This is a genomic window from Caulobacter sp. 602-2 (assembly GCF_011043625.1).
Taxonomy (GTDB): Bacteria; Pseudomonadota; Alphaproteobacteria; order Caulobacterales; family Caulobacteraceae; genus Caulobacter.
The window spans coordinates 222266-279186 of record NZ_JAAKGT010000005.1; the positions used below are offsets into that span (position 1 = coordinate 222266).

Below are 56921 nucleotides of genomic sequence, written 5' to 3' on the forward strand. Positions count from 1 at the left end.
TGAAGTTGTCCGTGGTCGGATAGAACTTCGGCCAGATCGAGATCATGAAGTGGGCGTTCATCCCGTGGATGTCGTCGACCATCTTCTGCGGGCTGGGGAAGCGCGTTTCGTCGAACTTGTGCGTGCCCCACTCGGGATCTTTCCAGTAGCGCCAGTCCATGACGATGTTGTCGAGCGGCAGGCCGCGCTTGCGGTACTCCTTCACCACGCCGACGATCTGGTCCTGGGTCTCGTAGCGCTGGCGCGACTGCCAGAAGCCGTAGGCCCAGCGCGGCATCATCACCGCCGAGCCCGTCAGGTCGCGATAGCCGGCGACCACCTGATCCAGGTCCTCGCCGCCGATGTAGTAGTAGTCGATGGCCTTGCCGACTTCCGAGGTCAGCTGCAGCGAGTGACGGTCGGCCGCGGGCATCGGGTCGTTGTGCAGCAAGCCGATATAGCCGTCGTCGGGCGTCCACTCGACGCGCACCTTGTGCTTCTTGCCCGGCGTCAGCTTGGCGTCGAAGTTGTGATACCAGGGGTTCCAGTTCTGGCGCCAACGGTCGATGACCAGCTGCCCGTCCAGCCACACCTTGGCGTAGCCGCTGGAATAGAGCTTGAAGTTGTGCTCGCCGGCCTTGTCGGTCTGGACGAAGCCTTCCCAGGTCACCGTCTGGCCCGGCAGGTTCTTCTTGGCGGCGTCCTGAAGTTCGGCTGGCCAGTTCGGCAGGTCCTTCAGGAAGCGGTAGTCGATGTCCTTCTCGACCCGCGTCACCTTGAGCTGGCCGTTCTGGTAGTATTTGGCCGTGAAGCCGCCGGCCTTGCCGTCGGCGTCGAAGATCTTCAGGTCGCGCGAGGCGACGTCATAGGGGATCGGATTGCCGAACCGGGTGATCGAGTTGTTGTCCCACAAGAGGCCGTAGCCCTTGGACGACAGCAGCATCGGCACGGCGATGGCGCGGTTGTACTGCAGCAGCTCCACGTCGCGGCCATTGTAGTTCATCTGGCCGTTCTGTTGCTGGCCAAGGCCGTAGAAGGCCTCGTCCGTGCCCAGATTGAACTGCTGGCGGACGCTGTAGAAGTCCTGCCCCTCGACCTTGACCGGCGTGAAGGCGCCGCGGTCGCGCTCGGCCAGCACCTTGCGGCCGGCGGCGTCGAGGAAGTCGACCGTGCCGTCCATCAGCGAGACCTGGGCGGTCGCCTTGGCCGTCTTCAGCGTCAGCACCCCGCCCTTCTCGTCGACCGTGAAGCCGCCGGTCACGGGCTTGGCCGTGACCATCAGGCTGGGCGGGTTGTCGAAAGTGTCGGTCGGCGAGGCGGTCACGTGAATGATCCGCTCGCCCATCACCTGCAGCCGCACCTTCTTGGCCGGGCCCGAAGCGGGGGTCACCACCACGCCGTCGGCGGTCTTCTCGAACCCGCCGTCGAGGGCGAAGGCGCTGGTCGAGGCCAGCAGGGAGAGGGCCAGACCCGCGGCCAGGCCGCCGCCCCGATAGATGCTGCGCATGTCGTTCTTCTTCCCTGTCGTCGTTGTTTTCGTTCTTGTTCTCAGGCCCGGCCGGCGACCTAGTAGGTCGCCAGCTTCACCTTCAGGATCTGGGGCAAGGTGGTCAGGTTCAGACCGTAGTCGACCTGGTCGCCGTTCCAGACGCGGTCGAACACCCACTGACCCTTGTCGTCGAAGTGGCCTTCCTCGACGCGCGAGACCATGAACCGCTCGCCCTTGGCCGAGCCGAAGGTCAGGCGGGCGCGGTAGCCGGTGATCAGGAACTCGTCGGGACCGAGTTGGGCGACCAGGGCGCCGGCGTCGGGGATCTCGCGGTCGGGCTGCTTCTCGGCCTTGGCCATCCACGGGGCCTCGATCGAGCCGAACTGCCATTCGCCATAGGTCACGCGCACGTTCCAGCGGCCGCCAAGGTCGATGGTCTCGGGCTTGCCGCCCTCCTGCTCGCCCACGCCCCAGACCTTGCCCTCGTAGGACAGGCGCGCCCACTCGCGGGCCATCGGCGCGAGCAGCCGGTAGTGGACGGCGAAGTTCTCGATCGCCTTGGCGTCGATGGTCTTGGCGCCCAGCGGGTAGTTGGAATAGCCGGTGTAGTCGATGCCGAACGGGGCGAAGCCGATGCCCTGGTGGCCCAGCACGTCGTAGATGTAGCGGGCGTAGGCCTTGTCGCTGCCGATCTCGGGCACGAACAGGGCGTTGTCGGCCCGGCCGTACTGCTCCAGCGTCTTACGGACCTTCTCGCTCTCGCGCATGTAGATGTCGGGGGCCAGGGCGTCGATCGACGGCGCGGCGGCCTTCCAGACGTCGAGCACGTTCCAGGTCGGGCCGCCCGACGAGTAGGTGAACGGGTCCTGGTCGTTGAAGGGGTCGCGCAGGGCGGCGTTGACGTACATCGGCAGCGGCAGCACCTGCTTGCCGGCGGCGGCGATCTCGTCGACGTAGCGGCCGATCGACCAGGCGTAGAAGAACTCGTCGGCGTCCTTGCCGAACACCTCTTTCCAGGTTCCCGGCTTCTTGTTCATCGCCTTGACCAGTTCCTTAGGAACCGGGCCGTCGAAGATCTTCTGGGCGGTCGGCGAGAAGTCGCGGATGGCGCTGTAGGCCCCCACCTCGTTCTCGGGCTGGACCATGATCACGGTGTGGTCGGGATCATTGGCCTTGATGAAGCGCATCAGCTCGACGAAGGCCTTCTTGTCGGCCTCCAGGGTCGCGCGGAAGTGCGGCGACAGCGAGTTCTTGACCTCGCCCTTGCCGTTGATCAGGCGCGGGAAGCGCTTGTTGTCGAGCTTGACCCACTCGGGCGCGTACTGCGGGCCGTTGTTCTTCCAGGTGGCGAACCACAGGATGACCAGCTTGGTGTCGTTCTCGCGGGCCTGCTTGAGCAGCAGGTCGAGATAGGAAAAGTCGAACTTGCCCTCGACCGGCTCGATCTGCTCCCAGGCGATCGGGATCTCCAGGGTGTTGGCGTGCAGGGCCTTCACGGCCGGCCACACCTTGGGCATCTGCGAGGGATAGTTGGCGGCGTTGTTGGCTTGGACGCCCAGCATCAGGAACGGCTTGCCGTCGACCAGCAGCGCATGCTTGCCGTCCTTGGTCACCAGCTTGGGCAGCTGGCCTTGCGCGAAGGACGGCGCGGCGGCGGCCAGGCTGAGGATCGCGCCGAGGGCGGCAAGGCCCTGCCTGCCCCACTTGGGCTTGCTGGAAAACGTCACGCGGAAACCTCCATGCTGGCGAGCCGGTCGGAAGCTATGCCTGCATCGGTCGCCCGCGGCGGAAAGTAAGCGCTGTCAATCGGGATGGACATCCCCTCGCCTCCTCCCGTTCCGGCGGTCGCGCGAGAGACTTGAAGCCCCGCCCACTCGTTACCGCTACCATTCTTATAAATACGACAATTAGCGGAGACAGCCCCGATTGCAACCGGTTTTAGCCCGCGCACAGGCGCGCCGGTTCGGCAGCAAATCTTTGTAACGATTGGATAAAGGCAAAAAAATCCGCGCATCGCCGCAGGAGCGATGCGCGGGGAAAAGAAACGCGCGGCTTCGGGGAGAAGAGCCCGCGCGATGCGCTGACGACCGAAGGTCACCAGGACGAAGACGATCCGAGATCGCCTCCGCCGATGGAACGATACGTATAATCATACAAATGAAGAGGCAACCCTTTTTGTCCGCCTCGCGGCCAGTCCGGGCAAAGAAAAAGCCGCGGATCGCCAAGGCGGTCCGCGGCTGCAGGAAGACGCGAGTTCGGGGAGGAACCTCGCGGTGGCGAGCCCGCCCCGCCCCCGAAGAAGCAGGACGGGCGCCGCCGGATCAGAAGTCGACGCGCAGGGTCGCCGAGACGCGACGATCGACCAGGATGCTGTCGCGCGGACGCGTTTCCTTGCCGAAGAACGTGTCGCGCTGGGTGTCCGTCAGGTTCACGCCTTCGATGGTGAAGGCCATGTGGTCGTTGATGTCGTAGGTCGCCGAGGCGTCCAGCTGGCCGAAGGCCTTGCTGTAGACCGGCAGGTTGCCCGTGCCGTTGCCCGAGGTGGTGCGAACGAAATCGTCACGCCAGTTGTAGGCCAGGCGGAACGAGATCGGGCCCTTCTCGTAGATGCCGACCACGTTGTAGCTGTGCTTGGACAGCCCTTCGAGCGGCACGTTCGGCAGGTCCACGCCCGAGGTGTCGCGCGCCGTGGGGTTCGGCGCCGAGCTGTCGACGTAGGTGTAGTTGGCCTGGACGCCCAGGCCCGACCACAGGCCCGGCAGGAAGTCGAAGAACTGGTTGTAGCCGACTTCGAAGCCCTTGATCTTGCCGTCGTCGCCGTTTTCCGGACGCGTGATGTCGAACAGGGCGGTGCGGCCGTCCGGGAAGACGATCGGCACGTCGCTGCGGGTGACGTTGTAGATGAAGCCGTCGACCTTCTTGTAGAAGGCCGCGCCGTACAGCATGCCGGTCTTGTTGAAGTACCACTCCAGCGAGGCGTCGAACTGGTCGGCCTCGAGCGGACGCAGGTTCGGGTTGCCGAAGGTGACCGAGTTGCGGCCCTGCTGGGTGCTGCCCGGCTGGCCGATGTTGGCGTTGGCGTTCAGCTGGTTGAAGGTCGGACGCGACAGGCCCTTCGAGGCGGCCAGACGCAGCTGCAGGTCTTCCTTCAGGTGGATGCGCAGGTTCAGGCTCGGCAGCGCCTTGGTGTAGGACTGGGCGACCTCGACCGGCGAGTAGATGGTCGCGCCCGAGGTCTCGCCGGCCTGGCCGTAGTTGACGATCGGCGTGATGCCTTCAAAGCCCGCCGAGGTCACGTTGGTGCGGACCACGCGCAGGCCGACATTGCCGTCGACCGGGAACTGGCCGGCGTCGAAGCCGAAGCGGGCCACGCCGTACATGGCGTAGGTCTGCTCGCCTTGGGTGTTGGTGTCGGCCGGGCCGTAGCCCACGCCTTCCGACAGGCCCAGGGCCTTGAGCGTGGCGCGGTAGTCGAGCGCGATCGAGCGCTTGAACGCCACCGTCGGGCCGAACGAGTCGACCTTGTCACGGAAGAAGTTGTCGAACTGGTTGACCTCGTAGAGGTTCGGATAGTTCGACAGCGGGCTGAAGAAGCCCACGAAGCGGTAGGTGCTCGAACGGGTCACGGCCTCGCGGTCGGTGTAGCGCACGCCGACCTTGATCGAGCGCAGGATGCCCGCGTCGGCCGGCTTGTACTCGGCGTCGGCGCGCCAGGCCTTCTCGGTGCCCACCGACTTGTCGATGTGGTCGAGATAGTAGCCCAGGTTGAAGTTCGACGGGTTGCTGGCGTAGCCGCTCGGGCCGGTGGTGATCACCGGGATGTCGCCCGAGATGTCGTGGTTGAACACCGGGATCGTGGCGCCGACGTTGACGATCGAGCGCACCGAGTCGGTGATCGCGCGGACGTACTGGAAGTCGGTGCTCAGCGTCAGGTCGTCGGTGGCGTCCCACTTGCCGCCGATCGAGTAGTCGGTGGTGACCGAGTGGCGCTGGGTGAAGCTGGTGTTGGAGTCATACGGCACGTTGGCGAACGAGCCGCTGATGAACTCGCCGTTCTCGTCGAACTTGAAGGTGCTGCCGGCGACCGGGAGGATCGAGTTGCTGCCAGTGTAGGCGAACACCGAATAGTCCTGCCATTCGAACTTGTAGTCCGAGTGCACGACCTGGCCGTAGATCTCGGTGCGGTCGTTCGGACGCCATTGCAGGCCCAGCACGCCGCCCTTGCGGGTGCGGTCGCCCAGGGTCGTGTTGACGCCGGCGCCGTGCGGCACGGTGACGGTCTTGCCCTCGTAGCCCGGGTAGTTGACGTAGTTCGCGTCGCCCGGCTTCAGGGTGTAGAACGGCTCGGTCGAGATGGTGTCCTGACGGAACGCGCCCTTCTGGTAGGCGATGTTGGCCAGCACGCCGATCTCGCCGATGCTGGTGTCCCAACGGTCGCTGACCAGCAGCGAGGCCGACGGCTTGGTCTTCTCGACGAAGTCGTAGGTGTTGGAGGTGACGCTGGCCGAGAGCTTGCGGCCCGAGAAGTCGAACGGCATGCGGGTGCGCAGGTTCACCAGGCCGCCGATGCCGCCTTCGATCAGGTCGGCCGCCGGGTTCTTGTAGACGTCGACGCCGGCCAGCACTTCCGACGGCACGTCCTCGAAGCTCAGGCCGCGGCCTTCGCCGGCGGTGAAGCTGTCGCGGCCGTTGATCTCGGTGCGCACCTGGGTCAGGCCGCGGATGGCGATGTTGGCGCCTTCACCGTAGTTGCGGTCGATCTGGATGCCGGGGATGCGCTGCAGCGCTTCGGCGACGTTGCGGTCGGGCAGCTTGCCGATGTCGGTGGCCACGATCGAGTCGACGATCTGGCTGGCGTCGCGCTTCATGGCCTGGGCCGAGCGCAGGCTGGCGCGCACGCCGGTGACGACGACTTCTTCGACAGCGGTGTCAGGCTGGGCCGCATCGGCGGGCGCATCTTGCGCGAAGGCCGGAGCGGCGGTGAAGGCGGCCATGACGATGGCCGAAACGCCGGCCAGCTGCGCACGGCGCGTGAAATTGGGGTGCCTCATGCTTCCCTCCCGTGATCGTCGCCCCAGCGCTCTCAAGGCGCAGTGGACGTTTGTTGAACTTGTGGTCGAAACGGGACAGCGCTGTCTTTTCGCTGCCACGCGGGATGGGTCGACCTATATGATACCGGTAACTCGCAAGCAAGCGATCAAAGGATTAATGTGATTAATCCCGACACAGTGGCATTCGAACCACAGCCTACCCGGGGGCGAGCGAAACATTCGGCCGTATTGGCGGCCGCCCGCCGACGTTTGCGCGGGCCGATATTATACTATAAATGCTGCGCCGCCGGCTGGACCGTCGGCGACGTTTTAGGGACGGCCATGAACCAAGGGATCGCAGGCGGACGCAGCCAAGAGCGCGACGCCAACCAGAACTTCTCCCAGGCCGGCCGGGAACATCTCTGACATGGTCGCTTCGGATCCTTCCATCACCATCTTCGGCGACTGGGGCACCTCGCGCCTGCGCCTCTACCTGCGCCAGGGCAAGAGCGTGCTGGACCGCCGCGACGGCCCCGGCATCGGCTCGCTGAGCGTCTCGCCCGAGCAGACCTTCCTCGACCTCGTCGGCGACTGGCGCGAGGCCGGTCCCGAAACCATCCTGCTGTGCGGCATGGTCGGCTCGCGCAACGGCTGGGTCGAAGCCCCCTACGCCCCCTGCCCCGCCGACGCCGCGGCGATCAGCGAGCGGCTGGTGAAGGTCGAGGCCCAGGGCCTGACCGTCTCGATCGTGCCGGGCCTCTCCTGCACCAACCCGCTGGGCGGTCCCGACGTGATGCGCGGCGAGGAAACCCAGATCCTCGGCGCCCTGGCGCTGAACCCCGAACTGAAGACCGGCCGCCACCTGCTGGCCATGCCGGGCACCCACACCAAGTGGGTGGTGGTCGAGGACGGCGCGATCGCCAGCTTCCTGACCGCCCCGGTCGGCGAGACCTTCGCCGTGCTGCGCGAGCATTCGATCCTGGCCAAGGCCGCCGCCGGCGACGCCCCCGCGACGCCGGAAGGCTTCGACCTCGGCCTCTCGCGGATCACCGACAAGGGCGCGGCCCTGCTGCCGCACCTTTTGTTCGAGACCCGCAGCCGCCAGCTGATCGACGGCCTGCCAAAGGCCGACGCCATGGGCTTCCTGTCGGGCCTGCTGATCGGCGCCGACGCCGCCGGCGCGGCCGGCTGGTTCGGCCAGCTGGGCAAGGTCGCCCTGATCGGGGCCCCGGCCCTGAACGCCCTCTACGCCAAGGCCATCAAGGCCGCCGGCGGCGACAGCTTCGAGATCGACGGCGACGCCGCCGTGCTCGCCGGCCTGTCTTCCCTTTCGTCCTCAATCACGCGTGATGCCCATGTCCTTGCCTGACGCCCCGCCCATCGTCGCCATCCTGCGTGGCGTTAAGCCCGACGAGATCGTCGAGATCGCCGGCGCCCTCGTCGACGCCGGCATCGGCTACATCGAGATCCCGCTGAACTCGCCCGAGCCGCTGGTCAGCATCGGCAAGCTCTGCGAAGCCTTCGGCGACAAGGCCCTGTGCGGCGCCGGCACCGTCCTGACCCCGCAGGCGGTCGACGACGTGGCCGCGGTCGGCGGCAAGCTGATCGTGACGCCGAACATCGACGCCGACGTGATCTCGCGCGCCGTCGAACTGGGCCTGACCGTCATGCCCGGCTTCTCGACCCCGACCGAGGCGTTCGTCGCCGTGAAGGCCGGCGCCAAGGCGCTGAAGCTCTATCCGGCCGGCTCGTTCGGTCCGGGCCACCTGAAGGCCGTGCGCGACGTGCTGCCCAAGGACATCGAGATCTACGCCGTCGGCGGCGTCGGCGCGGCCAACCTCAAGCCCTGGCTCGACATCGGCGTGGCCGGCATCGGCGTCGGCGGCGAGCTCTACCGCCCCGGCTACACCGCCGCCGAAGTCGGCGAACGGGCCCGCGCCCTGGTCGCGGCCTGGACTGCGCAGACCGCCGGCTGAGCCGTCTTACGATCATAACGAAGAGCAGCCCTAAAGGGGGGAAGCCCACGTGAAGAACCTAGCAACCATCGATCTCGCCATCCTGGCGATATACGCCGTGGCGATCTTCGCCCTGGCGCAGTGGGTTTCCCGGGACAAGGGCGGCCACAAGAAGGACTCGACCGACTACTTCCTCGCGTCGAAGGCCCTGCCCTGGTGGGCGATCGGCGCCTCGCTGATCGCCGCCAACATCTCGGCCGAACAGATCATCGGCATGAGCGGCTCGGGCTACGCCATCGGCCTGGCCATCGCCTCCTACGAATGGATGGCGGCCCTGACCCTGCTGATCGTCGGCAAGTTCTTCCTGCCGATCTTCATCAAGAACGGCATCGTCACGATGCCGCAGTTCCTGGAGCAGCGTTACGGCCCCAGCGTGCGGACCATCATGGCCGTGTTCTGGCTGGGCCTGTACGTCTTCGTGAACCTGACCTCGATCCTGTGGCTGGGCTCGATCGCCGTGCACACCGTGACCGGCATGGACCAGATGTGGGCGCTGGTCGCCATCGGCGTCTTCGCCCTGGCCTACCAGCTGTGGGGCGGCCTCAAGGCCGTGGCCCTGACCGACATCGTGCAGGTGGCCCTGCTGGTGGCCGGCGGCCTGATCATCGCCTGGCTGTCGCTGGACAAGATCGGCGGCGCCGGCGGCGTCGTGGCCGGCTTCCACCACCTGACCACCCAGTTCCCCGACCACTTCGACATGATCCTCGACCGGGCCAGCCCGCACTACAAGGACCTGCCGGGCCTCAGCGTGCTGTTCGGCGGCCTGTGGATCATGAACATCAGCTACTGGGGCTTCAATCAGTACATCATCCAGCGCGCCCTCGGCGCCAAGGACCTGCCCGAAGCCCAGAAGGGCATCGCCCTGGCCGCCTACCTGAAGCTGCTGATGCCGGTGATCGTGGTGCTGCCGGGCATCGCCGCCCTGGTGCTGGTCGACGGGACCATCAAGCCCGACCAGGCCTATCCGGAGATGATGAAGCTGCTGCCGCCCGGCCTGCTGGGCCTGGTGTTCGCCGCCCTGGTCGCCGCGATCGTCGCGTCGCTGGCCGCCAAGATCAACTCGATCGCCACCATCTTCACCCTCGACCTCTACGCCAAGGCCAAGACCGGCTCGAGCGAGCAGCACCTGGTGCTGGTCGGCCGCATCACCGCCATCGTCGCCGTGATCGTCGGCATCCTCACGGCCAAGCCGCTGCTGGGCGGCGCCGAGCAGGCGTTCCAGTTCATCCAGGAGTTCACCGGCTTCTTCACGCCGGGGATCGTGGTGATCTTCATCCTGGGCATGTTCTGGAAGAAGGCCACCACCGCCGGCGCCCTGACCGCCGCCATCGGTTCGGCCGTGCTGTCGGCCATCTTCTGGTGGCTGCAGGAGCAGGCGATCTTCACGATGCCGTTCATGAACCGCGTCGGCGTGGTGTTCCTGCTTACCCTGGCCGCGGCCGTGGTCGTCTCGCTGGTCGCCCCGCAGAAGAAGGACGTCAACGTCGTCAGCCTCGACGGCGTCTCCTACAAGACCACCACCGGCTTCAACATCGCCGGCCTGGGCGTGATCATCATCCTGATCGCGCTGTACGCCACGTGGTGGTGATTTCCAGCCAGCAGCCGGCCGCGATCATCGCGGCCGGCGACGTGCTCGGCGAGGGGCCGGTGTGGGACGCTCACGCCGGCCGCCTGCTGTGGACCGACATCCAGAGCCGCCGCCTGCGCGCCTTCGATCCCGCCACCGGCGGCGTCGAGACCTTCGCCGCCCCCGAGCGCATCGGCTCGATCGCGCTTCTGCCGGGCGAGGCCAACCGCGTGATCGCCGCCTTCGAGACCGGCCTTGGCCTGTTCGATCTCGCCTCGGGCGGGGTCGAGTGGCTGCATCGCGTCGAGGCCCAGGCCAACGGCCGCCGCTTCAACGACGGCCGCGTCGACCGCGCCGGGCGCTTCTGGGCCGGAACCATGGTCGAGGACGAGGCCATCCGCCATCGCGCCGAGGCCAGCGTCTGGCGCCTGGACCATGCCGGCGACTTCACGCCCCACTTCGGCGGCGTGCAGATCGCCAACGGGCTGGCGTTCAGCCCCGACGGCAAGACCGCCTATTTTTCCGACAGCCCGCTGCAGACCATCTTCGCCTTCGACCTGGACGAGGACGGGACGCTCTCGAACCGCCGCGTCTTTGCGGAAGTGACCGAAGGCTATCCCGACGGGGCCACGGTCGACGCCGAAGGCTGCCTGTGGAGCGCCCGCTGGGCGGCCGGGACCGTGGTTCGTCACGCCCCCGACGGTCGCGTGCTGGAGACCCTGCGCGTGCCGGCCAGCCAGCCGACCTGCGTGGCCTTCGGCGGCGACGACCTGCGCACGCTTTACGTCACTTCGGCCCGGGACGAGCTTTCCGAGGACGAATTGGTCAGACAACCGCACGCTGGCGATGTATTCGCGTATGACGTGACCGTTCCGGGTCTGCCCGAACCACGATACACAGGGGCGATTCGTTTCGCGTCCAACGTATAGAAAAGAAGACTTTGGCGATGCGCACCCAGCCTGGACTGAGCCTCACCTACGGCCTCGTGGAATCGCTTGGTCAGGCCATCGTCACCGGCGAGTACGCCGAGGTGGGCTTTCCCACCGAGGGCGAACTGTCCAAGAAGTTCGGGGCCAGCCGCACGGTGACGCGCGAGGCGGTGAAGATGCTCACCGCCAAGGGCCTGCTCAGCGCCCGTCCCCGCCACGGCACGGTGGTCGAGCCGGAAGCCAACTGGAACCTGCTCGATCCCGACGTCCTGCGCTGGCTGCTGGAGCGCAAGTTCTCGCTGAAGCTGCTGTCGGAGTTCACCGAGATGCGGCTGGGCATCGAGCCCGCCGCCGCCGCGCTGGCCGCCCGCAACGCCGACGAGGAAGGCCTCAACGCCATCCGCAAGGGCCTGGCGCGGATGAAGGCCGCCGCCGACGGCGAGGACGATCCCCTCGCCTCGGACATCGCCTTCCACATCGCGATCCTCAACGCGACCAAGAATCCATTCTACAGCGAGCTGCACGAGCTGGTGAACACAGCGCTGCGGATCTCGATCCGCTTCACCAACCGCATCAAGGGCCGCACCGCCTCGATCCCCTCGCACGAGGACGTGGCCAACGCGATCATCGCTCGTGACGCCGTGGCGGCGCAAAGCGCCATGCAGGCCATCATCGTCGACGTGCTGGAACTGATCCGCGCGGCCTCGGCCAACGACGCCCAGACCGCGCGCAAGGAAGCCTGACCCCGGGCGTCCGCGCCTTACCCCGATTTAACTCGTCGAACCCCGTTTCTCGTCTAGAAGTCCCAGCTGGGAATCTGACGCAAAAAGGGGCGATGTCGTGGGTTACGGGTTCAAGGGGTCCTTCGGGCGCACGACGGCGCTGGCCCTGGTTCTGACGGTTTCGGCCGCCGGCCTCGCCGCCTGCGGCAAGGACAAGAAGGCCGAGGCCAAGGCCAAGAAGCCCATCGCCGCCCAGACCGTCAGCGTCTCGCCGGTCGCGGTCCTGCCGCTGCCGCGCGTCATCAACGCCTCGGGCACCATCTCGGCCTGGGAAGAGGTGCCGGTCGGCGCCGAGACCGGCGGCCTGACCGCCACGGCCGTCAACGCCGAGGAAGGCCAGTTCGTCCGCCAGGGCCAGGTGCTGGTCGCGCTGAACGACACCCTCCTGCGCGCCCAGCTGCGCCAGCAGGACGCGTCGGTGACCAGCGCCCGCGCCACCCTCGCCGAGGCAGAGGCCTCGCTGAAGCGTTCGCGCGAACTGCTGGCCAAGGGCTTCCTCTCGCAGGCCTCGCTCGACACGGCCACCGCCCGCCAGGCCACCGCCGCCGCCCAGGTCGCCGCCGCCGAGGCCGCCCGGGGCGAGACCGCCGCGCGCGTGGCCCAGGCCTCGATCCGCGCCCCGGTCTCGGGCCTGATCGTCCGCCGCAGCGTCACCAAGGGCCAGATCGTCAGCGCCGGCAGCGAGCTCTTCCGCATCGTCCGCGACGGCCGCATGGAGCTGGACGCCGAGCTTCCCGAGACCGACCTGGGCCTCGTCAAGGCCGGCATGGCCGCGGTCATCACCTCCGAACAGGTGGGCAAGGCCGACGGCGCCGTGCGCATCGTCACCTCCGAAGTCGACCCGCAGACCCGCCTGGGCGTGGCCCGCATCGCCCTGACGGCGATGGGCGCCTTCCGTCCGGGGATGTTCGCCCGCGCCCAGATCCAGGCCGGCGACCAGGCCTCGCCCGTGGTGCCCAGCGCGGCGATCCTTTACCGCCAGAACCAGCCCGGCGTGTTCATGGTCGACCGCAACCGCAAGGCCCAGTTCCGCAAGGTGGCGATCGTGGCCCGCACCGGCGACGTCACCGCCGTCACCGGCGTCGCGGCCGGTGAAGAGGTCGTGGTTCAGGGCGCCGGCTTCCTGGGCGACGGCGACGCCGTCCGGGTGGCCGTGCACCAGCCCGCCCCGACCCTGTCCGCCGCCAAGCGCTAGGGCCCGACGATGGACACCAACAACATCTCGCGCTGGGCGATCAAGAACCCGATCCCCGTCCTGATGCTCTTCGTCATGCTGACGATCGCCGGGGTCGCCGGCTTCATGAGCATGCGGGTCAACAACAACCCCGACGTCGACCTGCCGCTGGTGGTGGTCTCGGCCTCGCGTCCCGGCGCCGCGCCGAGCGAACTGGAGACCCAGGTCACCCGCCTGATCGAGGATTCGATCGCGGGCCTGGGCCAGGTGCGCCACATCACCTCGACCGTCGGCGACGGCTTCTCGTCGACCTTCATCGAGTTCGAGCTGGGCGTCGACCACGAGCGCGTCACCAACGACGTGCGCAACGCCATGTCCAACCTGCAGTCCGCCCTGCCGCAGGACATGCAGATCCCCAACGTCACCCGCATCGACATCTCGGGCGACCCGCTGATCACCTACGTGGTGCAGGCCCCCACCCTGACGCCGGAGCAGCGCAGCTGGTTCGTCGACAACGACGTGGCCCGCACCCTGCTGGCCATCCGCGGCATCGGCGAGGTCAACCGCCTGGGCGGCGTCAGCCGCGAGATCGAGGTGGCCCTGGATCCGGACCGCCTGTCGGCCCGCGGCGTCACCGCCGCCGCCGTCAGCCAGGCCCTGGCCAGCACCAACGCCGACCTGCCCGGCGGCCGGGTGACCGTCTCGGGCTCCGAGCGCGCCATCCGCACCCTGGGGGCGGCCGGCTCGGTGGAGCAGCTGCGCGAGACGCGGATCCCGCTGTCGGGCGGCGGCACCGTGCGCCTGGGCGACCTGGGCACGGTCACCGACCGCTGGGCCGAGCCGCGCAACCGCGCCCGCTTCGACAACCGCGAGGTCGTGACCTTCAACATGGTCCGTTCGCGCGGCGCCAGCGAGGTCAAGGTCGCCGAGAAGGTACGCGAGGCGGTCAAGAAGCTCGACGAAGAGCATCCCGAACTGACGATCTCCGAGATCACCTCGAACGTGAAGTACATCGAGGAAAGCTACTGGGCCTCGCTGGAGGCGCTGGGCCTAGGCGCCCTGCTGGCGGTGCTGGTGGTTCTGCTGTTCCTGCGCGACTGGCGCGCCACCTTCCTGGCGGCCGTGGCCATCCCGCTGTCGCTGCTGCCGACCTTCGCGATCATGGCCCCGCTGGGCCAGTCGCTGAACGGCGTCACCCTGCTGGCGCTGTCGCTGACCGTGGGCATCCTGGTCGACGACGCCATCGTCGAGATCGAGAACATCGTCCGCCACATGCGCGGCGGCAAGTCGCCGTACAACGCGGCGATGGAGGCGGCCGACGAGATCGGCCTGGCCGTGGTGGCCACCACCTTCACCATCGTGGCGGTGTTCGCGCCCACCGGCTTCATGCCCGGGATCATCGGCCAGTTCTTCAAGGCCTTCGCCCTGGCCGCCTGCGTCTCGGTGCTGTTCTCGCTGCTGGTCGCCCGCATGCTGACGCCGCTGATGGGCGCCTACATGCTCAAGCCGCACCACAAGCCCGACACCGACCCGTTCTGGATGCCGGGCTACCTGCGCGCCCTGCAATGGTCGCTGAACAACAAGTGGAAGGTGCTGGTCATCGGCTTCGTGACCTTCGTCGCGTCGCTGGCCCTGATCCCGCTTCTGCCCTTCGAGTTCCAGCCGGCGGCCGACCGCGGCCGCGCCCCGTTCTCGATCGAGCTGCCGCCCGGCGCCACGCTGGACGAGACCGACGCCGTCGCCCAGGAGGTCACCCGCAGGCTGGAGGCCCGTCCGGAGGTCAAGGGCGTCTACGCCTCGGTCGGCAACGACGGGGTCAACAAGGCGCGGATCACCGCCGACCTCGTGCCGAAGGGCGAGCGGATGAACCAGCAGCAGTTCAGCCGCCTGATGGTCGACCAGTTCAAGGCGATCCCCGGCGCGCGCATCGGCGCGGGCAACAACAGCGGCGGCGGCCCCGGCGACGGCGGCAGCTACACCCTGCGCCTGGTCGGCGACGACGGCCCCGAACTGGAAGCCGCGGCCCGCAAGGTCGAGGCCGAGATGCGCGGCGTCCCGGGCCTGGCCAACGTGGTCAACACCGCCTCGATCGCTCGTCCCGAGATCATCGTCACCCCGCGTCCCGACCAGGCCGCCCGCATGGGCGTCTCGGCCGGCGCGATCTCGCAGGCCGTGCGGGTCGCCACCATCGGCGACATCGACCAGTCGCTGCCCAAGTACAATCTGGGCGACCGCCAGGTGCCGATCCGTCTGCGCCTGACGCAGAACGCCCTGGGCGACCTGTCGGTGCTGGAGACCCTCAAGGTGCCGTCGGCCACCGGCGCCTCGGTGCCGCTGAACGCGGTGGCCGACATCCGCTTCGGCGCGGGTCCCTCGCAGATCAGCCGCCAGGACCGGTCTCGCGTGGCCGAGATCACCGCTGAGCTCGACGGCATCGTCGTCGGCGAGGCCTCCAAGCGGGTGCACGCCCTGGACTCGGTCAAGAAGCTGCCGAGCGGCGTCAAGGAGGTGGCCGCCGGCGACGCCGAGTTCATCGCCGAGATGATGCAGGGCTTCATCATGGCCCTCGTGACCGGCCTGCTGCTGATGTACGTCGTGCTGGTGCTGCTGTTCCGCAGCTTCGCCCACCCGGTGACCATCATGGCCGCCCTGCCCCTGGCCATCGGCGGCGCCTTCGCCCTGCTGAAGCTGGTCAACAGCAGCTTCTCGATGTCGAGCCTGATCGGCATCCTGATGCTGATGGGCATCGCCGCCAAGAACTCGATCCTGCTGGTCGAGTACGCGATCATGGCGATGAAGGACGGCATGACCCGGCGCGAGGCGCTGATCGACGCGGCCCACAAGCGGGCCCGGCCGATCCTGATGACCACCGTGGCCATGGGCGCGGGCATGGTGCCCGTGGCCGTCGGCTTCGGCGCCGACGTCGAGTTCCGGGCCCCGATGGCGATCACCGTCATCGGCGGCCTGATCACCTCGACCTTCCTGTCGCTGCTCTACATCCCGGTGGTGTTCGTGTTCATGGACCAGCTGAAGAACTGGTCGAACAAGCTGCTGGGGCGGTTCTTCCACCACTCCCACCACCACCCCGCCCACGGCGCGCATCAGGAAGAACCGGTGCTGGTCACGCGGGACTGACGATCACGGGGCGGACTTTCGGGTCCGCCCCTTTTTCGTGCGCCTCAGGTGAAGGACGCGGCCACGCGCCGCAAGGCCGAGGCGAGCACCGCCTGCTTGCCCGGCGCGCCGAGCGACAGCCGCGCCCCTCCGGCCTGGACGCCAGGCGCGGCGAACAGCTCGGCCGAGGCCAGCGACAGACCCTCGGCCGAGCCTCCGACCGCCCGATCCAGCCAGACATGCAGACAGCCCACGGGTCCGACGGCCAAGGGCAGGATCTCGGCCGCCAGGGCCCGGCGGGCGGCGGCCTCGGCGCGCACCCCGGCCAGGATCGCCTCGGCGGTCCCCTCGCGGATCCACGCGGCAGCCACGGCCGCCATCAACGGCGGAGGCATCTGGCACAGGGCATGGCCGGCCGCCGCCAGCCGCTCGGCGCAGGCCGGATCGGGCGCGGCGACATAGGCGATGCGCAGGCCCGGCGTCAGGGCCTTGGCCAGGGTCGCCACGTGCCATGTTCGCTCCGGAGCCAGCGCGGCCAGCGCCTCGGGAGCCTGTTCGGGCAGACGGCCATAGGCATCGTCCTCGACGAGGCGGGCGCCGGCCGCCGCGCACGCCTCCACGACGGCCGCCCGCCGGAGCGGCCCCATCGTCGCCGTGGTCGGGTTCTGCCAGGTGGGCGTGACCACCATCAGCCGCGCTCCCGTGGCCGCCAGTCGCTCGGCCAGGGCTTCGGGCATGATCCCTTCGGCGTCCATCGGGCAGGCGACGGCGCGCACGCCGCGCGCAGCCAGGGCCGCCAGCAGGCCGGGATAGGTCAGGGCTTCGACGATCACCGCATCGCCCGGCGCGGTCTCCACCGCCAGGATCGCCGACAGGGCCGCCTGCGCCCCGGCGCAGACCACGATGCGCTCGGGATCGACCGCGCCGAGGCCAGGGGCCAGCCACGCCGCCCCCGCCGCCCGCTGGGCCAGGGACCCCGGACCCGCGTGATAGGCCATCAGGGTCGCCGGATCGGTGCGGGCCAGCACCTGGGCCGTCGTCTCGCGCAGCAGCGCCGCCAGCGACAGACCCTGCGGCTGCGGCGGCAGGTTCATCGACAGGTCGACGAACCCGGCCTCCTCCTCGCCCGCGCGCCTTCGCACGAAGGTGCCGCGCCCGGCCGCGCCCTCGACCAGTCCCTGCTCGCGGGCCAGGGCGTAGGCGCGGGTGACGGTGGTGAAGTCGACGCCCAGCAGGCCGGCCACCGTCCGCTGCGGCGGCAACTGCTCGCCGGCCGAAAGCTCGCCGTCGGCCACCGCCGCGCGCAGGGCCTCGAACACCCGCCGATAGATCGGCCCCTCGCCCGCGGCGACCCGCCGCAGCCATCCGGCGCCCGCCGGCAGAACGGCGTCTCTTGCGTCGACCATCATTGATCCATACATTTATCGCAGAATGTATGGATCAATTTTCGGATTGTAGGTAGGGGTCATGACGCCCGGACACGAGTTTTTCGATCCGCCCTCGCCCATCGTCAGCGGCTTTCGCCAGCGCTGCCCGCGCTGCGGCGAGGGCAAGCTGTTCAAGGGCTTCCTGGCGCTGGCCCCGGCCTGCGACCAGTGCGGTCTTGACTACGGCTTCGCCGAGCCCGCCGACGGCCCGGCCTTCTTCGTGATGAGCGGCGTCGGCATCCTGGTGACCTTCGCCTTCGCGTGGGTCGAGGTGGTCTATCGCCCGCCGATCTGGGTGCATTTCGTGACTGTGTTCCCGGCCCTGATCATCGGCTGCCTGGCGACCCTGCGGCCGGTGAAGGCCTGGCTGGTGGCCTCGCAGTTCGTCAACAAGGCCGAGGAAGGCAAGTTCGAGAGCCTCGGCCGCCACGACCACGATCCGCGGCGGCTCTAGCCTCCGCGCCGGACCGCCAGGCGAAACAGCAGGGCCGAGGCCGCCAGCAGCGCGGCGAACAGCCCGTTGGCGACCAGGATCTCGAGGACCGCGCGCAACGAACCGCCGCGTCCGGTCAGCAGGGCCAGCGTCGCGACGCCGGCCAGCGCCAGGGCCGCGACCGTCATCGCCGCCGTCATGCCCTGCGCCCGGAAGCGTGCGACGACGGCGCCGGCGAGCCCCAGGGCCACGACGCCGGGATAGGCCAGGTTGATCGGATCGTCCTCGCTGCCGACGATCCCGACCGCCAGGCTGGCCCAGATCATCAGGAAGGCCGCGCCGACGGCGAGCGCGGCTCCGGCCCGGTAGGCCAGGTCGCGGGTTCGCATCGCCGCCAGTTCCAGCATCAGGCCCGCCCCGCCCAGCATGGCGGCGAACAGGGCGAAGTCCCACGGGCTCCAGGCCACCTCGTCGGTGACCTGCATGGCCAGCCATGGCGCGGCCAGCAGCAGCGCCGCCAGGCCCCAGCCGGCCAGTCTCAGACCCTTCGCGGACAGGCTCATCACCACGCTCCCTTCGTCCAGGACCAGGAGCATGCCCTATCCACGCCGGAGCGCCGATGGAGCCGGCGTGGATATTTCGTGCAGGCCGACCGCTACTTCTTTTCGAGCAGCAGGGTGCCCTGCTTCTTGACCTGGCCCGTGATCTTGCCGGCGATCATGCCCAGAAGGCCCGGCAGCACGACCTCGACGATCACCACGTTGGCCGCGACGTTCAGTTTGCCGGTGATGTTCTGGCCCATGACCAGGGCCGAGAAGTCCAGCACGTCGTCGCGCCAGGCCTTGGTGACGTTGGCCAGGCCGCCAGGGATCTGCGCGCCCAGCTGTTCGAAGCCGTTCTCGATCCGTCGCTTGGCCTCGGCGACGCCGAGTTCGTGCGGGATGTTGATGGTGACGGGCTTCGACATGGGAACTCCGAAAGGCGTGTTGCGCCCCTGACATAAGGATCCCGGGGGCGTTCGGCTATACGTCCAGTTCTGACGCACCAGAGGCGCAGGGTCCAAGCGTCCACGGAGGAAGCCATGACCGACATCGCCATGACCCAGTACTTCGACGCTCCCGTTCGCAGCGCCTCCGTCCGCCGGGCCCGCCCGGGCCGCCCGACCGGCGTCTGGGGGTCGGTCAGCTACGCGGGCGTGCTGCTGGTCTGGGCCGGCCTCTTCCTGATCCGCCCGCGCCTGGCCCTGCGGGTGATGGCCGAGCGCCGCGCCGACTCGCCGATCCCGCGCCTGTCCAAGCGCTGATCCTCTCGCCAAACGCATCGAACGGCGCCAAGCCAGGGGCATGAGCCGCCTCGTCGCCGTCCGCCCCGTCAGCCACCCGCTGGCCGCCCCGTTCCGCATCTCGCGCGGGGTCAAGACCGCCGCAGACGTCGTGGTGGTCGAGATCGCGGAAGGCGGCCACATCGGCCGCGGCGAAAGCGTGCCCTACGCCCGCTACGGCGAGACCGTGCAGGGCGTCGAGGCCCAGCTGGCGCCGGCGGCCCGCCTGCTCGCCATGGGCGGCGATTTCGCCGCCGCCCTGGCCCTGCTGCCGGCCGGCGCGGCCCGCAACGCCCTGGACTGCGCGATCTGGGATCTGCGGGCCAAGGCCTCGGGCGTCTCCGTAGCCGCCGCCACGGGTCTTACCGTTCCGCCCGCCCTGGTCACCGCCGTCACCGTCAGCCTCGATACGCCGGACGCCATGGCCGCCGCCGCACTGAAGGTCGCCGACGCGCCGCTGATCAAGATCAAGCTGTCGGCCGAAGACCCCGCCGCGCGACTGGCCGCCGTGGCGCAGGCCGCCCCCGACGCGGCGCTGATCGTCGACCCCAACGAGGGCTGGACCTTCGACATCCTGCGCGGCTTGGAAGACCAGCTGTCGCGCCTCAACATCGCCCTGGTCGAACAGCCCCTGCCGGCCGGCGAGGACGCCGCTCTGGAAGGCTACGCCCCGCCCTTCCCGATCTGCGCCGACGAGTCGGTGCACACCGCCGCCGACCTGCCGGCCCTGCGCGCCCGCTACCAGGCGGTGAACCTCAAGCTCGACAAGTCGGGCGGCCTGACCGAGGCGCTGGAGATGCTGCGCGCGGCCAAGGACCTGGGCTTCACCCTGATGACCGGCTGCATGGTCGCCTCGTCCCTGGCCATCGCGCCCGCCCTGCACCTGGCCGCCGAATGCGCCTTCGCCGACCTCGACGGGCCGTGGTGGCTGAAGGAAGACCACCCCGGCGGCCTGCGGGTCGTCGGCGGGCGGATCACGCCGCCGGCGGCGGGGTTCTGGGGCGACGGCGTAGAGGCCGAGGGGCTTTGGATTTAGCTCTGCTCCCCCCTCCCTCCCGTCATTCCCGCCCTTGTGGCGGGAAACCCTGGTTCCGCTCGTAGGTGAGGCGCAAGCGGACTGCTGAGCAGTCCGCCCCGCTCGCCCTTGCGGCTGACAGAGGGGTTCCCGCCACAAGGGCGGGAATGACGGGAGTATGGGGAACGCCGGTAGGACTTGACCCACCTCGCATAACGCCGTGCTCTGGCGGGCATGACCGACGCTCTCGCCGACGCGCCCCCGCCCCGCAAGAACCCGCTGCAGGTCTGGTTCGGGATCTCGCTGTGGAAACGGATCCTGGCCGCGCTCGTGCTGGGGGCCGTGGTCGGCTATTTCTGGGGCGACGGCGCGACCAGCCTCAAGTGGATGGGCGACATCTTCGTGCGGCTGATCCGCATGATGGTGGCCCCGCTGGTCTTCGTGATCATCGCCTCGGGCGTGGCCCAGCTGGGCGACGCCCGGCGGCTGGGCGGCATCGGCGTCAAGACCATAGCCATGTACGTGCTGACGACCCTGATCGCGGTCAGCATCGGCCTGACCATCGCCACCCTTCTGGGTCCCGGCGTCGGCGCCGACCTGCACAACGCCGCCCCCCAGGCCGTGGCCCCGCCCAAGTCGCCGGCCGAGCTGTTCATCGGCATCGTGCCGCTCAACCCGATCAAGGCCCTGGCGGAAGGCGAGACCCTGGCGATCATCTTCTTCGCCGTGCTGGTCGGGGCCGGGGTGATCGTGGCGGGCAAGGACGGGGAACCCGTCGCCAGGCTGCTGGCCAGCGCCAGCGAGGTGATGCTGCGCATCGTCGGCTTCGTGATGGAGGCCGCGCCGTTCGGGGTGTTCGCCCTGATCGCCGTGGTCATGGGCACGAACGGCCCCGAGACCTTCCTGCACGTGGCCAAGCTGGGGGTCTGCGTGATCATCGGGGCGGCGATCCAGACCTTCGTCACCCACGCCGCCGTCGTGCGGCTGGGGGCGTGGCTGCCGCTGCTGCCATTCTATCGCGGCTGCATGGACGCCATCCTGGTCGGCTTCTCCACCTCGTCCAGCTCGGCCACCCTGCCGGTGGCTATCCGGGTGGCCGAGGAGAACCTCGGCGTGAAGCCGTCGATCTCGTCGACCGTCCTGCCGCTGGGGGCCACCATCGGCATGGACGGCACGGCGATGTACGTGGCCATGCTGACCATGTTCGCCGCCCAGGCCTTCGGCGTACCGCTGACCCTGGCCGACTACGCCCTGGTGGCGATCACGACCACCATCGTGGCCATGGGCGTGGCGCCGGTGCCGTCGGGCTCGCTGTTCGTGCTGGCCGCGGTGCTGGCCACCATCGGCGTTGGCCCCACCCAGACGGCGATCATCGTCGGCTTCATCCTGCCCTTCGACCGCATCCTCGACATGATCCGCACCGTGCCCAACGTCACCTGCGACCTGTCGATCGCGACGGCCGTGGCGCGCTGGGAGAAGGAGATCGACGTGGAGGAGTACCTGTCGAGGAAGGACGTCTAGCATCCTTCTCCCCTTGCGGGAGAAGGTGTCAGCGAAGCTGACGGATGAGGGGTCGCACCAGCGAAAAACGCCGCGACGGCTGATCGGCTGTCGCGGCGTCCGATTTCTGAGAAACCCCTCACCCGGCCCTTCGGGCCACCCTCTCCCGCAAGGGGAGAGGGATCAGGATCTGCCGATCCGCTTGATCTCCCAATCCAGTTGCACGCCGGTCTTGGCCAGCACGTCGGCGCGGACCGTGTCGCCCAGGCCTTCCAGGTCGGCCGCGGTGGCCTCGCCGGTGTTGATCAGGAAGTTGCTGTGCAGCGGCGAGAACATCGCACCGCCAAACAGCTTGCCGCGCCAGCCGGCCTCGTCGACGAGCTTCCACGAAGAGTGGCCAGGCGGGTTCTTGAAGGTCGAGCCGCCGGTCTTTTCGCGGATCGGCTGGGTGGTCTCGCGACGGCTGGTGATCTCGGCCATGCGCGCCTTGATCGCGGCCGGCTCGTCGGCGGTACCCTCGTAGGTCGCGTCGAGCACGATCACCGTCTCGCCGTCCTGCAGGGCGCTGTGGCGGTAGGTGTAGTGCAGCTCGTCGACCGACAGTTCGCGCACCACGCCCGCGCGGTCCATGACGCGCACGGTCTTGACCACGTTGACGGTTTCCGAGCCGTAGCAGCCGGCGTTCATGATCACCGCGCCGCCGATCGTGCCAGGGATGCCGGCGTAGAACTCCAGGCCCGCGATACCGGCCTCGGCCGCCTTGCGGGCCAGGATGGCGTCGGGCACGGCGCTGCCGGCCTTGATGCGGTTGTCGCCAAGGGCCTCGACGGTGTTGAAGCCCTTGCCCAGGCGGATGATCACGCCCTCGACGCCGCCGTCGCGGACCAGCAGGTTGGAGCCGACGCCGATGGCCATCACCGGCACGGCCGGGTTCAGGCTCTTAAGGAAATCGGACAGGTCCTGCTCGTCGGCCGGCAGGAACACCACATCGGCCGGACCGCCGACGCGGAACCAGGTGAACGGGGCCAGGGCCTCGTCGATCAGCAGCTTGCCGCGCACGGCGGGGAGATTGGTCTTCCAGGTCATTGCTTCGTCTCCCCTTCTCCCCTTGTGGGAGAAGGTGTCGTCCGAAGGACGACGGATGAGGGGTTTCTCGGCCTCGCCGCGCGACCCCTCATCCGACCGCTACGCGGCCACCTTCTCCCGCAAGGGGAGAAGGAAGGGATCGAACGAAAACTACTTCGCCAGCGCTTCCAGCTGGCCCGGCAGGGCGTAGGCCCAGGACGTGATGTCGCCCGCGCCCAGCAGCACCACCAGGTCGCCGCTGGTCGCTTCGGCCGCGATCAGCGCCGGCAGGGCCGCCGGGCTTTCCAGCGGCAGGGCGCGGCGGTGGCCGAACTTCTTGAGCCCTTCGACCAGGTGGTCGCGGTCGACGCCCTCGATCGGCTGCTCGCCGGCCGTGTAGACGTCGGCGACGACCACGGTGTCGGCGTCGTTGAAGCAGCTGGAGAACTCGGTCATCAGGTCGCGCAGGCGGGTGTAGCGGTGCGGCTGCACCACGGCGATCACCTTGCCCTGGCTGACCGCGCGGGCGGCCTTGAGCACGGCGGCGATCTCGACCGGGTGGTGGCCGTAGTCGTCGACCACGCGAATGCCATTGGCGACGCCCGTCGTCGTGAACCGGCGCTTGACCCCGCCGAAGGCCGCCAGGCCGGCGCGGATCGCCTCGGCGTCGACGCCCAGTTCACGGGCCACGGCCACGGCCGCGGTGGCGTTGAGCACGTTGTGGTGCCCGGCCATCGGCATCTTCAGGCCTTCATAGCGGATCGTCTCGCCTTCCAGCGGCGAGATGGCGATGTCGAAGCTGGCGCCCTCGGGGCCCATCTCGACGTTCTGCACGCGCACCTCGGCCTGCGGGTTGGTGCCGTAGGTCACCAGGCGACGGTTCTCGATGCGCGAGGTCAGGGCCTGCACTTCGGGGTGGTCGGTGCAGACGGCGGCGAAACCGTAGAACGGGATGTTCTCGATGAAGTCCTGGAACCCCTTCTTCACCGCGTCGAAGTCGCCCCAGTGGTCCAGGTGCTCGGCGTCGATGTTGGTGACGATGGCCACCGTCGACTTCAGCTTCAGGAACGAGCCGTCGCTCTCGTCGGCCTCGACGACGATCCAGTCGCCCTCGCCGACCTTGGCGTTGGTGCCGTAGGCGTTGATGATGCCGCCGTTGACGACCGTCGGATCCAGGCCGCCGGCGTCGAGCAGGGCCGCCACCATCGAGGTGGTCGTGGTCTTGCCGTGGGTGCCGCCCACGGCGACCGAAAACTGAAGCCTCATCAGCTCGGCCAGCATCTCGGCGCGGCGGACCAGCGGCAGGCGCTTGTCGCGGCCGGCGACCATTTCCGGGTTATCGGCCTTCACCGCCGTCGAATAGACGATGGCCGAGGCGCCTTCGACATTGGCCGCGTCATGGCCGACGAAGATGCGCGCGCCGAGCTTCTCGAGGCGCTCGGTGTTGGCGCTGGCCTTCGCATCGCTGCCCTGCACGGTGTAGCCGATGCGGATCATGATCTCGGCGATGCCGGACATGCCGATGCCGCCGATGCCGATGAAGTGCACGGGGCCGAGTTCGAAGGGGACGGGACGTCGACGCTGGTTCATCGCGTCGGATTAGACGATTTGAGGCCCGTCGTGAACGGGGTCGATGACGCAAACCCGTCACGCCCCCTCGCGAACCGGTGCAAATGTGATAGACGCACGCGCATGAGCTCTACGCCCCTCGACAAGATCCGCAATTTCTCGATCGTGGCCCACATCGACCACGGCAAGTCGACCCTGTCCGACCGCCTGATCCAGACGACGGGCGGCCTGACCGCGCGCGAGATGAGCGCCCAGGTTCTCGACAACATGGACATCGAGAAGGAGCGCGGCATCACCATCAAGGCGCAGACCGTGCGCCTGAACTACAAGGCCGCCGACGGCGAGACCTATGTCCTGAACCTGATGGACACGCCCGGGCACGTCGACTTCGCCTACGAGGTGTCGCGCTCGCTGGCCGCCTGCGAAGGCTCGATCCTGGTCGTCGACGCCTCGCAGGGCGTGGAAGCCCAGACCCTGGCCAACGTCTACCAGGCCATCGACAACAACCACGAGATCGTTCCGGTCCTCAACAAGGTCGACCTGCCGGCCGCCGACGTCGATCGCGTGAAGGCCCAGATCGAGGACGTCATCGGCCTGGACGCCAGCGACGCCGTCGAGTGCTCGGCCAAGACCGGCATCGGCATTCCCGACGTCCTGGAAGCCATCGTCACCCGCCTGCCCGCTCCCAAGGGCGACATCAACGCCCCGCTGAAGGCCTTGCTGGTCGACGCCTGGTACGACGCCTATCTCGGCGTAGTCGTGCTGGTGCGCATCTTCGACGGCACGCTGAAGGCCGGCCAGCAGGTCCGCATGATGCAGACCGGCGCCACCCACCGCATCGACAAGGTCGGCGTGTTCACGCCCAAGGCCACCGACGTGGCGGCGCTGGGCCCGGGCGAGGTCGGCTTCTTCACCGCCTCGATCAAGGAAGTGGCCGACGCCGCCGTCGGCGACACCATCACCGACGAGAAGAAGCAGACGGCCGAACCGCTGAAGGGCTTCAAGGAAGTCGTGCCGGTGGTGTTCTGCGGCCTGTTCCCGGTCGACGCCGCCGACTTCGAGGACCTGCGCGCCGCCGTCGGCAAGCTGCGCCTGAACGACGCCAGCTTCACCTTCGAGATGGAAAGCTCGGCCGCGCTCGGCTTCGGCTTCCGCTGCGGGTTCCTTGGCCTGCTGCACCTGGAGATCATCCAGGAGCGCCTGTCGCGCGAGTTCGACCTCGACCTGATCGCGACCGCCCCGTCGGTGGTCTACAAGATCAAGATGCGCAACGGCGAGGAGATCGAGCTGCACAATCCGGCCGACCTGCCGGACGTGATGCAGATCGAGGAGATCGCCGAGCCCTGGATCAAGGCCACGATCTTCACCCCGGACGAGTACCTGGGCGGCGTCATCAAGCTCTGCCAGGACCGTCGCGGCATGCAGCGCGAACTGTCCTACGTCGGCAACCGCGCCATGGTCGTCTACGACCTGCCGCTGAACGAGGTGGTGTTCGACTTCTACGATCGCCTGAAGTCGATCTCGAAGGGCTACGCCAGCTTCGACTACGCCCTGGAAGACTATCGCGCCGGCGACCTGGTGAAGATGTCGATCCTGGTCAACAGCGAGCCGGTCGACGCCCTGTCGATGCTGGTCCACCGCAGCCGCGCCGAAAGCCGCGGCCGCGGCATGTGCGAGAAGATGAAGGAGCTCATCCCGCAGCACATGTTCGTCATCCCGATCCAGGCGGCCATCGGCGGCCGGATCATCGCCCGCGAGACCGTCCGCGCCCTGCGCAAGGACGTGACCGCCAAGTGCTACGGCGGCGACGCCTCGCGTAAGCGGAAACTTCTGGACAAGCAGAAGGAAGGCAAGAAGCGGATGCGGCAGTTCGGCAAGGTCGAGATCCCGCAGGAAGCCTTCATCGCCGCCCTCAAGATGGACGAGGATTGATCGGCGGAGGGCCCCGCCCTCCCCCGCCTTGTGCGAAATTTCCTATTCCGAAAGCCGCGGCCATCCATTGTGGGTGAGCCGCGGTTTTCATTTGAAGGCCGCCTGATCCAGCACGGAGACGACCATGGCCTTCCCGACCAACGTCAATGACCAGATCACCGACTCCGTCAGCCAGGTGAACACCAAAGTTCTGGGCGACGCGCCCGCCATGGCCATGGGCAATCTGTTCCAGGCGACCGCTCAGGCCCTGGCGAACGCCGCCCACAACGCGACGGAAAGCCAGCAGCAGGCCAACGTGACGACACAGGCCTCGACGACGCAGGGCGTCTCGACGCTGCTGTCGGTCGACACCGCCAGCGCCGGCGAGGCGACCCGGACCATCTTCGCCGCCGCCCCGCCTGCCCCGCCTGCCCCGCCGAGCGAACCCTCCGAGGCGGCGATACAACAGGCCCTCGAAGCCGCCATGGCGGCGAATGAGGCGGCGATGCAGGCGGCCAACCAAGCCGTCCAAGCCGCCATGGCGTCGGCGAACGCGGCAGTGCAGGCGGCGATGCAACAGGCCGCCCAAGCCCTGCAAGCCGCCATGACCCAGACCCAGGCCGCAGCCCAAGCCCAAGCCGCGACCGCAGCCGCCCTGGCGGCTGCGGCGGGGACCCTTCCGGAAGACTAGGGTCGGTCCTCAATTGGCCGAGGGCAATGAGTTATCTGTTTCAATAGCTTATAGCAGTTGTCATCCCGGCCGCAGCGCAGCGGAGCGCCGGGATCTCCCACAGTTCAGAACCTGCCGACCTGGGAGCTCCCGGCTCTACGGATCGCTGACGCGCTCCTCCGGCCGGGAAGACACGTTTCTTTGCACGCCAATTGAGGCCAGACCCTAGGGCCCGCAACCCGGCTTAGGCAGGGAAAACCGTGGGTCCGTAACGAAGGTCTCGTCGGTCAGCGTATCCAGGAACGCGACGAGTTCCGCCACCTCGCGATTCCCCAGCCGCATCGCTGCGCGATGCCGGCGGATCGCAGTCTCCAGCGTCGGGGCCGAGCCGTCGTGCAGGTAAGGCGCGCTCAGCGCCACATTGCGCAGGCTCGGCGTACGGAAGCGCCCAGCGTCAGCCGCCTTGCCGGTGACGTCGCCTAGTCCCCGGTCGCCGGCGAAGGGAGCATCGATGCGGTGGAAGCGGGGCTTGTCAGCGTCGGTGAACAGCGGGCCGGCGTGGCAGCCGGCGCAGTTGGCCTTGAACAGCCGCTCGCCGCGCTCGGCCTCGGCCGACGCTACGACGGCCTGTCCCCGGCGCCGCTGGTCATAGGGACTGTCGAACGACACCAGCGTGCGCTGGAAGGCGGCCAGGGCCTTGGCGATGGTGGACATGCTGACCTCGCCGCCCGCCTCGGGAAAGGCCTCGCCGAACATCTTGCGATAGCAGGCCTGGCCCGCCAGGCGCGCGGTCAGCACCGCCTCCTGGCCGGCGAAGCCCATCTCGACCGGCTTGCTCCCGGCGATCGGGATCAGGGCCTGGGCCTCCAGCGTCTTCACGCCGGGATCGCCCCAGGTCAGGGCGCCATGCCAACCCACATTGGCCAGGGTCTGGACGTTGCGCTTGCCCGGGTCGCCATGCACGCCCGGATGGGTGCGGTTGCTGTCGGTGAAACCGCGCCGCTGCTCGTGGCAGGTGGCGCAGGACATCGTGCCGTCGATCGAGAGGTCGGCGTCGTAGAACAGCTTGCGGCCCAGCGCGACCTTGGCGTCCGACATCGGATTGTCGACCGGGACCGGCGGCGGCGCGACGCCCGGCGGCAGTTTCCACTCGAACGCCGCCGGCGCGAAGGCGGCCGTCAGCAGCAGGCCGGCGACGAGCGCCAGCGCCTTGCCGTAAGCCTCCAGCCGCACGTCCCCTCTCCTTCGCCGGGTCAGGGCTTGCGGGCGACCATGATCGGCAGCTCAGCCTGGGCGTTGGCCGAGATCTGGATCACATAGTCGCCGGGCGGAAGATCGAAGGTCACCATCTTTCGCACGGTCGAGCAGGCCGGGCCCCGGCCGTGGGCGGTCGAGCGCTGGGCCGCGCCGTCCTTCAGCACGTCGATCCAGGCGCCCGTTCCCAGGGCGATCACGTAAGAGCCGGCCGTCTCGACCTTCAGCGAGAACAGGCCGCCCTTGCTGACCGTGCCGCCGGGCTTTTCCGGCTGGACCGCATAGGCCACGTCGGGCGTGGCCGCCAGCGCCGCCGCATAGGCCTTGCCGGGAACCAGCACGGCCTTGGAGAGGCCGTCGGCCGAGGTCGCCGCCGCAAGCGGAACCTTGGCCGACCACGCCGCCAGCTCGGGAGGCAGGCCGGCCTCGACGCCAGGCGCGCAAGCGGCGTCCGGCATGGTCTGGGCGAAGGCGGCGGGTGCGGCCAGGACGAGGCTAGCGGCCAGGATCAGGGCGAGACGCATGGGGGGGCTCCTCAGAACTTGACCCGCAGGTCGGCGCGGAAGTTGCGGCCTTCCTCGGGGAAGCCGTCGACCAATTGGTACTTCTGGTCCAGCAGGTTGCGGGCGCCGACGATGACGTCGATCTTCGGCGTCACCGTCACCTGGGCCGTCAGGTTGGCCAGCACGTAGCCGCCGGTGCGGTAGTAGCGGGCGGGGCTGACCAGTGAGCTCGAGGTCACCGTCCAGCGCTTGGACGCCGTCTCCAGGCTGGACGTCAGCGAGATGCGGTCGTTCAGCGTCCAGTCGGCATAGACGAACAGCTTGTGGTCGGGCGTGCCGGTGGGGCGGAAGGCGGCGTTGGTCGGGTCGGTCAGCTTGCGGTGCAGGTAGGTGTAGTTGCCGCCCAGCGTCAGGTGGTCGCTGGCCTTGAAGGTCGCCGCGCCTTCCAGGCCGTAGTACTCGCCGTCGCCGGCGTTCTTGGTCTGGTTGACGGTGCCGTAGGGCGCGCCCAGCGCCACCGGGATCAGGATCAGGGCGTCGCGTACGTCGCTGTAGAACACCGCCCCCTCGATCTTCAGCAGCGGCGTGAAGTCGACCGAGCCGCCCAGCTCGTAGTTGATCGCCCGCTCGGCCTTGACGTCGGGATTGGGCACAGCCTGGCCCATGCGGGCGCTGTAGCGCTCGAACAGGGTCGGGAAGCGGGCGCGCGACGAGACGCTGCCGTGCAGTTGCACGTCGGGCAGCGGCCGCCAGACCAGCGCCGCCTGGCCGTTCCAGGCCACGTCGTCGGTCAGCGGATAGAAGACGAAGGCGTTCGAGTTGTAGTCCTGGGCCTGGTTCAGGTCGCGGCGGTCGCGCGAGACGCCCACCACCAGGTCGACCTTGTCGCCGAACCGCTGGGTGTCCTCCAGGGCGATCGAGGTGGTGTCCTCGACGACCGTCTGGCGCGGCTCGGTCCCGGCCGGGGCGAAGCTCTGCTGCCATTCGACATGCTTGTCGCGGCGATAGAAGGCGGCGGCCTTCAGGGTGTTGGACGCAGTGACGTCGACGTCCAGCTCCAGGTTCCCGCCATAGGCCACGTCGTCATAGTAGGAGCGGAAGGCCCGCCCCAGGGTCTGGCTGTTCTGGCGGGCGTTGTCCCACGAGAAGAGCGCGTTCTCGAAGGTGTTGCGATAGACGCGCGCCTTCAGCACGGCGTTGTCGGCGATCTTCGTGCGGGTCAGCAGGGCCAGGCTGTCGATGTTCCAATAGGGCCACGACCAGTAGCGGGTGCTGGCCGTGTCGGTGACGTGATAGGGCGCGTTCTTCTCGCCCTCCTGCCGGGTGTAGGTGAGCGAGTATTCGTCGTCAGCGTTGGGCGTGAAGCCGGCCTTGAGGTTGACCCGCCAGTCCTCGTTTTCGGAGTGGTCGCGATTGCCGCCGTTCTCCAGCGCCGTGGCCCTGTAGTCATCGGGCAGCTTCCAGTGGGTGCGCTCGCTGCGCGCGCCGCTGGCCTGGACGTAGAACCTGTCGGTCTTGCCGCCGATCCGGCCCGAGACGGTGTTGCTGCTTAGCGAGCCGTCGCCGTCGAAGCCCGCGCCCAGGCGGATCTCGCCCTCGAAGGGCTTGGCCGGCTTGCGGGTGACCAGGTTGATGGCGCCGCCCAGGCCGCCCGGGCCGTCGAGCACCGAGACATAGCCCTTGGAAACCTGGACCTCGGAAAGGTCGGCGGTGAGGAACCTGGCGAAGTCGATGCGGTTGTCGGCCGGCAGGAACACCCGCACCCCGTCGATCGACAGGGTGGTCTGGAAGCGGTCGAAGCCGCGGATGAACACCAGCCGCTCGTTGCGCGAGCCGCCGCTGTTACCCGCCGCCGCGCCGGGGATCAGGTCCAGCGCCTGGTCGACGCTGGCCTTGTCGAACTTGCGCAAGGTCTCGCCCTTGACCGTGCTGCCGCCGATCGTCTCGCCAGCGGCGTTGCGGGCGGTCACCTGCACCTCGCCCAGCGCATAGACGTCGCCCTGGGCGTGGGCGGCGCCGGCCAGCAGCGAACCGGCGAGCAGTACGGAGCGAAACAGCATGAAATCCTCTCGTTATGTAAATCGACTACATAACGAGTCGCGAGACGCCTCGCCTTGAAGAATTTCTCCACCGGCGCGTGAAACCGACAATGCTAGAGATCGCAGCGTCAATGGAGGCCTCCATGCTCAAGATACTGGGCCGCACCTCGTCGCTGAACGTCCGCAAGGTGCTGTGGACCTGCGGCGAACTCGATCTCGCCTATGAGCGCGAGGACTGGGGCATGGGCTACGCCTCGACGAGCGACCCGGCCTTCCTGGCGCTCAATCCCAACGCCCTGGTGCCGGTGCTGATCGACGAGCACGGCCCGCTTTGGGAATCGAACACCATCTGCCGCTACCTCGCCTCGCGTCACGTCGGCGGCGAGGCCCTGCTGCCCACGCAGCCGCGCGGCCGGGCCGCCGTCGAGCAGTGGATGGACTGGCAGGCCACCGAGCTCAACACCGCCTGGCGCTACGCCTTCGCGGGCCTCGTGCGGCGGATGCCCGGCTTCGACGACGCAGGCCAGATCGCCGCCAGCGTCCGCGCCTGGAACGGCGCCATGGCCCTGCTCGACCGCCAGCTGGACCGCACCGGCGCCTTCGCCGCCGGCGAGGCCTTCACCCTGGCCGACGTGGTGCTGGGCGTCTCCGTCCACCGCTGGGCCGCCTCGCCCATCGACCGCGACGCCCTGCCGGCGGTCGAGGCCTACTACGCCCGCCTGAAGACCCGCGAGGCGTTCGGTCCGTGGGCGCTGCCTGAGGTTCCGTAGATCGGCAGACATTGCCGCGAAGGCCCTCAGCGCTTATTGTATGTTGCAAATGGACTGGGGTTTCTCGGTCGGCGTTGGGCTCCTGGGATATCTCGGGGGCCCTTCTGCTTCATGGAAATGTCTTCAGGCCGCCGAACGCCATTTTGGGTCGAAGAATTTCGAACGCCCTGTTCTCTTGCAGCGGCCGCAAGACCTTCAATCCTATCGGTCTGGCCATCAGGTCCGCCAACTGCAGGCCCGATGAATTGCTCTTCTTGTCGATGAAGAGCGGCTCCCAGAGAACCTGCCTGAAATCGGGTTGCCGATAGCCCCAGCGCACTTCGTTGGCGACAATACGCCGAAAGTGCAGCTCCAAGGCCGCATCCTCCTTCCGCCCACGGCCTTCAAAGACCACGTGTACGAGCCGCCCCGCCTGTCCCAGTGCAAGAAGGCGCTCCAGCAACTTCTCCAGACAAAAGTGCAAGGCGAGTTCGTAGGGGCTCCACGGATCGGCATAACGATGCACCAGCCGAACCTTGTCGATCACGGCCGCGATGATCTCAAAGTCACCAACGGCCACGATCTCATTGATACGCTCGATAAAAGCCTCTCGTGTCTCCACATTCGTCTGGAGGAAGGCGAAGGCGTTCTGCTGACGGCGAATGTCACGTTCGTGCAAGATCAGCTGATCATGTCCGACGAAGTCAAACTTCAGGCGCTGCAAACGAGGCACAATCGTTTCCGCATAGGCATCCTTGCCGACCAGGACAGCATTCAGGACGAATAGCGGAAAGGTCGGGTCCGGGTTTTCCAGGACCGGCGACCCGCTCTCGTCGGCGAACACGATGTAGTCCGCAAATCTCAAGGCAGCTCCCGCATGACGAGAGCCAACCCTAACCAAGGCGAGCCGCCGCTTCCAGCCTGCCCGTTTCCTGCGCAGCCTCATCGTCCGAACGCTGCGGAACGGTGATCCGCGAACCCATCCGCTCGCCACGCGAACAAAGTGGGCGGCGGGGGCGCAAGGCGCCCTGCTTAGCTCGGTCCCGCGAGCCGTCCGGTCGCGGGCGGCGGCGAAGGGGATAGGGCCGAGCATATGCCAGACGGAGTCCGCGTACCGACCAGAAGACAGCTCTTGACCGCCATCGCCCAGGTGGGCGGGACGGCGGCGCTGTACCAGGCCATGACCACCCTCGGCCACGCCGCCGAGACCCAGTTCCACGGCCCGCCCGACCTTGCGGGCGCAAGGCCCGGCGCCTCGGTGCTGGTGCTGGGGGCGGGCCTGGCCGGCCTGCTGGCGGCCTATGAACTGACCCGCGCCGGCTACAAGGTGCGGATCCTGGAGTACCAGGGCCGCGCGGGCGGCCGGAACTGGAGCCTCCGCGGGGGCGACACCTATACCGAACTGGGCGGCGCGACCCAGAAGGTCGGCTTCGCGGCCGGCAACTACTTCAACCCCGGCCCCTGGCGCATCCCGCACCATCACCGCACCCTGCTCCACTACTGCAAGCAGTTCGGCGTGGCGCTGGAGCCGTTCATCCAGTTCAACCACAACACCTGGGTCCATTCCTCGACCGCGTTCGGCGGCAAGCCGGTGCGCTTCAAGGCGGCCGCGGCCGACTTCGAGGGCAATGTCGCCGAGCTGCTGGCGAAATCGATCAACACCAAGGCGCTGGACGACGCTGTCACGCCCGAGGATCGCGAGAAGCTTCTGGAGGCCCTGAAGGGCTGGGGCATGCTCGACGGCGACTATCGCTACGCCAAGGGCCTGCGCAGCTCGGCCCACCGCGGCTATGACCGTCCGCCCGGCGGCGGCGTGGACGGCGCGCCGATCCCGTCCGACCTCTACGCCCTGCACGACGTGCTCGATCCCCAGGTCTGGACCTCGATGGCCTTCTTCATGGGCCACGAGATGCAGACCACCATGTTCCAGCCGGTGGGCGGCATGGACATGATCGGCAAGGCCTTCGCCAAACAGGTCGAGGGCCTGACCACCTTCAACGCCAAGGTCACGAAGATCGCCCAGGACGACAAGGGCGTGGCGATCACCTTCAGCGACACCGCCACGGGCAAGGTCGAGACCGCCAAGGCCGACTGGTGCGTCTGTACGATCCCGCTTTCCATCCTCGGCCAGATCGAAAGCGAGATCAGCGACGAGCTGGCCGCCGCCATCAAGGCCGTGCCCTATTCGGGCCAGGTGAAGATCGGCCTGGAGATGAAGCGACGCTTCTGGGAGGAGGAAGACTCCATCTACGGCGGCCACAGCTTCACCGACCAGGAGATCGCCCTGATCTCCTATCCCAACAACAATCTGTTCGGGAACGGACCGGCCGTGTTGCTGGGGGCCTTCGCCCGCGAGATGGGGGCCTATCGCCTGGCCGGCATGACGCCGCAGCAGCGCATCGAGGTCGCCCTGCAGCAGGGCTCGGTGCTGCACCCGCAGAGCTATCGCAAGGAGTTCGCGAACGGCGCCTCGGTGGCCTGGAGCCGCGTGCCCTGGGCCCTGGGCTGCTGCGCCCGCTGGACCGAGGAAACCCGCAAGGAACACTACCAGACCCTGGTGGCCATGGACCGCCGCATCGTGCTGGCCGGCGAGCACGCCTCGTATGTCGGCTGCTGGATGGAGGGCGCCCTGCTCTCGTCCCTCGACGCCATCACCCGCCTGCACAAGCGCGCCCTGGAGGCCTGAGCATGACCCGTCCCGTTCTCGTCGCGGCGTCGGCGCTCGCCGCCGCCCTCGTCTGCGCCATCCCCGCCGTCGCCCAGGCCCCGCCCGGCGGCGACACCGGCGGCGGCGTGGTGCGCGTCGCAAAGCCGATCACCGGCCAGCAGGTCTACGAGGCCGTCTGCCAGGCCTGCCACATGGCCGACGCCAAGGGCGGAACCGGCGCGGGAACAATTCCCGCCCTGGCCGGTAACCCCAAGCTGGCCGCCGCCCCCTACGTCTCCATGGTGGTCGTGCGCGGCCAGGGCGGCATGCCGCCCTTCGCCGGCACGCTGGACGACGACCAGATCGCGCAGGTCGTCACCTATGTCCGCACCCACTTCGGCAACGCCTACGCCAAGCCGGTGACGGCCGCCGACGTGGCCAAGGTCCCGCATCCGGACAGGTCAGGAGGTCACTAGGAGCGTGGCAGCCGAAAGTGTGCGCGGTTTCGGCGTCCGCCACGCTCCAGGCAGATGATTTAGCGACCGCCCCGGGGGCGGTCGCTAAATGGGACGTGGGGCGTCCGGCGTGCTACAGCGCGCCGATGAGCAACGAGACCAACGACGCCCCGCCGAACGAAACCCCGATGCAGCGCGCCCTGCGCCTGAAGAAGGCCGCCCAGGGCCGCCACGGCCATGGCCCCAAGGCCTCCAGCGGCAAGGTCGACAAGGCCGACGCGACCGCGCCGACCGGCAAGTCCAAGCCCTGGATGACCCGCTAGGCTAGAATACCGGCCGGAGGACGACTCATGGCCGACAACTTCGTCCTGATCACCGGCTGCTCGGGCGGCGGCAAGTCCAGCCTGTTGGCGCAGCTGGCCGCCCGCGGCTACGCCGTCGTCGAGGAGCCCGGCCGCCGCATCGTGCGGCAGGCGCAAGGGCCCGACGACCCCGTCCTGCCCTGGAACGATCCGGCCGCCTTCGCCCGACGCGCCGTCGAACTGGCCCTGGCCGATCGCGAGGCCGCCCGCGGACCGCACGGCTGGGTGTTCTTCGACCGCGGCCTGGTCGACGCCGCCAGCGCGCTGGAGGCCGCCACCGGCGAGCCCACGCTGCGGGCGCTGGACCGCGCCCATCGCTATCACCGCCGCGTCTTTCTCGCCCCGCCCTGGCCCGAGATCCACGTCGCCGACGCCGAGCGCCGCCATGGCCTCGACGCGGCGCTGGAGGAGTATCACCGCCTGGAAGCCGCCCTCCCCGCCCTCGACTACGAGGTCGTGATCCTGCCAAAGACGTCGGTCGCCGCCCGCGCCGACTTCGTCCTCGCCACCCTGGAAGCCTGAACCATGCCGATCCGTCCCGAACGCCCCGAAGACGTCGCCGCCATCGGCGCGGTGACCACGGCCGCCTTCCTCGGACGTCCCTACAGCAGCCAGACCGAGGCCCTGATCGTCGCGGCCCTGCGCGCGGCCGGCGCCCTGTCGCTGTCGCTGGTGGCCGAGGTCGACGGCCAGATCGTCGGCCACATCGCCTTCTCGCCGGTCGATATCGAGGTCTCGTCGGGCGACTGGTACGGCCTGGGTCCGGTGTCGGTGACCCCCGATCAGCAGGGCACGGGCCTGGGCCAGGCCCTGATCCGCGAAGGCCTCAAGCAGCTGGAGGCCCGCGGCGCGGCCGGCTGCGTGCTGCTGGGTTCGCCCAAGTACTACGAACGGTTCGGCTTCGTGGCCGACGAGGCCCTGACCTACGGCGGCGAAGCCTCGCCCTACCTGCAACGGCTGATCTTCAAGGGCCGCCCGCCGCGCGGCGCGGTGACCTACCACACGGCGTTCGGGGCCTGAGGCCCTAGACCATCCCCACCGTCTTCAGACGGGCGCGGGGGTGGATCTCGTTCTGGCTCATCACCACGGTCTGGCCGCGGAAGCGCTCGATGATCGAACGGACGTAGGGACGGATGCCCGGGCTGGTCAGCAGCACCGGCGACTCGCCCTGCAGGGCCGCACGCTCGAAGGTGTCGCGCACCCCGCGGATGAAGTCCTGCAGGCGCGAGGGAGCCAGGGCAAGTTGCTTGTCCTCGCCGGGCCCGATCAGGGCTTCGGCGAAGGCCTGCTCCCAGTCGGCCGACAGAGTGATGATCGGCAGTGCGCCGTCGTCGCCGCGGTTGGCCCAGCACAGCTGGCGGGCCAGGCGCGCGCGCACCTGCTCGACCAGCTGGGTGACCGAGCCGGTATGCGGAGCGGCCTCGCCGATGCCTTCCAGGATCTGCGGCAGGTCGCGGATCGACACGCGCTCCTTGAGCAGGGCCTGCAGCACGCGCTGGATGGTGGCGGCGTTGACGACGCCGGGGATCAGGTCGTCGACGAGCTTCTTCTGGTTCTCCGGCAGCTCCTTCAGGAGCTTCTGCACCTCGGCGTAGGAGAGCAGGTCGGCCATGTTCTCCTTGAGGATCTCAGTCAGGTGCGTGGTCAGCACGGTGGCCGGATCCACGACCGTGTAGCCGCGGAAGGTGGCTTCCTCGCGCAGGTCGTCGGCGACCCAGGTGGCCGGCAGGCCGAAGGCGGGCTCGCGCACGTGCTCGCCGGGCAGCTCCACCTGGCCGCCGCGCGGGTCCATGGCCATCAGGTGACCCAGGCGCACTTCGCCCAGGCCAGCCTCCATCTCCTTGATGCGGATGGCGTAGCCCTGGTTGGCCAGGCGCATGTTGTCGAGGATGCGCACCGGCGGCATGACGAAGCCGAACTCGGTGGCCAGGGTCTTGCGCAGGGCGCGGATCTGGTCGGTCAGGCGACGGCCTTCCAGATCGTTGATCAGGGTCAGCAGGCCGTAGCCCAGCTCGATCTTGACGTCGTCGATGGCCAGGGCCGCGCTGATCGGCTCTTCTTCCGGCTCGGCCGGCGCGGCGGCTGCCGCGGCGGCGGCGGCCTCGGCGGCCTCCTTGGCCGGGGCGAGCTTGGCCTGCTGGGCGCGACGATAGGCCAGGAAGCCCGCGCCGACGGCCAGACCCGCGAACGGCAGCAGCGGCATGCCGGGGATCAGGGCGATGACGCCCGACGAGGCCGAGACCATGCCCAGCGCGACCGGGTTCATGGCCAGCTGCGTGGTCAGGGCCTTGTCGGCGCTGCCCTCGACGCCGGCCTTCGACACCACCAGACCGGCGGCGATCGAGATGATCAGCGCCGGGATCTGGCTGACCAGGCCGTCGCCGATGGTCATCAGGGTGTAGGTCGAGGCGGCTTCGCCGATCGGCACCTTGTGCTGCACGACGCCGATCAGGATGCCGCCGACGATGTTGATGCCGGTGATGATCAGGCCGGCGACCGCGTCGCCCTTCACGAACTTGCTGGCGCCGTCCATGGCGCCGAAGAAGGTGCTTTCCTGCTCCAGTTCCTTGCGGCGGATCTTGGCCTGGTCCTGGTCGATCAGGCCCGTCGACAGGTCGGCGTCGATGGCCATCTGCTTGCCGGGCATGGCGTCCAGGGTGAAGCGCGCGGCCACTTCGGCGATGCGGCCCGAACCCTTGGTCACGACCATGAAGTTCACCACCACCAGGATGATGAAGATGATCACGCCGATGACGAAGTTGCCCTGCATCATCAGGTTGCCGAAGGCGGCGATGACCGCGCCGGCCCCGTGGCCGCCCTCGTGACCATTGCCCAGGATCAGGCGGGTCGAGGCGATGTTCAGGCCCAGGCGGTAGAGGGTCGCGACCAGCAGGACGGTCGGGAAAGAGGTGAACTCCAGCGGCTTCTTGATCAGCACCGCCGTCATCAGGATCAGCACCGAGCCGGTCAGCGACACGGCCAGCAGGATGTCGAGCAGCGCCGGCGGCACCGGCAGGATCAGCAGGACGATGATGCCCACGACGCCGACGGCCAGGCCCATCTCGCCGCGCAGGATCCCCTCCCACAGCGACTTGGCGCTGGGGATCGAGGAAGCGGCCTTGGGGGCGGCGGCGTCAGCCATGGAAAGCCTTGCTGCTGTTTCTCGGACGTGACCGTTCCGCTTGAAGCGATTTGTGACGGCCCGCCATCTCCTTAATCGAAATTAGCCATGTTCGGCGCCGGACCGATCGTCGCGGGCGCCGAACAAATTCTACACTTGAGGTTTAGGCGGCCGCGCCGACGCCGCCCTGCGGCGGGGGCACGTTGACGCCGGCGTCGCCGTATTCCTTGAGCTTGTTGCGCAGGGTGCGGATCGAGATGCCCAGGATGTTGGCGGCGTGGGTGCGGTTGCCCAGGCAGTGCTCCAGGGTGTCGATGATCAGCGTCTGCTCCATCTCGGCCACGGTCTGGCCGACGAAGCTGCGGGTCACCGCCGCGGCGGCCACGGCTTCGGCCGCGGCCATCGAGGCGCCGCGGGCCACGGCCGCGTCGGGGGCCGGGGCCAGGGGCTGGCCGTCCGGCAGGCGGATGGCGAACTCCTCGATCTCGGCGCCGGTCGACAGCAGCACCGCGCGGTGCATGGCGTTTTCCAGCTCGCGCACGTTGCCCGGCCAGCGGTGAGCGATCAGGCGGCGCTTGGCCTCGGCCGAGATCGGCTTCAGGTCGATGCCGTTGGCGGCCGAGTACTTCTTCACGAAGTGCTCGCACAGATTGATGATGTCGCCCGGGCGCTCGCGCAGCGGCGGCAGGGCCAGGTTCACGACGTTGAGGCGATAGAGCAGGTCTTCGCGGAACACGCCTTCCTTGACCGCGTCGGCCAGGTTGCGGTTGCTCGTGGCGAGGATGCGGATGTCGACCTTGACCGGCTTGGTGCCGCCGACGCGGTCGATCTCGCGCTCCTGGATGGCGCGCAGCAGCTTGGCCTGCAGGCGCACGTCCATTTCCGAGATTTCGTCCAGCAGCAGGGTGCCTCCGTTGGCTTCCTCGAACTTGCCGATGCGGCGGGCCAGGGCGCCGGTGAAGGCCCCCTTCTCGTGGCCGAACAGCTCGCTTTCCAGCAGGTTCTCGGGGATGGCGGCGCAGTTGACGCTGATGAACGGCGCCTTGGCCCGACGCGATTTGGCGTGGACGTGGCGGGCCATCACTTCCTTACCCGAGCCGCTTTCGCCGGTGATCAGGATCGAGGCGTCCGACGGCGCAACCTGGTCGGCCAGCTTGATCACCTGCTCCATGTTCGGGTCGCGGGCGATCATCGGACGGTTGTCGTCGGTGACCGCGGCCAGGACCGCGGCGATCAGCTCGGCGTCCGGCGGCAGCGGGATGAATTCCTTGGCCCCGGCCTTGATGGCGCCGGCGGCGCGCATCGGGTCAGCGTCGACGCCGCAGGCCACGACCGGCACCCGGATGCGCTCGTTCTCGTTGGCGGCGATCAGGCCGGCGATGTCGAGACCGTAGTCGACCATCATCAGGTCGGCGCCCTGCCCGGCCCGCAGCGCGTTGGTGGCCTGCTCCGTCGTCTCGACGTGCGAGACCTTGGCCCCGGCGTTCATCGCCATCTTCACGGCGACCGAGAGCTGACCGTTCAGTTTACCAACGACCAAGAGGCGCATTGTCTTGTCTCCGGGCGGCCCTTCAGGACCGATCTTCTACTGCTTCGCCCTCTTTCAGAAGGCGCGGACTGGGTGGACGGCAAGCCTGGGCGTCAGCCCGCGGCGTCGCCGTCCTTGATGATTTCCGTCATGGTCACGCCCAGGCGCTCGTCGACGACGACGACCTCGCCCCGGGCGACCAGGCGGTTGTTGACGTAGATGTCGATCGCCTCGCCGACCTTGCGGTCGAGCTCGAGGATAGAGCCGGCCTGCAGCTGCAGCAGCTGGGCCACCGACATGTTCGAGCGGCCGAGCACGGCGGAGATGTTGACGGGAACATCGAACACCGGAGCCAGGTCGGAAGCGATCTTGTCGCTCAGTTCGACCGGGATTTCCGAGGCCAGCATGCCGCCGTTGAAATCGTTGAGGGTCAGGTCGTCGGACATGGCGGTCAGCCTTCGCTAGGAAGAAGGGGTTCGGCGTGCAGCCCTTCGGCCGCGATGGCGGCTTCCAGGGCTTGGGCGACGCGTTGCGCCGCCTCGTCGGGATTGAACTCGGCGCGGCCGTCGCCCCAGTCGAGGACGAAGGCGGCCGGCGGCTGGGCGCCGTCGGCGCGGGCCACGATCGCCGCCGGGAAGCCGATGGCCTGGGCGGTCTGCTCCAGGGCGGCCTGGGTGCGCTCGACCAGGTGCGGCGCGACGCGGACGGAAAGCTTGGGCTGGGCCTCGACCTCGCGGGCCAGGGCCAGCAGCGCCGCCGAGGCCGGCGCCTCGGGGAACTGGTCCAGGGCCGCGTCGGCGATCTTGTTGGCGCAGGCCAGAGCCAGGCGAGCGGCGTGCTCGCGGTGCTCGTGGGCGACGGCCGACAGGGTCGCCAGCGCCCCGTGCACGGCGTGGGCGATGGCGTTCATGGCCTGGGCGGCTTCCTGCTCGGCGCGGGCCACGGCCGAGCGCTCGCCTTCGGCATAGGCCTCGGCGCGCGCGGCCTCGACTTCTTCGGGCGTGAAGCTCTTCTTCACCTTGGGCGCCTCGTAGGCGATCCCGCCACGGTCGTCGAAGACCGTGTCGAAGGCGAAGCGCTGATAGGTTCCGTTGCTCATCCCGCGCGCCTCAGTAGATCAGCTCGTCGTCGCTGCCCGAACCGGCCAGCATGATCTCGCCCTTGGCGGCGAGGTCCTTGGCGATCTGGACCATGGCGACCTGGGCCTGGTCGACGTCCTTCAGACGCACCGGGCCCATGCTTTCCATATCCTCGCGCATGATCTTCGAGGCGCGTTCGGACATGTTGGAGAAGAACATCTCGCGCAGCTTGTCCGAGGCGCCCTTCAGGGCCAGGGCCAGCTGTTCCTTGCCGGTGGCGCGCAGCAGGGTCTGCACGCCGCCCGGATCCAGCTTCGACAGGTCCTCGAACACGAACATCAGGGCCCGGATGCGCTCGGCCGCCTCGCGGTTGCGCTCTTCCAGGGCGGCGATGAAGCGAGCCTCGGTCTGACGGTCGAAGTTGTTGAAGATCTCGGCCATCATCTCGTGGCTGTCGCGCTTGGAGGTGCGCGCCAGGTTCGACATGAACTCGATCCGCAGGGTCTGCTCGATCTTGTCGAGGATCTCGCGCTGCACCGGCTCCATGCGCAGCATGCGGGTGACGCATTCCAGCGCGAAGTCTTCGGGCAGGCAGGCCAGCACGCGGGCGGCGTGGTCGCTCTTCACCTTCGACAGCACGACGGCGACGGTCTGGGGGTATTCGTTCTTCAGGTAGTTGGCGAGCACCGCCTCGTTCACGTTGCCCAGCTTGTCCCACATGGTTCGACCCGCCGGACCGCGGATCTCTTCCATCAGCTGGTCGACCTTCTCGGGCGCCATGAACGACATCAGCAGGCGCTGGGTCTGCTCGTACGAGCCCATGATCGCGCCCGTCGAGCTCATGCCCGAGACGAACTCGACCAGCAGCTCTTCGACCACGCTGGCCGAAACCGTGCCCAGGCTGGCCATGGCCTGGGAGACTTCCTTGATCTCCTCGTCGTCCAGCGCTTCCCAGATCTTGGTGTGGTCTTCACCCAGGGCGAGCAGGACGATGGCGGCCTTTTCAGGCCCGGCCAGCTTGGCGATGTCTGTGACGGCGGCCTTCATCCGATCACTCCGACTCGTGCAGCCAGTTGCGCAGGATCGCGACCGACTCTTCGGGGTGCTTCTCGACGAACTCCGACACACGCTTGATCGACGAGGCCTTCACCTGGCCCTCGATCTTGGCGATGTCGATACGCTGGTCGATGTCGCTGACCGGGCCGGCGATGGCGATCGGCTCGCCCGACTGGTCGACGACAACCTGCTGGGTGGTGCCGTCCGACAGGGTGACAAGGCGCGTCACCGGCTGGTCGCCCTGGCCCAGGGCCAGCTGGATCGGATGCTGGCCGGCCGGCTGGGTCAGGCTCTTGATGAACGGACGCACGGCGAACAGCAGGATCAGCAGGGCGACGATGGCCAGGACGCCGATCTCGGCGACGCGCATCAGGTCGTTCTTGTCGAAGCCGGCCATCAGCCCGCCCTTGCCGTCCAGGCCCTGGTCCTCGGCGGTCGGGAAGCGGATGTTGGTGACCTTCACCTGGTCGCCGCGGGCGGCGTCGTAACCGATGGCGGTCTTCACCAGCTCTTCGATCTGGGCGATCTCCTCGGCGGTGCGCGGGGTGTAGGCGCCCGGCTTGCCGTCCTTGCCCGGCGCGGCGGTGACGCCGTCGACGGCCACGGCCACGGCGACCTTCTTCATCGAGCCCGGCTCGGTGACTTCGGTGCGGACCGACTCGGAGATCTCGTAGTTGGTGGTGGTCTCGTTGCTGCCCGAGTTCGAACCGACGGGCTGGAAGCCGGCCGGCTGGCCGCCGGGGATGTTCTGGGTGGCGGTGACGCCGCTGGTGTCGTCGTTGCGGGTCTCGGACTGGTTGTTGGCGCTGGTGCTTTCCGAGCGCACGACCTGGCCGTCCGGATCGAACTTCTTTTCCTGGGTGGTGATGCGGTTCAGGTCGAGGTCGGCGGTGACCGTGACGCGGGCCTTGCCGGGACCAAGGACGCCGTCGAGCATTTCCTTGACGCTCTTGGCGATGCGGGCCTCGGCCTCGGACTTGCGGTCCTGGGCCAGGCGGCCGGCCAGGCTCTCATCGCCGCCGGCCGACAGGGTCTTGCCGTGGTCGTCGATGACGTTGACGCGCTCGGGCTTCATGCCCGGGACCGAACCGGCGACCAGGTTCTGGACGGCGGCGACCATGTCCGACGACGGCTCGCGGCCGGCGGTGCCGATGGTGACGGCGGCCGACGGCTGCTCGGCGTCTTCCTCGAACAGCTGGCGCTTGGGCAGAACGAGGTGGACGCGGACGTCGCGCACGCCCTGCCAGCCGCGAATGGTGCGCTCCAGCTCGCCCTGCAGGGCGCGCTGGCGGTTCAGCTGTTGGACGAAATCGGTCTGGCCGATGGCGTTGCCGGTGTCGAAGATCTCGTAGCCGATCGAGCCCGAGGTCACGAGGCCCTTACCCGAAACCAGCAGGCGGGCGGAGTTGACCTTGTCGCGGGCGACCATGATGGTCGAGCCGTCGCCCTTGGTCTCGTACTTGATGCCGGCCTGGTCCAGCGCCTGGGTGACGGCCGAAGCTTCCTTGAGGTCGAGATTCGAATACAGCAGCTCGCTCGGCTGCTTGCCCAGCATCATCACAACCGCGGCCAGCACGGCGATGGAGCCGACGGCGACGCCCGCCAGGGCGGCCAGTCGACCGACGCCGAACCTCTGAATCGCGCTCAGGAATTTATCCACTGGGCCTGTCCCTCAAACTGCGTCCGAACGGGGCGCAAACGAGACGGATGGAAATCCGCCGTCGCTAGGCAGGATTTACCCAGTCGATGGTTAACGACGGCTTTAGATTTGGGGCCGGATCCCGGCTCCATAGGCGCCAAATGGTCGCGGCCGCGCCCCAGGGGGCGCGGCCGCTGAACAGACCGTTCGGGCGCTTTGCGGAGCATAACTCCTCGCGCCCTTTCAGTTTTTCCGCCGTTTAGCGGTACTGCTGAAGCCGGGTGGTCCGCAGACCCGCCATCCCGTGACGATCGATCGACTGCTGCCAGGCGAGGAATTCCTCGTTGGTCAGCTTGTAACGATCGCACGCCTCGTCGAGCGAGAGGAGCCCACCGCGGACGGCGGCCACCACCTCGGCCTTACGCCGGATCACCCAACGCTGGGTTTCCGGGGGCGGAAGATCCGACAGGGTCAGAGGCGCACCGGTCGGACCGATGACGTACTTTTCACCCCGGCTGTTCGTGCGCTGCTGCTGCAACATGGCTTTACGCCTTTCCCACAACCATCACTGTTGACGAGGAATATAGGCGCCGGGGAATAACGACGGCTTAATTCCGGTAGTAAAGAAAGACCTAAACAAGGGACTTCCTCCAGCCATCAGAGTGTATCGATGTGACACACTCTGATTAAGACAAGTTAATACCTATGATCAACGCTTAATGCTCAGAAGTTCTTCCAGCATCTGATCGGCGGTAGTGATGATTTTCGACGAGGCCGAGTACGCGCGTTGCGTAGTGATCAGGCCGGTGAATTCAGTCGACAGGTCGACAGTCGAAGCTTCCAGCGTCGAAGGGGCCAGAGAACCTGCACCGCCCTGGCCCGGGGTCTTCAGGCTGTAGGTGCCGCTCTCGTTGGTGACGCGGTAAGCGTTGCCATTGACGCCCTTCAGGCCGTTGGGATTCGAGAAGGTCGCGATGGCCACCTGGGCGATCCGGCGAGTCACCCCGTTGTCGAAGATGGCCGAGACGTAGCCGTCTTCATCCACCTCGATGTTGGTCAGGTTGCCGAACGCGGTGCCGTTGGTGTTCACCGACTGCACGACCGACTGGCTGTTGTACTGGGTCAGGCCGCCGGCGGCGTTGGCCAGGTCGATCTGGATGTCCTGGGAATCGATGCCCAGACCATCGGCCCAGCGCGGACCCGTGCCGGTGGCGGTGGGGTCCGAAGCGCCGATGTGGATCGCCGTCGGGTTGACGCCGCCGAACAGGTTGCCGACCGAGGCCAGCTTGCCGTCCGTGGTGAAGGTGATCTTGCCCGAGCTGATCAGGCCGTTGGTGTTGTTGTCCAGGTCGCCCGGCTTGGCGCGCAGTTCGGCGAACCACTCGTTCGGGCCAGGGCCCTTGAGCAGCGACAGGGTGACGGTGCGCTGGCCGCCCTTGGAGTCCGAGACCGGGATCTGGATCTCGAAGTCCGGCTTGACGCCGGTGGTCGGATCCTCGGCGTAGTCCGACATCGAGCGGGTGGTCGGGTCGTAGGCGCCGGCGTTCACCGCGTCGGCCTTGGTGTTCAGGCCCAGGGCCGCGAACGACACCGTGGCGCCGCCGCCGGCGTTGATCGAGCCGGCCGGACCGGCCGCGCCGGTCGGGGTGTAGCTGGTCAGGGCGCCCGTGGTCGGGTCGAACGCGGCCGTGCCGGTGTCGACGACGACGCCCGCGCGGCGGACCTCGACCTGATACTCGTTACCGTTGCCCGTCGGGCTGTAGCGGACGGCGTAGTCGGCCGTGACGGCGTTCGAGTCGGCGACGCCGGTCTTGGTCGACAGCGCGTTGGCGGCGGCCGAGACGGCCTGTTCCGAACGCAGGTTGGCGTTGACGCCGACGCGGGTGGTCTTCTCGGCGGTGCCGCCGACGCTGCCCACGTTGATCGACGACAGCTGGGTCAGGTCCGACGGGTCGGGCGTGATGGCGCCGGTCACGGGATCGGCCAGCCAGCCCTGCAGGTACAGGCCGGCGTCGTTCTTCAGGTAGCCCAGGTTGTCCAGCTGGAACGAACCGGCGCGGGTGAACGAGCGGGTGTCGGTGGCAGTCAGGCCTTCCGGCTTCTCGGTGGCGACGAAGAAGCCCGAGCCGGCGATCGACAGGTCAAGGCTCGAGGTCGTCGACTGGGTCAGGCCCTGCTGGCTGATGAACTGGTGCGTCAGCGACTTCACGCCGCCGGCGCTGTAGGTGTTGTTCTTGCTCTGCGAGGTGACCAGGGTCGAGAAGTTCGCCGAGGAGCGCTTGTAACCGACGGTGTTGACGTTGGCGATGTTGTCCGAGATCGCGGCCAGGGCCGACGAGTTGGCGACCAGACCGGAGACGCCCGAGAGCATGGCGCTGTTGATGGACATGACTGAAATCCTGCTCGTGAGGTTTGTTTGGCGGGGTTCAGCGCAGTTTGCGTTTGGGTCCCAGGTCGGCCGTCTGGCTCGGTGGGGGACCGCGTCGGCGTCATTCTGACGCCCGGTTCATTCCTTGGAGGCTTAAGCGGCCTCGGCTTCGGTTTCCGGGGTCTTGTCCGGAGGATTGGTGACGCCGATCACCTGGCTGATCGGCACCTTGACGCCGTCGATGGTGACCATGTTCTGGCCGCTCTCGCTGGTCACCGCGGTCACGATGCCTTCGATGCGGCCCTTGGAGGTGGTGGCGATCTTCGTGCCTTCGCCGTCGACGGCGGTGACGCGCAGGGTGTAGGCGGCGCCGTTGGGCTGCTGGACGCCGCTGGTGCTGTCCTTGCCGTCCCACTCGAAGGTGTGGTCGCCCTTGCTCATGTCGTCGGGCAGCTTGGTGGCGACCACGTTGCCGTACTTGTCGAGCACCTCGATCTTCACCGAGGTGGCGTTGCGGCCGATGGTGTAGCTCCAGTTGGCCTTGCCGTCCTTGAGCACCGAGGTGTCGGTCTCGGCCGTGGCCTGCTTGCCCATCATGTTGACCGCGTCGGCGATGCCGCCGTCGTTCATGCCGACCAGGGCCGCCAGCAGGTCGTTGGTGACCAGTTGCTGCTCGACGCCCGTCATCTGGACGATCTGGCCGGTGAAGGCGTTGGAATCCATCGGCGACAACGGATCCTGGTTCTTCATCTGCGTGGTCAGCAGCTTGAGGAAGGTCTCTTCGCTGCTCGCCAGCTGGTTCCTCGAGTTGTTGATCTTGTCGATCACCGAGGTGCTGCCGGACGTCGCGGTCGTGGTGGCCATGACGCTTGCTCCTAGATCTTGACGTCGACGCCGTCGGATTCCGCGAGGCGGTAACCCGGGATCAGCGACGCAGCCGAAAGGGTGGGAATGTCTTCGGCCATGGCGCCCGCGAAGGCGCGGCCAGCGAAGGCGCGGCGACCGTGGTCGCCGCCCTGGAAGTCGAAGAAGGCGTTCTGCTGCTGCCCCTGGCCGCCGTTGCCGCCCTGGCTCGACACATCGAACTTCAGGGCGTTGTCGGCGACGTCGAAGCCGGCCTGGCTCAGCGCCTGGCGCAGCTCGCCGGCGCGGTGGCGCAGATCTGCGGCGGCCTGCGGGTTCTCGAAGGCCATGACGGCCGTCAGCTTGCCCTCGGCGCCGATGCGCACCTGCACGTCGACCTTGCCCATGCCTTCCGGCGTCAGGACGATGTCGAAGCGGGTGGTCTTGGCCTCGAGCTTCTTGGCGATCTCGGCCGACAGGGCCGCGACGGTCTCGGGCGAGCCGCGCACGATGGTCTCGGCGGGCGCCTGGGCGGTCGCGGCGGCCTGGGTCTGGACGGTCGGGGCGAAGGTCGCCTCGGCCTTGGGCGCGGCGGCGTCGACCGGCGCGGCGTCGGCAGCCATCTGAGCGAAGGCGTCGCCCCCCTGCGAACCGCTGTCGCTGTTGGTGGCGGCGTCGTGGGCGGCCTGATCGGCGGCGACGGCATGAGCCGTGACGACAGCCTCGCCCTTGGCCGCGACCTCGACCTTGCCGGCCTTCGGCGCGGGGGCCTGGACGGTCTCGGCGGGCTTGGCGGTTTCGGCGGCGGCGGCCTGGGCCTCGACCGGCGCGGCGACCTCGGCGGTGTCGACCGGAGCCGCGGCGGCCGTGGTCGCGGCGGCGGCGTCGGCGGGAAGCTGCACGGCCTTGAGGCTGGCGATCTCGTCGCCCAGCGAAGCAGCGGCCGGCTGGGCGGCGTCGGCGGCGGCCTTGGCCTGGGGCTGGGCCTGAGGCTGCGACTGAGCCTGGGCTTGGGCCGGGGCGGCCGCGGGCGTCTCGGCGGCCGGAGCCTGCGGCTGGGCGGCGGCCAGCTTGGTCAGGTCGACGGCGGGAACTTCGGCCGCGGCGTCGGCGGCGGCCGGCAGGACGGCCTCGGCGTCGACCTGCGGCGCGGCCGCATCGGCCACCAGGTCGGCGGCGGCCTGCACGGTCTGGGCGGCGGCGGCGACCGGGGTCGCGCCGGTCAGCTTGGCCGCGTCGGAAACGGTTTCGGCCACGTCGCCCACCAGGTCGGCGGCCTTGGCCAGCAGATCGCTCGACCCGGCGGCCGGGACCGAAGCCTCGGCGGCGGCGGCCAGGGCCTCGCCATCGATAGCTTGGCCAGCGGCGGGCTGCTGCTGTTGTTGCGTGCTCATGGCGGCGACCACGGCCGCGCCGGCCTGGGCGGCGGCGGCGTCCTGACCGGCGGCCGCGTCGACCGACTTGCGGTCATCGGCCTTGCGGTCGGCCGTCGGCTTGGCCGCGGCCTTGCCGCCGGCGGCGGGACGAGCGCTCGGCTGGTCCTTCGTCGCGTCTTCGCTCGCACCCTTGGCGGCCAGCAGCGCACCGAAGACGTCGCCCGCGCCGGAGGCGTCGGACGCGCCGGCGGCGCCCTGGGCGGGCGTCGGGAGCGGAAGAGAGGCGGCGATCGCGGTCATGCGGGTCGGTACGCTCGGCTGGACGACGGCTCGGATGGAGCACGCCTTGATCCGCCGTCCTCTGAGCAATCGCCGGGCCAACCCGGAAATTTCTTTCAAGTCATTGATTCAAAAGGTTTTAATCTCTGATTTACCCTTTGATTTCGGCAGGTTGCGGCGGTTTTTGCCGAGCGGAAACGGAAAGAATGACCCGTCCTTTGCCGCGTCGGCGCGTCGCAGCCGGGGAACGGCCCGGGTTGGCGCCATCCTTGCGCTCCCCTCCTCGTCGTCCGCACGGCGCATGGAACCCAACGCCTTGTATTTCAACGGTTTGCACAACGGAAACGAGACGCTCTCGACGCCGACCCGGCAAGTTTCGCCGGGCAAGGTCGCGTCGCGTGGTTCGTGCTTTGCCGAGCGGACAGGAGATCGCTGATGTCGCTGAACACCATCCTGAACACCGCGACGTCGGGGATGATGGCAGCCCAGACGGGCATGCGCGTCGTTTCCGACAACATCGCCAACGTCAACACCGCCGGCTACGTTCGCAAGACGGTCAGCCAGTCCAACCTCGTGTCGAACGGCATGGGCGTGGGCGTCAACATCGACGCGATCAAGCGCGCGACCGACCGCTTCCTGCAGTCGGCCAGCCTGAACGCCGCGTCGGACGCCGGTCGCGCCTCGGCCCTCTCGAGCGCGCTGGACAACGCTCAGGAGCTGTTCGGCGACCCCAGCGCCAAGACCAACTTCTTCTCGATGCTCGACGACGTGTTCAGCGCCTTCTCGCAGGCCGCCGACGAGCCGTCCTCGTCGCTGCTGCGCGCCCAGGCCCTGACCAAGGTCGAGGATTTCCTGGGTGAAAGCAGCCGCGTCACCGCCGGCCTGTCCAGCCTGGGCAAGGACGCCGACACCAAGATCTCGGCCGACGTCGACCGCGTGAACGTGCTGCTCAAGCAGATCGACGAACTGAACGCCGACATCACCCGCGCCAAGACCACCGGCGTCGACGCCACCGGGTCGGAGAACATCCAGAGCGGCCTGATCGACGAGCTGTCGTCGCTGATGAACGTGCAGGTCAGCCAGCGCGCCAACGGCGGCGTGCTGATCCGCTCGACCGAGGGCATGAGCCTGGCCGGCGAAGGCGCGGCCGTGATCAAGTACGAGCAGTCGCCCACCGCCAACGGCTTCCTGACCGTCACCTCGGCCAACAGCGGCGGCCAGGCCAGCCCGCTCTATATCAGCAGCGGCGAGATCAAGGGCCTGCTCGAGCTGCGCAACACCGAGCTGCCGGCCCTGTCCGACCAGCTGGGCGAGTTCGTCACCCGCGCCACCGAAGAACTGAACCGCGCCTCGAACGCCAACTCGTCGGTCCCCGCCCCGGCCAGCATGACCGGCCGCGACACGGGCCTGGACGCGACCACCGCCCTCACCGGCTTCACCGGCAAGACCACCATCGCCCTGACCAACTCGGCCGGCGTCATCCAGCGCCGCATCGAGGTGGACTTCAGCGCCGGTTCGATGACGGTCGACGGCGTCGCCGGCCCGGCCTTCACCCCGGCCAACTTCCTGACCCAGCTGAACAGCGCCCTGAGCGCCGACGGCCAGGCCTCGTTCTCGAACGGCGCGCTCAGCCTGTCGGCCAACGGCGGCCTGGGCGTGGCCATCGCCGACGACCCGACCAACCCGTCGACCAAGGCCGGCAAGGGCTTCAGCCACTTCTTCGGCATGAACGACGTCGTCCGCCAGACGGGCTATTCGCCCTACGAGACGGGCATGACCACGGCCTCGCAGCACGGCTTCACGCCGGGCGAGGAGATCACCCTGCGGCTGACCGACATCGAGGGCGGCCGCATCCGCGACGTGAAGGTCACTGTGCCGGCCGGCGGCACCATGCAGGACATGCTGAACGCCCTGAACTCGCGCAGCGACGGCGCGGGCCAGTACGGAACCTTCGCGCTCGACTCCAAGGGCGCGCTGAGCTTCAGCTCCAACAGCGCCTCGCCGGTGACCCTGTCGGTGGTCGAGGACGGCACCCAGCGCGGCGTCGGCGGCCCTTCGCTGAGCCAGTTGTTCGGCCTGGGCCCGTCCGAGCGCAGCACGCGCGCTTCGGGCTACACCGTCGATGCGGCGATGAACGGCAACCCCAGCCGCCTGCCCTTCGCCAAGCTGGACCTGACCGCCGCGGCCGGGACCCCGGCCCTGGCCGTCGGCGACGCCCGCGGGGCCCTGGCCCTGGCCAAGGCCGGCGACAGTTCGGTCAACTTCTCGTCCGCCGGCGGCGTCGGCGCGGCCACCAGCAGCGTGCTGCGCTACGGCGCCGACTTCGCCGGCTCGATCGCCCGCAAGGCGGCCGCCGCGGAGTCCAAGAAGGACGCCACCGCTTCCGTGAAAGTCGAGGTCGACACCCAGCGCCAGTCGCACGAGGGCGTCAATCTCGACGAAGAGCTCATCAATCTGACGACGTACCAGCAGGCGTTCAACGCCTCGGCCCGCCTGATCCAGGCGACCAAGGACATGTACGACGTCCTCGTGAACATCATCTGAGGTCCGCCATGACCCGTGTCTCCACCTCCGGCAACTACGGCGTGATGACGTCGAACCTGATGCTGGCGCAGGTGCGCCAGAACCAGATCGGCGAACAGGTCTCCAGCCAGAAGGTCGCCAGCGACCTGAAGGGCTACGCCAAGAACGCCGAAATGCTGACGGCGATGAAAAGCGCCCAGGCCAAGATCGACGGCTTCCTCGACCAGACAAAGCTCGTCTCCAACCGGCTGGAGATGCAGGACATGGGCATCGAGCGCCTGGCCAACTCGGCCACCAGCGCCCGCGAGGCGATCGCCAACGCCCTGGCCGCCGGCAACGCCACCACCCTGATGCAGCAACTGCAGAACGCCTTCGGCGACGCGGTTCAGGGCCTCAACACCAAGTCCAACGGCCAGTACGTGTTCTCGGGCGCCAGGAACGACACGGCGACCACCACGGCCACCAGCATGGCCGACCTGACGGCCGCGCCGAGCACGGCCTCGCTGTTCCAGAACGACCAGTACATCACGACCAACCGCATCGACGAGTCGACCACGGTCTCGACCGGCGTGCTGGGCGACGCCCTGGGCACCGACCTGTTCGACGCCTTCAAGCAGGTGCAGGCCTATGTCGACGCCAACGGCCCGTTCACCGGCAACCTGACCGACGCCCAGTCGACCTTCCTCAAGGGCCTGCTGCCGGCCTTCGACGACGCCCACAAGGACCTGGTCACCGCCCAGGGCAAGAACGGCCTGAACCAGAAGCGCTTCGATGACGCCCAGGTGTCGCTGCAGGACCAGTCCGACAGCCTGACGGTGATGATCGGCGGCGTCGTCGACGTCGACATGGCCGAGGCCGTCACCCGCCTGCAGGCCGCCCAGCTGGCCGTCCAGGCCTCGGCTCAGGTGTTCTCTTCGCTCCAGGCCTCGTCGCTGCTGAACGTGCTGAAATAGGCCGCAAGCAGGCTGCGGCGCTGCTCCACCTCGCAAAATCGGGGTCGAGGCTCTAAATAGCGCCGATGGACGCCGACCTCGCCCGTTTCGACCCCGCCCACGCCCCCGTTCCGGAGGGCGACGCCCTCATCGCGCGCGCCGCCCAGGCCGCCAAGCAGGCCGTCGGCCTGCCCGAGGGCACGCGGATCGTCGCGGCCATGTCCGGCGGCGTCGATTCCACCGTCACCGCCGCTCTGCTGGCCCATGCCGGCTACGACGTGGTGGGCGTGACGCTGCAGCTCTACGACCACGGCGCGGCGATCTCCAAGAAGGGCGCCTGCTGCGCGGGCCAGGACATCATGGACGCCCGCATGGCGGCCGAGCGCATCGGCATCCCGCACTACGTGCTGGACTATGAAAGCCGCTTCAAGGAGCAGGTCATCGAGGAGTTCGCCGACGCCTACCTGCGCGGCGAAACCCCGATCCCCTGCGTGCGCTGCAACCAGACCGTCAAGTTCCGCGACCTGCTGGACGTGGCCCGCGACCTGGGCGCCGAGGCGATGGCGACCGGCCACTACGTGCAACGCGGCTTTGTCGGCGGCGGCAACCGCCCGCAGCTTCGCCGCGCGGCCGACCCGGCCAAGGACCAGTCCTATTTCCTGTTCGCCACCACGCGTGAGCAGCTCGACTTCCTGCGCTTCCCGCTGGGCGGCTTCTCCAAGCCCGAGGTGCGCGCCGTCGCCGCGGCGCTGGGCCTGTCGGTGGCCGACAAGCCCGACAGCCAGGACATCTGCTTCGTGCCCGAGGGCAAGTACACCACGGTGATCGACCGCATCCGCCCGCAAGGCGCGGAAGCCGGCGACATCGTGCACCTGGACGGCAAGGTGCTGGGCCGCCACGAGGGCGTCACCCGCTACACCATCGGCCAGCGCCGGGGCCTCAATGTCGGCGGCGGCACCGGCGAGCCGCTGTTCGTCGTGCGCATCGACGCCGACAAGCGCCACGTCGTGGTCGGCCCGCGCGAGGCGCTGCTGACCAAGTCGCTGACGCTGAAGGAAGACAACTGGCTGGGCGGCGAGGACGACGTGATCGCTGCGGCCAAGGCCAATGCGCCGGTCCTGGCCCGCGTGCGCTCGACCCGCGAGCCGGTGCCCGGCCGCCTGACGCTGGAAGACGGCGGCGTGCGCCTGGTGTTCGACGTCCTGGAAGAAGGCGTGGCCCCCGGCCAGGCCTGCGTGCTCTACGACCCCGCCGATCCGGAACGCGTCCTCGGCGGCGGCTTCATCGCGACCACCCAGAGGGCGATGGATCAATAGCGTCCCTCTCCCCTTGCGGGAGAGGGTGGCCTCCCGGAGGGATCGGGTGAGGGGGCGCACCAACAGAAACGCCGCGGCGGCTTTTCAGCTGTCGCGGCGTTTTGCGTCTGAGAAACCCCTCATCCGTCGGCTTAGCCGACACCTTCTCCCGCAGGGGGAGAAAGATCAGGCCTCAAAACTTAATCCAGCGCGCCGATGTACGGCAGGCCGCGACTCTTGCCTTCGTCGTCGAGGCCGTAGCCGACGAGGTAGCGGGCCGGGGCTTCCCAGGCCACGAAGTCGGGCTCCATGCCGCGCGAGGTCGGCCAGGGCTTGCGGGCGAAGACGGCGGTCAGCACTTCGCTGGCGCCGGCGTCCTTGACCAGGCGCGCGGCTTCCGACAGCGACAGGCCGGTGTCGAACACGTCGTCGACGACCAGGGCGCGGCGGCCGACCAGCGGGCGCTGCAGGTCAGCGCGCACTTCGCAACGGCCGGTGCTCTTGCGCTCGTCATGGTACGAGGCCAGCCACAGGGCGTCGAAGCGGACGTTGCGACCGGCCTTCCACAGGGCGCGGGTCAGGTCGGCGGCGAACCACAGGCCGCCGGTCAGCAGGCAGACGGCGACGGTGTCGTCGTCGATGCGCGGGGCGATCTGGCGGGCCAGGGCTTCCACCCGCTCGGCGATTTCTTGCTCGGAAATGAGCACTTCGGGGCGGTGGAGCTCGGTCATGTCAGGGGATCTTGGTCAATGATGGTCGGCGGGGGCCGGTTCGGCCGCTCCGGTCTCATGTCCAGGGGCGTCATGTCCAGCCCCTTCCGCCGCGGAATCGGCCCCATGGGCCTCCTGCGCGGCATGATCCGTCGTCGGCGTGTCCTGGGCGCCGCGCAGTTCGGGCTCGCCGTGGCCGGCCTTGGCCGGACCAAGGCCGGTCTTCACCGCATGGGCCGCGCCCTTCTCGACGGCGAATCCGACCTCCAGCACCTGGGCGCTGGACGGCGGGTCCAGCAGGGTGACCGAGAAGTGGCGGGTCTGGCCCGGCGGGATGACCGGATCGGCGGCGGCGGCCAGCTGGCCCGACACGCGCTTCTGACCCTTGTTGAGCAGAGCGATGCGCAGCGGCGGGGCCGAAACAGGCTTGTCGGTGATGTTGCGGATCACGCCCGTGACGGTCAGGGCGGCGCGGCCGTCCACCATCGAGGGCTCGGCCCGGATGCTGCTTTCCTCGACGATCAGGCCCACGGTGTTGATCGGCTTGCCGATCATGGCGTAGGCGCCGGCCGTGCCGGGCATCAGCTTGCCGATGTTCAGGTTGAAGACCCAGGCGCAGCCCAGCACCAGCACCACGAAGGCGGCCATCGAGGCCCAGACGATGCCGGTGGTCTTGGCTTCCTTCAGGCGGCGCTCGGCGTCGGCGCGGGCGCGGAAGACCTTGGGCAGCTCCTCGCCCGGCAGGGCGCTGACCGGCGGTTCCGGCTCGGGCTCGTCGTCCAGGGCGTGCAGCGGGTCGAGCGCGGCCGAGACGGCGGCGTCGTTGGCCGCGCCGGAGGACGCCCCCGCGGCTTGCGGCGCGTCGAACAGGTCTTCGTCGGCGGCGGTTTCGTTACGCGCGGTCCAGCGCGCGCCGCACGAGGCGCAGCGCACAACACGGCCGGCCGAACCGACCTTGGCGTCGTCGACGAAATAGCGGCTGGCGCACTCCGGACAGGTCAGTATCATGGCCGCGAATCGGTCATCCCCGCTTTACAGCATTGGAGGTCGCCGATTTTAACCCTGATGTCCAGAAACCCCATCGACACACCCTTGCGGACCGGCGCAGATCAAGACCTCGACGCCGTCCCCGTGGTCCGTTTCGAAGGCGTCTCCATGCGCTACGGGCGGGGTCCCGAAACCCTGCGCGACATCGGGTTTTCCCTTGCCCCGGGCTCGTTTCACTTCCTCACCGGGGCCTCGGGCGCCGGCAAGAGCTCGCTGCTCAAGCTGATCTACCTGGCCCATCGTGCGTCACGGGGTCGCGTCGAGCTGTTCGGTCGCGACGTGAACCTGGTTCCGGGCGCCGACCTGCCGTTCCTGCGCCGCCGCATCGGCGTGGTGTTCCAGGATTTCCGCCTGCTCGAGCACCTTTCGGTGTTCGACAACGCCGGCCTGCCGCTGCGCATCGCCGGCCGCAAGCCCAACACCTATCGCGACGACGTCGCCGAGCTGCTGCACTGGGTGGGCCTGGGCGAGCGCATGCACGCCCTGCCGGCCACCCTGTCGGGCGGCGAGAAGCAGCGCCTGGCCATCGCCCGCGCCGTCGTCGACCGTCCCGACATCCTGCTGGCCGACGAGCCGACCGGAAACGTCGACCCGGCCATGTCGCTGCGCCTGCTGCGCCTGTTCGTCGAGCTCAACCGCCTGGGCACCACGGTGCTGATCGCCACCCATGACGAGGAACTGGTCGCCCGCGCCGGCCGCCCCGTCCTGCACCTCGAGCACGGCCGCCTGGTCGACACGGGCGAGGCGCCATGAGCGGGCCGTTCGACCTCAATCGCTGGAAGCCGGGTCCGCTGCTGCCGCCGCGCGACGCGCGCGACGGGGCGCTGGTCTTCGTCGTCGCCGTTCTGTGCTTCCTGGCCTGCCTGACCGCCCTGGCGGCCCTGGCCGCCAACCGCGCCGCCGAGGGTTGGAGCGCCCAGCTGACCGGCTCAGCCACCGTGGTCGTCCGCGCCAAGGCCGTCGAGACCCCCGACAGCGCCGCCGCCCGCGCGGCCGAGACCCTGGCCGGGGTCAAGGGCGTGGTCCAGGCCCAGGCGCTGACCAAGGACAAGGCCGAGGCCCTGCTTGAGCCGTGGATCGGCCGCGACGCCCTGGTCGCCGACCTGCCGACCCCGCGCCTGGTCACCCTCGACCTCGATCCGAAGGCTCCGGCCACGGCCGCGGCGCTCACCAAGGCCCTGCACGAGGCCGCGGTCGACGCCATCGTCGACGACCACAGCCGCTGGATCGCCGACATCGAACGCGGCGCGGGGCTGGCCCGCTGGGCGGCGCTGGGCGTGTTCGCCCTGATCGCCGCGGCGACCGCGGCCGTCATCACCTTCGCCACCCGCGCTGGCCTGGCCGCGCGCCACGAGGTGATCGAGGTGCTGCACCATTCCGGCGCCGAAGCGCCCTTCATCGCCCGCCTGTTCCAGAACCGGTTCGCGGCCATGGCCGCCAGCGCGGGCTTGCTCGGCGGCGCGGCGGCGGTCATCGTCGGCGTCGCGGCGCGGCTGGCGGGGGGCGGCTCGGGCCTGACCCCGGTGCTGCCTCTGGCCTGGGTCGACCTTCTGGCGCCCCTGCCCTGCCCGCTGATCGCCGCGCTGGTCGCGGGGCTGGCCGCGCGCGCCGCGGCCCTCCGCCTGCTGAAGGACATGCCGTGAAGAGCATCGCCGCCTTCCTGATCGTGGTGATGATCTGGGTGCTGGGCCTGCTGGCCTTCACCTCGCGGGTGGAGCGCTCGACCCCGGCCGCCGATCCGCCCGTCGCCGACGGCGTGGTGGTGCTGACCGGCGCCTCGAACCTGCGCCTGGAAGCGGCGACCAAGCTCCTGGAAGCCGGCAAGGGCAAGCGCCTGCTGATCTCCGGCGTCAACCGCGAGGCCACCCGCGCCGACGTGCTGGACGTCACCAAGGCGGTCAAGCCGATCTACGACTGCTGCGTCGACTTGGGCTTCGCCGCCGCCGACACCGTCGGCAACGCCCGCGAAACCGCCGAATGGGCCAAGGCCCGCGGCTACAAGAGCCTGATCGTCGTCACCGCCGACTACCACATGCCGCGCTCGATGCTGGAACTGCGCGCCACCATGCCGGACGTGAAGCTCTCGCCCTATCCGGTGGCCACCGAGAGCCTGAACGCTCGCCGCT

Annotated in this window: 50 protein-coding genes (2 of these 50 running past the window's edge); 26 read left to right on the top strand and 24 right to left on the bottom strand. The window is 68.6% G+C overall.

Going from position 1 to position 56921, the window contains the following annotated elements; all coding sequences use genetic code 11:
- The 3 genes from G5B46_RS13125 to G5B46_RS13135 form a co-directional block, all read right to left on the bottom strand.
- On the bottom strand, nt 1–1486 hold the 5' portion of the coding sequence (locus G5B46_RS13125; RefSeq protein WP_240903461.1) for a TIM-barrel domain-containing protein. The gene continues 1361 nt to the left of window position 1, outside the view; the window shows 1486 of its 2847 coding nt (coding positions 1–1486); it begins with the start codon at nt 1484–1486; the stop codon falls past the left edge of the window.
- Between the two features lie 59 nt (nt 1487–1545).
- Nucleotides 1546–3138 carry a DUF5597 domain-containing protein gene (locus G5B46_RS24440; RefSeq protein WP_346764924.1) on the bottom strand — a complete coding sequence of 531 codons (1593 nt, stop codon included), beginning with the start codon at nt 3136–3138 and terminating at the stop codon, nt 1546–1548.
- Between the two features lie 651 nt (nt 3139–3789).
- Nucleotides 3790–6519 (bottom strand): TonB-dependent receptor, encoded by a 2730-nt coding sequence (locus G5B46_RS13135; protein WP_165259240.1) that lies wholly within the window; start codon nt 6517–6519, stop codon nt 3790–3792.
- A gap of 406 nt (nt 6520–6925) precedes the next feature.
- Here G5B46_RS13135 and G5B46_RS13140 point away from each other — a divergent pair, with 406 nt between their 5' ends.
- From G5B46_RS13140 to G5B46_RS13170, 7 genes are all read left to right on the top strand, one after another.
- A complete protein-coding gene (locus G5B46_RS13140) occupies nt 6926–7867 on the top strand; it encodes a 2-dehydro-3-deoxygalactonokinase (protein WP_165259241.1) in 942 nt (313 codons plus the stop codon).
- Nucleotides 7854–8474, top strand: a complete 621-nt coding sequence (locus tag G5B46_RS13145) for a 2-dehydro-3-deoxy-6-phosphogalactonate aldolase (protein ID WP_116565145.1) — start codon at nt 7854–7856, stop codon at nt 8472–8474. Before G5B46_RS13140 ends, G5B46_RS13145 begins: the two co-directional genes overlap by 14 nt.
- A gap of 49 nt (nt 8475–8523) precedes the next feature.
- Nucleotides 8524–10101, top strand: a complete 1578-nt coding sequence (locus G5B46_RS13150; protein ID WP_165259243.1) for a sodium/sugar symporter — start codon at nt 8524–8526, stop codon at nt 10099–10101.
- Nucleotides 10092–11009: an SMP-30/gluconolactonase/LRE family protein gene (locus G5B46_RS13155; RefSeq protein ID WP_165259245.1), complete on the top strand. Its 918-nt coding sequence runs from the start codon at nt 10092–10094 to the stop codon at nt 11007–11009. The genes G5B46_RS13150 and G5B46_RS13155 overlap by 10 nt, the downstream gene beginning before the upstream one ends.
- 17 nt (nt 11010–11026) lie before the next feature.
- Nucleotides 11027–11752: a FadR/GntR family transcriptional regulator gene (locus tag G5B46_RS13160; protein ID WP_165259247.1), complete on the top strand. Its 726-nt coding sequence runs from the start codon at nt 11027–11029 to the stop codon at nt 11750–11752.
- 97 nt (nt 11753–11849) lie between these two features.
- Entirely contained in the window at nt 11850–12986 is a 1137-nt protein-coding gene (locus G5B46_RS13165; RefSeq protein WP_346764919.1) for an efflux RND transporter periplasmic adaptor subunit, read from the top strand.
- A gap of 9 nt (nt 12987–12995) precedes the next feature.
- Complete coding sequence (locus G5B46_RS13170; RefSeq protein ID WP_165259248.1) at nt 12996–16100, top strand: efflux RND transporter permease subunit; 3105 nt, start codon at nt 12996–12998, stop codon at nt 16098–16100.
- Nucleotides 16101–16144: 44 nt separating this feature from the next.
- Here G5B46_RS13170 and G5B46_RS13175 read toward each other — a convergent pair whose 3' ends face one another.
- Nucleotides 16145–17485: a PLP-dependent aminotransferase family protein gene (locus G5B46_RS13175; protein ID WP_165259250.1), complete on the bottom strand. Its 1341-nt coding sequence runs from the start codon at nt 17483–17485 to the stop codon at nt 16145–16147.
- Between the two features lie 61 nt (nt 17486–17546).
- On the opposite strand from G5B46_RS13175, the gene G5B46_RS13180 reads away from it, so the two are divergent.
- Nucleotides 17547–17960 (top strand): DUF983 domain-containing protein, encoded by a 414-nt coding sequence (locus tag G5B46_RS13180; RefSeq protein WP_165259252.1) that lies wholly within the window; start codon nt 17547–17549, stop codon nt 17958–17960.
- Here the strand turns inward: G5B46_RS13180 and G5B46_RS13185 are convergent.
- Together G5B46_RS13185 and G5B46_RS13190 are read right to left on the bottom strand one after the other, a co-directional pair.
- Nucleotides 17957–18502 (bottom strand): hypothetical protein, encoded by a 546-nt coding sequence (locus G5B46_RS13185; protein ID WP_165259254.1) that lies wholly within the window; start codon nt 18500–18502, stop codon nt 17957–17959. The genes G5B46_RS13180 and G5B46_RS13185 overlap by 4 nt on opposite strands.
- Nucleotides 18503–18594: 92 nt before the next feature.
- Nucleotides 18595–18906, bottom strand: a complete 312-nt coding sequence (locus tag G5B46_RS13190) for a polyhydroxyalkanoic acid system family protein (protein WP_058346591.1) — start codon at nt 18904–18906, stop codon at nt 18595–18597.
- Nucleotides 18907–19020: 114 nt separating this feature from the next.
- Here G5B46_RS13190 and didA point away from each other — a divergent pair, with 114 nt between their 5' ends.
- From didA to G5B46_RS13205, 3 genes are all read left to right on the top strand, one after another.
- Nucleotides 19021–19242: a DNA damage-induced SOS-independent cell division inhibitor A gene (gene didA / locus G5B46_RS13195; RefSeq protein ID WP_165259255.1), complete on the top strand. Its 222-nt coding sequence runs from the start codon at nt 19021–19023 to the stop codon at nt 19240–19242.
- A 40-nt stretch (nt 19243–19282) separates the two neighbouring features.
- A complete protein-coding gene (dgcA, locus tag G5B46_RS13200; RefSeq protein ID WP_165259256.1) occupies nt 19283–20296 on the top strand; it encodes an N-acetyl-D-Glu racemase DgcA in 1014 nt (337 codons plus the stop codon).
- Nucleotides 20297–20509: 213 nt separating this feature from the next.
- Entirely contained in the window at nt 20510–21796 is a 1287-nt protein-coding gene (locus tag G5B46_RS13205; RefSeq protein WP_165259257.1) for a dicarboxylate/amino acid:cation symporter, read from the top strand.
- Between the two features lie 162 nt (nt 21797–21958).
- Here the strand turns inward: G5B46_RS13205 and murB are convergent, their stop codons facing one another.
- Nucleotides 21959–22861 (bottom strand): UDP-N-acetylmuramate dehydrogenase, encoded by a 903-nt coding sequence (gene murB, locus G5B46_RS13210; RefSeq protein WP_165259258.1) that lies wholly within the window; start codon nt 22859–22861, stop codon nt 21959–21961.
- A 150-nt stretch (nt 22862–23011) separates the two neighbouring features.
- Complete coding sequence (gene murC, locus G5B46_RS13215; protein WP_165259259.1) at nt 23012–24430, bottom strand: UDP-N-acetylmuramate--L-alanine ligase; 1419 nt, start codon at nt 24428–24430, stop codon at nt 23012–23014.
- 102 nt (nt 24431–24532) lie between these two features.
- Here murC and lepA point away from each other — a divergent pair, with 102 nt between their 5' ends.
- Together lepA and G5B46_RS24195 are read left to right on the top strand one after the other, a co-directional pair.
- Nucleotides 24533–26341, top strand: coding sequence for a translation elongation factor 4 (gene lepA / locus G5B46_RS13220; RefSeq protein ID WP_165259260.1), 1809 nt, complete (start codon nt 24533–24535; stop codon nt 26339–26341).
- Nucleotides 26342–26465: 124 nt separating this feature from the next.
- Nucleotides 26466–27011, top strand: a complete 546-nt coding sequence (locus G5B46_RS24195; RefSeq protein WP_205691654.1) for a RebB family R body protein — start codon at nt 26466–26468, stop codon at nt 27009–27011.
- A gap of 204 nt (nt 27012–27215) precedes the next feature.
- Here the strand turns inward: G5B46_RS24195 and G5B46_RS13230 are convergent, their stop codons facing one another.
- From G5B46_RS13230 to G5B46_RS13240, 3 genes are read right to left on the bottom strand one after another with little or no spacing between them, the layout of a single operon-like run.
- Complete coding sequence (locus tag G5B46_RS13230; protein WP_205691655.1) at nt 27216–28223, bottom strand: cytochrome c peroxidase; 1008 nt, start codon at nt 28221–28223, stop codon at nt 27216–27218.
- Between the two features lie 20 nt (nt 28224–28243).
- Nucleotides 28244–28768, bottom strand: a complete 525-nt coding sequence (locus G5B46_RS13235) for a homogentisate 1,2-dioxygenase (protein WP_165259261.1) — start codon at nt 28766–28768, stop codon at nt 28244–28246.
- An 11-nt stretch (nt 28769–28779) separates the two neighbouring features.
- Nucleotides 28780–30807 (bottom strand): TonB-dependent receptor, encoded by a 2028-nt coding sequence (locus tag G5B46_RS13240; protein ID WP_165259262.1) that lies wholly within the window; start codon nt 30805–30807, stop codon nt 28780–28782.
- Nucleotides 30808–30929: 122 nt separating this feature from the next.
- Between G5B46_RS13240 and G5B46_RS13245 the strand changes: the two genes are divergently transcribed.
- Nucleotides 30930–31556 (top strand): glutathione S-transferase, encoded by a 627-nt coding sequence (locus tag G5B46_RS13245; protein WP_165259263.1) that lies wholly within the window; start codon nt 30930–30932, stop codon nt 31554–31556.
- A 109-nt stretch (nt 31557–31665) separates the two neighbouring features.
- Here G5B46_RS13245 and G5B46_RS13250 read toward each other — a convergent pair whose 3' ends face one another.
- The gene (locus G5B46_RS13250) at nt 31666–32379 is read right to left on the bottom strand and encodes a DUF3800 domain-containing protein (protein WP_205691656.1); all 714 of its coding nucleotides are present in this window, start codon (nt 32377–32379) and stop codon (nt 31666–31668) included.
- Between the two features lie 249 nt (nt 32380–32628).
- Here G5B46_RS13250 and G5B46_RS13255 point away from each other — a divergent pair, with 249 nt between their 5' ends.
- From G5B46_RS13255 to G5B46_RS13275, 5 genes are all read left to right on the top strand, one after another.
- Nucleotides 32629–34221: a flavin monoamine oxidase family protein gene (locus tag G5B46_RS13255; protein ID WP_165259266.1), complete on the top strand. Its 1593-nt coding sequence runs from the start codon at nt 32629–32631 to the stop codon at nt 34219–34221.
- 2 nt (nt 34222–34223) lie between these two features.
- Entirely contained in the window at nt 34224–34658 is a 435-nt protein-coding gene (locus G5B46_RS13260; protein WP_165259267.1) for a cytochrome c, read from the top strand.
- A gap of 125 nt (nt 34659–34783) precedes the next feature.
- Entirely contained in the window at nt 34784–34960 is a 177-nt protein-coding gene (locus tag G5B46_RS13265; protein WP_109101518.1) for a hypothetical protein, read from the top strand.
- A gap of 27 nt (nt 34961–34987) precedes the next feature.
- A complete protein-coding gene (locus G5B46_RS13270) occupies nt 34988–35521 on the top strand; it encodes an AAA family ATPase (protein WP_165259269.1) in 534 nt (177 codons plus the stop codon).
- A gap of 3 nt (nt 35522–35524) precedes the next feature.
- Complete coding sequence (locus G5B46_RS13275; RefSeq protein ID WP_165259271.1) at nt 35525–36019, top strand: N-acetyltransferase; 495 nt, start codon at nt 35525–35527, stop codon at nt 36017–36019.
- 4 nt (nt 36020–36023) lie between these two features.
- On the opposite strand, the gene flhA is transcribed toward G5B46_RS13275, so the two are convergent.
- From flhA to G5B46_RS13325, 10 genes are all read right to left on the bottom strand, one after another.
- Complete coding sequence (gene flhA / locus G5B46_RS13280; RefSeq protein ID WP_165259272.1) at nt 36024–38141, bottom strand: flagellar biosynthesis protein FlhA; 2118 nt, start codon at nt 38139–38141, stop codon at nt 36024–36026.
- Nucleotides 38142–38283: 142 nt separating this feature from the next.
- Nucleotides 38284–39669: a sigma-54 dependent transcriptional regulator gene (locus G5B46_RS13285; protein WP_165259274.1), complete on the bottom strand. Its 1386-nt coding sequence runs from the start codon at nt 39667–39669 to the stop codon at nt 38284–38286.
- A 92-nt stretch (nt 39670–39761) separates the two neighbouring features.
- A complete protein-coding gene (gene fliN / locus G5B46_RS13290) occupies nt 39762–40094 on the bottom strand; it encodes a flagellar motor switch protein FliN (protein ID WP_058346608.1) in 333 nt (110 codons plus the stop codon).
- A gap of 5 nt (nt 40095–40099) precedes the next feature.
- On the bottom strand, nt 40100–40747 hold the full coding sequence (locus tag G5B46_RS13295; RefSeq protein WP_165259275.1) for a flagellar assembly protein FliH: 648 nt from the start codon (nt 40745–40747) through the stop codon (nt 40100–40102).
- A gap of 10 nt (nt 40748–40757) precedes the next feature.
- On the bottom strand, nt 40758–41774 hold the full coding sequence (fliG, locus tag G5B46_RS13300) for a flagellar motor switch protein FliG (RefSeq protein ID WP_058346610.1): 1017 nt from the start codon (nt 41772–41774) through the stop codon (nt 40758–40760).
- Between the two features lie 4 nt (nt 41775–41778).
- Nucleotides 41779–43443, bottom strand: coding sequence for a flagellar basal-body MS-ring/collar protein FliF (fliF, locus tag G5B46_RS13305; RefSeq protein ID WP_165259276.1), 1665 nt, complete (start codon nt 43441–43443; stop codon nt 41779–41781).
- 238 nt (nt 43444–43681) lie between these two features.
- Nucleotides 43682–43963 carry a DUF1153 domain-containing protein gene (locus G5B46_RS13310; RefSeq protein WP_165259278.1) on the bottom strand — a complete coding sequence of 94 codons (282 nt, stop codon included), beginning with the start codon at nt 43961–43963 and terminating at the stop codon, nt 43682–43684.
- Between the two features lie 168 nt (nt 43964–44131).
- Nucleotides 44132–45811 (bottom strand): flagellar hook protein FlgE, encoded by a 1680-nt coding sequence (gene flgE, locus G5B46_RS13315; protein WP_165259279.1) that lies wholly within the window; start codon nt 45809–45811, stop codon nt 44132–44134.
- Between the two features lie 132 nt (nt 45812–45943).
- Complete coding sequence (locus G5B46_RS13320) at nt 45944–46654, bottom strand: flagellar hook assembly protein FlgD (protein ID WP_165259280.1); 711 nt, start codon at nt 46652–46654, stop codon at nt 45944–45946.
- A gap of 11 nt (nt 46655–46665) precedes the next feature.
- A complete protein-coding gene (locus G5B46_RS13325) occupies nt 46666–48309 on the bottom strand; it encodes a flagellar hook-length control protein FliK (protein ID WP_165259281.1) in 1644 nt (547 codons plus the stop codon).
- Between the two features lie 46 nt (nt 48310–48355).
- Here G5B46_RS13325 and G5B46_RS13330 point away from each other — a divergent pair, with 46 nt between their 5' ends.
- From G5B46_RS13330 to mnmA, 4 genes are all read left to right on the top strand, one after another.
- Entirely contained in the window at nt 48356–48724 is a 369-nt protein-coding gene (locus G5B46_RS13330) for a hypothetical protein (RefSeq protein WP_165259282.1), read from the top strand.
- Nucleotides 48724–50832, top strand: coding sequence for a flagellar hook-associated protein FlgK (gene flgK / locus G5B46_RS13335; RefSeq protein WP_165259283.1), 2109 nt, complete (start codon nt 48724–48726; stop codon nt 50830–50832). The genes G5B46_RS13330 and flgK overlap by 1 nt, the downstream gene beginning before the upstream one ends.
- 8 nt (nt 50833–50840) lie before the next feature.
- On the top strand, nt 50841–51764 hold the full coding sequence (locus G5B46_RS13340; protein WP_165259284.1) for a flagellin: 924 nt from the start codon (nt 50841–50843) through the stop codon (nt 51762–51764).
- Between the two features lie 65 nt (nt 51765–51829).
- Entirely contained in the window at nt 51830–53059 is a 1230-nt protein-coding gene (gene mnmA, locus G5B46_RS13345; RefSeq protein WP_165259285.1) for a tRNA 2-thiouridine(34) synthase MnmA, read from the top strand.
- A gap of 179 nt (nt 53060–53238) precedes the next feature.
- Here the strand turns inward: mnmA and G5B46_RS13350 are convergent, their stop codons facing one another.
- Both G5B46_RS13350 and G5B46_RS13355 read right to left on the bottom strand, forming a co-directional pair.
- A complete protein-coding gene (locus G5B46_RS13350) occupies nt 53239–53769 on the bottom strand; it encodes a phosphoribosyltransferase (protein ID WP_101718025.1) in 531 nt (176 codons plus the stop codon).
- 15 nt (nt 53770–53784) lie between these two features.
- The gene (locus tag G5B46_RS13355) at nt 53785–54756 is read right to left on the bottom strand and encodes an MJ0042-type zinc finger domain-containing protein (protein WP_165259286.1); all 972 of its coding nucleotides are present in this window, start codon (nt 54754–54756) and stop codon (nt 53785–53787) included.
- A gap of 57 nt (nt 54757–54813) precedes the next feature.
- Here G5B46_RS13355 and ftsE point away from each other — a divergent pair, with 57 nt between their 5' ends.
- The 3 genes in view from ftsE to G5B46_RS13370 are tightly spaced (each overlapping or abutting the next) and all read left to right on the top strand, a layout consistent with a single transcriptional unit that may run on beyond the window.
- Nucleotides 54814–55548, top strand: a complete 735-nt coding sequence (gene ftsE, locus G5B46_RS13360) for a cell division ATP-binding protein FtsE (protein WP_165259287.1) — start codon at nt 54814–54816, stop codon at nt 55546–55548.
- Nucleotides 55545–56438: an ABC transporter permease gene (locus G5B46_RS13365; RefSeq protein ID WP_165259288.1), complete on the top strand. Its 894-nt coding sequence runs from the start codon at nt 55545–55547 to the stop codon at nt 56436–56438. Before ftsE ends, G5B46_RS13365 begins: the two co-directional genes overlap by 4 nt.
- Nucleotides 56435–56921 carry the 5' portion of a YdcF family protein gene (locus G5B46_RS13370; RefSeq protein ID WP_165259289.1) on the top strand. 140 nt of this gene lie beyond the right edge of the window, so 487 of the gene's 627 nt are visible here — the first part of the coding sequence; it begins with the start codon at nt 56435–56437; the stop codon falls past the right edge of the window. Before G5B46_RS13365 ends, G5B46_RS13370 begins: the two co-directional genes overlap by 4 nt.

Coding starts and splice junctions, on each gene's coding strand:
- G5B46_RS13245 (WP_165259263.1), top strand. CDS start 30,930: ATGCTCAAGATACTGGGCCGCACCTCGTCGCTGAACGTCCGCAAGGTG.
- G5B46_RS24195 (WP_205691654.1), top strand. CDS start 26,466: ATGGCCTTCCCGACCAACGTCAATGACCAGATCACCGACTCCGTCAGC.
- G5B46_RS13180 (WP_165259252.1), top strand. CDS start 17,547: ATGACGCCCGGACACGAGTTTTTCGATCCGCCCTCGCCCATCGTCAGC.
- G5B46_RS13235 (WP_165259261.1), bottom strand. CDS start 28,768: ATGCGTCTCGCCCTGATCCTGGCCGCTAGCCTCGTCCTGGCCGCACCC.
- G5B46_RS13160 (WP_165259247.1), top strand. CDS start 11,027: ATGCGCACCCAGCCTGGACTGAGCCTCACCTACGGCCTCGTGGAATCG.
- G5B46_RS13205 (WP_165259257.1), top strand. CDS start 20,510: ATGACCGACGCTCTCGCCGACGCGCCCCCGCCCCGCAAGAACCCGCTG.
- G5B46_RS13310 (WP_165259278.1), bottom strand. CDS start 43,963: ATGTTGCAGCAGCAGCGCACGAACAGCCGGGGTGAAAAGTACGTCATC.
- G5B46_RS13190 (WP_058346591.1), bottom strand. CDS start 18,906: ATGTCGAAGCCCGTCACCATCAACATCCCGCACGAACTCGGCGTCGCC.
- fliG (WP_058346610.1), bottom strand. CDS start 41,774: ATGAAGGCCGCCGTCACAGACATCGCCAAGCTGGCCGGGCCTGAAAAG.
- G5B46_RS13255 (WP_165259266.1), top strand. CDS start 32,629: ATGCCAGACGGAGTCCGCGTACCGACCAGAAGACAGCTCTTGACCGCC.
- G5B46_RS13140 (WP_165259241.1), top strand. CDS start 6,926: ATGGTCGCTTCGGATCCTTCCATCACCATCTTCGGCGACTGGGGCACC.
- lepA (WP_165259260.1), top strand. CDS start 24,533: ATGAGCTCTACGCCCCTCGACAAGATCCGCAATTTCTCGATCGTGGCC.
- dgcA (WP_165259256.1), top strand. CDS start 19,283: ATGAGCCGCCTCGTCGCCGTCCGCCCCGTCAGCCACCCGCTGGCCGCC.
- G5B46_RS13185 (WP_165259254.1), bottom strand. CDS start 18,502: ATGAGCCTGTCCGCGAAGGGTCTGAGACTGGCCGGCTGGGGCCTGGCG.
- didA (WP_165259255.1), top strand. CDS start 19,021: ATGACCGACATCGCCATGACCCAGTACTTCGACGCTCCCGTTCGCAGC.
- G5B46_RS13285 (WP_165259274.1), bottom strand. CDS start 39,669: ATGCGCCTCTTGGTCGTTGGTAAACTGAACGGTCAGCTCTCGGTCGCC.
- G5B46_RS13175 (WP_165259250.1), bottom strand. CDS start 17,485: ATGGTCGACGCAAGAGACGCCGTTCTGCCGGCGGGCGCCGGATGGCTG.
- G5B46_RS13135 (WP_165259240.1), bottom strand. CDS start 6,519: ATGAGGCACCCCAATTTCACGCGCCGTGCGCAGCTGGCCGGCGTTTCG.
- G5B46_RS13295 (WP_165259275.1), bottom strand. CDS start 40,747: ATGAGCAACGGAACCTATCAGCGCTTCGCCTTCGACACGGTCTTCGAC.
- G5B46_RS13355 (WP_165259286.1), bottom strand. CDS start 54,756: ATGATACTGACCTGTCCGGAGTGCGCCAGCCGCTATTTCGTCGACGAC.
- G5B46_RS13350 (WP_101718025.1), bottom strand. CDS start 53,769: ATGACCGAGCTCCACCGCCCCGAAGTGCTCATTTCCGAGCAAGAAATC.
- G5B46_RS13145 (WP_116565145.1), top strand. CDS start 7,854: ATGTCCTTGCCTGACGCCCCGCCCATCGTCGCCATCCTGCGTGGCGTT.
- G5B46_RS13170 (WP_165259248.1), top strand. CDS start 12,996: ATGGACACCAACAACATCTCGCGCTGGGCGATCAAGAACCCGATCCCC.
- G5B46_RS13320 (WP_165259280.1), bottom strand. CDS start 46,654: ATGGCCACCACGACCGCGACGTCCGGCAGCACCTCGGTGATCGACAAG.
- flhA (WP_165259272.1), bottom strand. CDS start 38,141: ATGGCTGACGCCGCCGCCCCCAAGGCCGCTTCCTCGATCCCCAGCGCC.
- G5B46_RS13275 (WP_165259271.1), top strand. CDS start 35,525: ATGCCGATCCGTCCCGAACGCCCCGAAGACGTCGCCGCCATCGGCGCG.
- flgK (WP_165259283.1), top strand. CDS start 48,724: ATGTCGCTGAACACCATCCTGAACACCGCGACGTCGGGGATGATGGCA.
- murB (WP_165259258.1), bottom strand. CDS start 22,861: ATGACCTGGAAGACCAATCTCCCCGCCGTGCGCGGCAAGCTGCTGATC.
- G5B46_RS13340 (WP_165259284.1), top strand. CDS start 50,841: ATGACCCGTGTCTCCACCTCCGGCAACTACGGCGTGATGACGTCGAAC.
- murC (WP_165259259.1), bottom strand. CDS start 24,430: ATGAACCAGCGTCGACGTCCCGTCCCCTTCGAACTCGGCCCCGTGCAC.
- G5B46_RS13260 (WP_165259267.1), top strand. CDS start 34,224: ATGACCCGTCCCGTTCTCGTCGCGGCGTCGGCGCTCGCCGCCGCCCTC.
- fliN (WP_058346608.1), bottom strand. CDS start 40,094: ATGTCCGACGACCTGACCCTCAACGATTTCAACGGCGGCATGCTGGCC.
- ftsE (WP_165259287.1), top strand. CDS start 54,814: ATGTCCAGAAACCCCATCGACACACCCTTGCGGACCGGCGCAGATCAA.
- flgE (WP_165259279.1), bottom strand. CDS start 45,811: ATGTCCATCAACAGCGCCATGCTCTCGGGCGTCTCCGGTCTGGTCGCC.
- G5B46_RS13325 (WP_165259281.1), bottom strand. CDS start 48,309: ATGACCGCGATCGCCGCCTCTCTTCCGCTCCCGACGCCCGCCCAGGGC.
- mnmA (WP_165259285.1), top strand. CDS start 51,830: ATGGACGCCGACCTCGCCCGTTTCGACCCCGCCCACGCCCCCGTTCCG.
- G5B46_RS13240 (WP_165259262.1), bottom strand. CDS start 30,807: ATGCTGTTTCGCTCCGTACTGCTCGCCGGTTCGCTGCTGGCCGGCGCC.
- G5B46_RS13365 (WP_165259288.1), top strand. CDS start 55,545: ATGAGCGGGCCGTTCGACCTCAATCGCTGGAAGCCGGGTCCGCTGCTG.
- G5B46_RS13270 (WP_165259269.1), top strand. CDS start 34,988: ATGGCCGACAACTTCGTCCTGATCACCGGCTGCTCGGGCGGCGGCAAG.
- G5B46_RS13265 (WP_109101518.1), top strand. CDS start 34,784: ATGAGCAACGAGACCAACGACGCCCCGCCGAACGAAACCCCGATGCAG.